This is a genomic window from Hamadaea sp. NPDC050747 (assembly GCF_040654195.1).
Taxonomy (GTDB): Bacteria; Actinomycetota; Actinomycetes; order Mycobacteriales; family Micromonosporaceae; genus Hamadaea.
The window spans coordinates 1-55,712 of sequence record NZ_JBFAHM010000001.1; the positions used below are offsets into that span (position 1 = coordinate 1).

56 protein-coding genes, 3 tRNA genes and 1 riboswitch (1 of these 60 running past the window's edge) are annotated in these 55,712 nt (G+C 69.8%); of the genes, 22 read left to right on the forward strand and 37 right to left on the reverse strand.

Annotation, left to right across the window (positions count from 1 at the left end; genetic code table 11):
* From AB0H43_RS00005 to AB0H43_RS00030, 6 genes are all read right to left on the reverse strand, one after another.
* The coding region (locus AB0H43_RS00005) for an ATP-dependent Clp protease ATP-binding subunit (protein WP_359994005.1) at positions 1–1,934 on the reverse strand (1,934 nt) is incomplete at its 3' end.
* 294 nt (positions 1,935–2,228) lie between these two features.
* Positions 2,229–2,582, reverse strand: coding sequence for an Lsr2 family protein (locus AB0H43_RS00010; RefSeq protein WP_359994008.1), 354 nt, complete (start codon positions 2,580–2,582; stop codon positions 2,229–2,231).
* Between the two features lie 613 nt (positions 2,583–3,195).
* Entirely contained in the window at positions 3,196–3,954 is a 759-nt protein-coding gene (locus AB0H43_RS00015; protein ID WP_359994011.1) for a type III pantothenate kinase, read from the reverse strand.
* A gap of 2 nt (positions 3,955–3,956) precedes the next feature.
* Positions 3,957–4,865, reverse strand: coding sequence for a carboxylating nicotinate-nucleotide diphosphorylase (gene nadC / locus AB0H43_RS00020; protein WP_359994014.1), 909 nt, complete (start codon positions 4,863–4,865; stop codon positions 3,957–3,959).
* Positions 4,862–6,520 (reverse strand): L-aspartate oxidase, encoded by a 1,659-nt coding sequence (locus tag AB0H43_RS00025; RefSeq protein WP_359994017.1) that lies wholly within the window; start codon positions 6,518–6,520, stop codon positions 4,862–4,864. Before AB0H43_RS00025 ends, nadC begins: the two co-directional genes overlap by 4 nt.
* A gap of 61 nt (positions 6,521–6,581) precedes the next feature.
* Complete coding sequence (locus tag AB0H43_RS00030) at positions 6,582–7,445, reverse strand: septum formation family protein (RefSeq protein WP_359994020.1); 864 nt, start codon at positions 7,443–7,445, stop codon at positions 6,582–6,584.
* Between the two features lie 119 nt (positions 7,446–7,564).
* Here AB0H43_RS00030 and AB0H43_RS00035 point away from each other — a divergent pair, with 119 nt between their 5' ends.
* Together AB0H43_RS00035 and AB0H43_RS00040 are read left to right on the forward strand one after the other, a co-directional pair.
* Positions 7,565–9,073: an MFS transporter gene (locus AB0H43_RS00035; protein WP_359994023.1), complete on the forward strand. Its 1,509-nt coding sequence runs from the start codon at positions 7,565–7,567 to the stop codon at positions 9,071–9,073.
* Positions 9,054–9,656, forward strand: a complete 603-nt coding sequence (locus tag AB0H43_RS00040; RefSeq protein ID WP_359994025.1) for a TetR family transcriptional regulator — start codon at positions 9,054–9,056, stop codon at positions 9,654–9,656. Before AB0H43_RS00035 ends, AB0H43_RS00040 begins: the two co-directional genes overlap by 20 nt.
* Positions 9,657–9,779: 123 nt before the next feature.
* Here AB0H43_RS00040 and panD read toward each other — a convergent pair whose 3' ends face one another.
* From panD to paaA, 8 genes are all read right to left on the reverse strand, one after another.
* A complete protein-coding gene (gene panD, locus AB0H43_RS00045) occupies positions 9,780–10,193 on the reverse strand; it encodes an aspartate 1-decarboxylase (RefSeq protein WP_359994028.1) in 414 nt (137 codons plus the stop codon).
* Positions 10,190–11,017 (reverse strand): pantoate--beta-alanine ligase, encoded by an 828-nt coding sequence (panC, locus tag AB0H43_RS00050; RefSeq protein WP_359994031.1) that lies wholly within the window; start codon positions 11,015–11,017, stop codon positions 10,190–10,192. Before panC ends, panD begins: the two co-directional genes overlap by 4 nt.
* Positions 11,018–11,087: 70 nt before the next feature.
* Complete coding sequence (locus AB0H43_RS00055) at positions 11,088–11,990, reverse strand: Rossmann-like and DUF2520 domain-containing protein (protein ID WP_359994034.1); 903 nt, start codon at positions 11,988–11,990, stop codon at positions 11,088–11,090.
* A 258-nt stretch (positions 11,991–12,248) separates the two neighbouring features.
* Positions 12,249–13,271: a 2Fe-2S iron-sulfur cluster-binding protein gene (locus tag AB0H43_RS00060; RefSeq protein WP_359994037.1), complete on the reverse strand. Its 1,023-nt coding sequence runs from the start codon at positions 13,269–13,271 to the stop codon at positions 12,249–12,251.
* Positions 13,272–13,733: a 1,2-phenylacetyl-CoA epoxidase subunit PaaD gene (gene paaD / locus AB0H43_RS00065; RefSeq protein WP_359994040.1), complete on the reverse strand. Its 462-nt coding sequence runs from the start codon at positions 13,731–13,733 to the stop codon at positions 13,272–13,274.
* Entirely contained in the window at positions 13,727–14,413 is a 687-nt protein-coding gene (paaC, locus tag AB0H43_RS00070; protein ID WP_359994043.1) for a 1,2-phenylacetyl-CoA epoxidase subunit PaaC, read from the reverse strand. The genes paaD and paaC overlap by 7 nt, the downstream gene beginning before the upstream one ends.
* Positions 14,410–14,682, reverse strand: coding sequence for a 1,2-phenylacetyl-CoA epoxidase subunit PaaB (gene paaB / locus AB0H43_RS00075; protein ID WP_359994046.1), 273 nt, complete (start codon positions 14,680–14,682; stop codon positions 14,410–14,412). Before paaB ends, paaC begins: the two co-directional genes overlap by 4 nt.
* Entirely contained in the window at positions 14,679–15,683 is a 1,005-nt protein-coding gene (gene paaA, locus AB0H43_RS00080) for a 1,2-phenylacetyl-CoA epoxidase subunit PaaA (RefSeq protein ID WP_359994049.1), read from the reverse strand. The genes paaB and paaA overlap by 4 nt, the downstream gene beginning before the upstream one ends.
* 166 nt (positions 15,684–15,849) lie before the next feature.
* Here paaA and AB0H43_RS00085 point away from each other — a divergent pair, with 166 nt between their 5' ends.
* From AB0H43_RS00085 to AB0H43_RS00095, 3 genes are read left to right on the forward strand one after another with little or no spacing between them, the layout of a single operon-like run.
* Positions 15,850–16,764 carry a hypothetical protein gene (locus tag AB0H43_RS00085; RefSeq protein ID WP_359994052.1) on the forward strand — a complete coding sequence of 305 codons (915 nt, stop codon included), beginning with the start codon at positions 15,850–15,852 and terminating at the stop codon, positions 16,762–16,764.
* On the forward strand, positions 16,764–17,657 hold the full coding sequence (locus tag AB0H43_RS00090; RefSeq protein WP_359994055.1) for a serine hydrolase: 894 nt from the start codon (positions 16,764–16,766) through the stop codon (positions 17,655–17,657). Before AB0H43_RS00085 ends, AB0H43_RS00090 begins: the two co-directional genes overlap by 1 nt.
* Positions 17,658–17,697: 40 nt before the next feature.
* Entirely contained in the window at positions 17,698–18,654 is a 957-nt protein-coding gene (locus AB0H43_RS00095) for a hypothetical protein (protein ID WP_359994058.1), read from the forward strand.
* Between the two features lie 145 nt (positions 18,655–18,799).
* On the opposite strand, the gene AB0H43_RS00100 is transcribed toward AB0H43_RS00095, so the two are convergent.
* The 4 genes from AB0H43_RS00100 to AB0H43_RS00115 form a co-directional block, all read right to left on the reverse strand.
* The gene (locus AB0H43_RS00100) at positions 18,800–19,654 is read right to left on the reverse strand and encodes a menaquinone biosynthesis protein (protein WP_359994061.1); all 855 of its coding nucleotides are present in this window, start codon (positions 19,652–19,654) and stop codon (positions 18,800–18,802) included.
* An 11-nt stretch (positions 19,655–19,665) separates the two neighbouring features.
* The gene (locus AB0H43_RS00105; RefSeq protein WP_359994064.1) at positions 19,666–20,901 is read right to left on the reverse strand and encodes an MFS transporter; all 1,236 of its coding nucleotides are present in this window, start codon (positions 20,899–20,901) and stop codon (positions 19,666–19,668) included.
* 98 nt (positions 20,902–20,999) lie between these two features.
* Complete coding sequence (locus AB0H43_RS00110; RefSeq protein ID WP_359994067.1) at positions 21,000–22,304, reverse strand: MFS transporter; 1,305 nt, start codon at positions 22,302–22,304, stop codon at positions 21,000–21,002.
* 63 nt (positions 22,305–22,367) lie between these two features.
* Complete coding sequence (locus AB0H43_RS00115; protein WP_359994070.1) at positions 22,368–22,940, reverse strand: metalloregulator ArsR/SmtB family transcription factor; 573 nt, start codon at positions 22,938–22,940, stop codon at positions 22,368–22,370.
* A 162-nt stretch (positions 22,941–23,102) separates the two neighbouring features.
* Here AB0H43_RS00115 and AB0H43_RS00120 point away from each other — a divergent pair, with 162 nt between their 5' ends.
* Positions 23,103–25,106, forward strand: a complete 2,004-nt coding sequence (locus tag AB0H43_RS00120) for an AAA family ATPase (protein ID WP_359994073.1) — start codon at positions 23,103–23,105, stop codon at positions 25,104–25,106.
* A 72-nt stretch (positions 25,107–25,178) separates the two neighbouring features.
* On the opposite strand, the gene AB0H43_RS00125 is transcribed toward AB0H43_RS00120, so the two are convergent.
* From AB0H43_RS00125 to mqnE, 5 genes are all read right to left on the reverse strand, one after another.
* A complete protein-coding gene (locus tag AB0H43_RS00125; RefSeq protein WP_359994076.1) occupies positions 25,179–25,970 on the reverse strand; it encodes an ABC transporter ATP-binding protein in 792 nt (263 codons plus the stop codon).
* Positions 25,970–27,031: an iron ABC transporter permease gene (locus tag AB0H43_RS00130; RefSeq protein WP_359994079.1), complete on the reverse strand. Its 1,062-nt coding sequence runs from the start codon at positions 27,029–27,031 to the stop codon at positions 25,970–25,972. The genes AB0H43_RS00125 and AB0H43_RS00130 overlap by 1 nt, the downstream gene beginning before the upstream one ends.
* Before the next feature lie 77 nt (positions 27,032–27,108).
* Positions 27,109–28,032: an ABC transporter substrate-binding protein gene (locus tag AB0H43_RS00135; RefSeq protein ID WP_359994082.1), complete on the reverse strand. Its 924-nt coding sequence runs from the start codon at positions 28,030–28,032 to the stop codon at positions 27,109–27,111.
* A 110-nt stretch (positions 28,033–28,142) separates the two neighbouring features.
* Positions 28,143–28,224, reverse strand: a riboswitch (cobalamin riboswitch).
* 52 nt (positions 28,225–28,276) lie between these two features.
* The gene (locus tag AB0H43_RS00140) at positions 28,277–28,630 is read right to left on the reverse strand and encodes a DUF4229 domain-containing protein (protein ID WP_359994085.1); all 354 of its coding nucleotides are present in this window, start codon (positions 28,628–28,630) and stop codon (positions 28,277–28,279) included.
* 49 nt (positions 28,631–28,679) lie between these two features.
* On the reverse strand, positions 28,680–29,849 hold the full coding sequence (gene mqnE / locus AB0H43_RS00145) for an aminofutalosine synthase MqnE (protein WP_359994088.1): 1,170 nt from the start codon (positions 29,847–29,849) through the stop codon (positions 28,680–28,682).
* A 151-nt stretch (positions 29,850–30,000) separates the two neighbouring features.
* Here mqnE and AB0H43_RS00150 point away from each other — a divergent pair, with 151 nt between their 5' ends.
* The gene (locus AB0H43_RS00150; protein WP_359994092.1) at positions 30,001–31,407 is read left to right on the forward strand and encodes an NlpC/P60 family protein; all 1,407 of its coding nucleotides are present in this window, start codon (positions 30,001–30,003) and stop codon (positions 31,405–31,407) included.
* Positions 31,408–31,416: 9 nt separating this feature from the next.
* On the opposite strand, the gene AB0H43_RS00155 is transcribed toward AB0H43_RS00150, so the two are convergent.
* Positions 31,417–32,559 carry an aminotransferase class I/II-fold pyridoxal phosphate-dependent enzyme gene (locus tag AB0H43_RS00155; protein WP_359994094.1) on the reverse strand — a complete coding sequence of 381 codons (1,143 nt, stop codon included), beginning with the start codon at positions 32,557–32,559 and terminating at the stop codon, positions 31,417–31,419.
* Between the two features lie 353 nt (positions 32,560–32,912).
* Here AB0H43_RS00155 and AB0H43_RS00160 point away from each other — a divergent pair, with 353 nt between their 5' ends.
* The gene (locus AB0H43_RS00160; protein WP_359995663.1) at positions 32,913–34,220 is read left to right on the forward strand and encodes a DEAD/DEAH box helicase; all 1,308 of its coding nucleotides are present in this window, start codon (positions 32,913–32,915) and stop codon (positions 34,218–34,220) included.
* 149 nt (positions 34,221–34,369) lie between these two features.
* Here the strand turns inward: AB0H43_RS00160 and AB0H43_RS00165 are convergent, their stop codons facing one another.
* Complete coding sequence (locus AB0H43_RS00165; protein ID WP_359994097.1) at positions 34,370–36,298, reverse strand: carboxypeptidase regulatory-like domain-containing protein; 1,929 nt, start codon at positions 36,296–36,298, stop codon at positions 34,370–34,372.
* Positions 36,299–36,556: 258 nt separating this feature from the next.
* On the opposite strand from AB0H43_RS00165, the gene AB0H43_RS00170 reads away from it, so the two are divergent.
* From AB0H43_RS00170 to AB0H43_RS00190, 5 genes are all read left to right on the forward strand, one after another.
* Positions 36,557–36,913: a sterol carrier family protein gene (locus tag AB0H43_RS00170; RefSeq protein WP_359994100.1), complete on the forward strand. Its 357-nt coding sequence runs from the start codon at positions 36,557–36,559 to the stop codon at positions 36,911–36,913.
* Between the two features lie 226 nt (positions 36,914–37,139).
* A complete protein-coding gene (gene purF / locus AB0H43_RS00175) occupies positions 37,140–38,690 on the forward strand; it encodes an amidophosphoribosyltransferase (RefSeq protein WP_359994102.1) in 1,551 nt (516 codons plus the stop codon).
* A 49-nt stretch (positions 38,691–38,739) separates the two neighbouring features.
* Positions 38,740–39,876: a phosphoribosylformylglycinamidine cyclo-ligase gene (gene purM / locus AB0H43_RS00180; protein WP_359994105.1), complete on the forward strand. Its 1,137-nt coding sequence runs from the start codon at positions 38,740–38,742 to the stop codon at positions 39,874–39,876.
* 98 nt (positions 39,877–39,974) lie between these two features.
* Positions 39,975–41,063 (forward strand): cyclophane-forming radical SAM peptide maturase AmcB, encoded by a 1,089-nt coding sequence (gene amcB, locus AB0H43_RS00185; protein ID WP_359995666.1) that lies wholly within the window; start codon positions 39,975–39,977, stop codon positions 41,061–41,063.
* A complete protein-coding gene (locus AB0H43_RS00190; RefSeq protein WP_359994108.1) occupies positions 41,047–41,274 on the forward strand; it encodes a hypothetical protein in 228 nt (75 codons plus the stop codon). The genes amcB and AB0H43_RS00190 overlap by 17 nt, the downstream gene beginning before the upstream one ends.
* A 92-nt stretch (positions 41,275–41,366) precedes the next feature.
* On the opposite strand, the gene AB0H43_RS00195 is transcribed toward AB0H43_RS00190, so the two are convergent.
* Positions 41,367–41,576, reverse strand: a complete 210-nt coding sequence (locus AB0H43_RS00195; protein ID WP_007073996.1) for a BldC family transcriptional regulator — start codon at positions 41,574–41,576, stop codon at positions 41,367–41,369.
* A 306-nt stretch (positions 41,577–41,882) separates the two neighbouring features.
* Positions 41,883–42,722: a hypothetical protein gene (locus tag AB0H43_RS00200; RefSeq protein WP_359994116.1), complete on the reverse strand. Its 840-nt coding sequence runs from the start codon at positions 42,720–42,722 to the stop codon at positions 41,883–41,885.
* A gap of 207 nt (positions 42,723–42,929) precedes the next feature.
* On the opposite strand from AB0H43_RS00200, the gene AB0H43_RS00205 reads away from it, so the two are divergent.
* The 3 genes from AB0H43_RS00205 (at position 42,930) to AB0H43_RS00215 (ending at position 44,839) form a co-directional block, all read left to right on the forward strand.
* On the forward strand, positions 42,930–44,000 hold the full coding sequence (locus tag AB0H43_RS00205) for a Glu/Leu/Phe/Val dehydrogenase (protein WP_359994119.1): 1,071 nt from the start codon (positions 42,930–42,932) through the stop codon (positions 43,998–44,000).
* A 253-nt stretch (positions 44,001–44,253) separates the two neighbouring features.
* Positions 44,254–44,478, forward strand: coding sequence for a DUF3073 domain-containing protein (locus AB0H43_RS00210; protein WP_290855746.1), 225 nt, complete (start codon positions 44,254–44,256; stop codon positions 44,476–44,478).
* 157 nt (positions 44,479–44,635) lie between these two features.
* Entirely contained in the window at positions 44,636–44,839 is a 204-nt protein-coding gene (locus AB0H43_RS00215; protein ID WP_359994122.1) for a hypothetical protein, read from the forward strand.
* 10 nt (positions 44,840–44,849) lie between these two features.
* Here AB0H43_RS00215 and AB0H43_RS00220 read toward each other — a convergent pair whose 3' ends face one another.
* The 3 genes from AB0H43_RS00220 to AB0H43_RS00230 form a co-directional block, all read right to left on the reverse strand.
* The gene (locus tag AB0H43_RS00220; RefSeq protein WP_359994125.1) at positions 44,850–46,085 is read right to left on the reverse strand and encodes a PrsW family intramembrane metalloprotease; all 1,236 of its coding nucleotides are present in this window, start codon (positions 46,083–46,085) and stop codon (positions 44,850–44,852) included.
* A gap of 67 nt (positions 46,086–46,152) precedes the next feature.
* On the reverse strand, positions 46,153–46,707 hold the full coding sequence (locus AB0H43_RS00225; RefSeq protein ID WP_359994128.1) for a hypothetical protein: 555 nt from the start codon (positions 46,705–46,707) through the stop codon (positions 46,153–46,155).
* Between the two features lie 90 nt (positions 46,708–46,797).
* Entirely contained in the window at positions 46,798–48,135 is a 1,338-nt protein-coding gene (locus AB0H43_RS00230; protein ID WP_359994130.1) for an ABC transporter substrate-binding protein, read from the reverse strand.
* Positions 48,136–48,260: 125 nt separating this feature from the next.
* On the opposite strand from AB0H43_RS00230, the gene AB0H43_RS00235 reads away from it, so the two are divergent.
* Genes AB0H43_RS00235 through AB0H43_RS00245 form a run of 3 tightly spaced genes read left to right on the forward strand, consistent with a single transcriptional unit; the run spans position 48,261 to position 49,213 of the window.
* The gene (locus AB0H43_RS00235) at positions 48,261–48,650 is read left to right on the forward strand and encodes a hypothetical protein (RefSeq protein ID WP_359994133.1); all 390 of its coding nucleotides are present in this window, start codon (positions 48,261–48,263) and stop codon (positions 48,648–48,650) included.
* A gap of 27 nt (positions 48,651–48,677) precedes the next feature.
* Entirely contained in the window at positions 48,678–48,914 is a 237-nt protein-coding gene (locus AB0H43_RS00240) for a hypothetical protein (protein ID WP_359994135.1), read from the forward strand.
* On the forward strand, positions 48,911–49,213 hold the full coding sequence (locus AB0H43_RS00245) for a type II toxin-antitoxin system PemK/MazF family toxin (RefSeq protein ID WP_359994138.1): 303 nt from the start codon (positions 48,911–48,913) through the stop codon (positions 49,211–49,213). Before AB0H43_RS00240 ends, AB0H43_RS00245 begins: the two co-directional genes overlap by 4 nt.
* Positions 49,214–49,267: 54 nt before the next feature.
* Here the strand turns inward: AB0H43_RS00245 and AB0H43_RS00250 are convergent.
* The 6 genes from AB0H43_RS00250 to crtI form a co-directional block, all read right to left on the reverse strand.
* Positions 49,268–49,341 (reverse strand) — tRNA-Phe (locus tag AB0H43_RS00250).
* Positions 49,342–49,382: 41 nt separating this feature from the next.
* Positions 49,383–49,459, reverse strand: a tRNA-Asp gene (locus tag AB0H43_RS00255).
* A gap of 33 nt (positions 49,460–49,492) precedes the next feature.
* Positions 49,493–49,565 (reverse strand) — tRNA-Glu (locus tag AB0H43_RS00260).
* A 151-nt stretch (positions 49,566–49,716) separates the two neighbouring features.
* On the reverse strand, positions 49,717–50,700 hold the full coding sequence (locus AB0H43_RS00265) for a polysaccharide deacetylase family protein (RefSeq protein WP_359994141.1): 984 nt from the start codon (positions 50,698–50,700) through the stop codon (positions 49,717–49,719).
* Between the two features lie 267 nt (positions 50,701–50,967).
* Positions 50,968–51,516, reverse strand: coding sequence for an isopentenyl-diphosphate Delta-isomerase (idi, locus tag AB0H43_RS00270; RefSeq protein WP_359994144.1), 549 nt, complete (start codon positions 51,514–51,516; stop codon positions 50,968–50,970).
* A complete protein-coding gene (gene crtI / locus AB0H43_RS00275) occupies positions 51,513–53,000 on the reverse strand; it encodes a phytoene desaturase family protein (protein ID WP_359994147.1) in 1,488 nt (495 codons plus the stop codon). Before crtI ends, idi begins: the two co-directional genes overlap by 4 nt.
* Positions 53,001–53,094: 94 nt before the next feature.
* Here crtI and AB0H43_RS00280 point away from each other — a divergent pair, with 94 nt between their 5' ends.
* Positions 53,095–53,979 carry a phytoene/squalene synthase family protein gene (locus AB0H43_RS00280; protein WP_359994149.1) on the forward strand — a complete coding sequence of 295 codons (885 nt, stop codon included), beginning with the start codon at positions 53,095–53,097 and terminating at the stop codon, positions 53,977–53,979.
* Here AB0H43_RS00280 and AB0H43_RS00285 read toward each other — a convergent pair.
* On the reverse strand, positions 53,968–54,528 hold the full coding sequence (locus tag AB0H43_RS00285) for an NAD(P)H-dependent oxidoreductase (protein ID WP_359994152.1): 561 nt from the start codon (positions 54,526–54,528) through the stop codon (positions 53,968–53,970). The genes AB0H43_RS00280 and AB0H43_RS00285 overlap by 12 nt on opposite strands.
* Positions 54,529–54,616: 88 nt before the next feature.
* Here AB0H43_RS00285 and AB0H43_RS00290 point away from each other — a divergent pair, with 88 nt between their 5' ends.
* Both AB0H43_RS00290 and AB0H43_RS00295 read left to right on the forward strand, forming a co-directional pair.
* Positions 54,617–55,417: an isocitrate lyase/phosphoenolpyruvate mutase family protein gene (locus tag AB0H43_RS00290; RefSeq protein ID WP_359994154.1), complete on the forward strand. Its 801-nt coding sequence runs from the start codon at positions 54,617–54,619 to the stop codon at positions 55,415–55,417.
* A 118-nt stretch (positions 55,418–55,535) separates the two neighbouring features.
* Positions 55,536–55,712 carry the 5' portion of a DUF397 domain-containing protein gene (locus tag AB0H43_RS00295; protein WP_359994157.1) on the forward strand. It continues 9 nt past the right edge of the window, so only the first 177 of its 186 coding nucleotides appear in the window; it begins with the start codon at positions 55,536–55,538; its stop codon lies beyond the right edge, outside the window.

The following is a 55,712-nucleotide window of genomic DNA, read 5'->3' on the forward strand; positions in this document are numbered from 1 at the left end:
AGCCGACCGTCCTCCAGGATCTGCAGCAACGTGTTGAACACATCCGGATGCGCCTTCTCGATCTCGTCGAACAGCACCACCGAGAACGGCCGCCGGCGCACCTTCTCCGTCAGCTGACCACCCTCGTCGTAACCGACGTATCCAGGCGGGGCACCGACCAGACGCGACACCGTGTACCGATCATGGAACTCCGACATGTCCAGCTGGATCAACGCATCCTCGGACCCGAACAGGAACTCGGCCAGGGCCTTGCTCAGCTCGGTCTTACCGATACCCGACGGGCCGGCGAAGATGAACGATCCGGACGGACGCTTCGGGTCCTTCAACCCCGCCCGCGTACGCCGGATCGCCTTGGACACCGCCTTGACCGCGTCGATCTGGCCGACGACCCGCTTGTGCAGCTCGTCTTCCATCCGCAGCAGCCGCGAGGTCTCCTCCTCGGTCAGCTTGTACACCGGAATACCGGTCCAGTTCGCCAGCACCTCAGCGATCTGCTCGTCGTCGACCTCGCTCACGACGTCGAGATCGCCGGCCTTCCACTCCTTCTCCCGCTGCGCCTTCTGCTGCAGCAGCTGCTTCTCCTTGTCCCGCAGCTGCGCGGCCCGCTCGAAGTCCTGCGCGTCGATCGCGGACTCCTTGTCCCGGCGCACCTGAGCGATCTTCTCATCGAAGTCACGCAGGTCCGGCGGAGCAGTCATCCGGCGGATCCGCATCCGCGCCCCGGCCTCGTCGATCAGGTCGATCGCCTTGTCCGGCAGATACCGATCAGAGATGTACCGGTCAGCCAGATTCGCCGCCGCCACCAGCGCCGCATCCGTGATCGTCACCCGGTGGTGCGCCTCGTAACGATCCCGTAGACCCTTCAGCATCTCGATGGTGTGGGCCACCGAGGGCTCGCCGACCTGGATCGGCTGGAAGCGCCGCTCCAGCGCCGCGTCCTTCTCCAGGTGCTTGCGGTACTCGTCCAGCGTGGTCGCGCCGATGGTCTGCAGCTCGCCACGGGCCAGCATCGGCTTGAGGATGCTCGCCGCGTCGATCGCGCCCTCGGCTGCGCCCGCCCCGACCAGAGTGTGGATCTCGTCGATGAACAGGATGATGTCGCCGCGCGTGCGGATCTCCTTGAGGACCTTCTTCAGGCGCTCCTCGAAGTCACCGCGGTAGCGGGAACCGGCGACCAGAGCACCCAGGTCCAGCGTGTAGAGCTGCTTGTCCTTGAGCGTCTCCGGCACCTCGCCCTTGACGATCTTCTGCGCCAGGCCCTCGACCACGGTCGTCTTGCCGACGCCCGGCTCACCGATCAGCACCGGGTTGTTCTTCGTCCGGCGGGACAGCACCTGCATGACCCGCTCGATCTCCTTCTCCCGGCCGATCACGGGGTCGAGCTTGCCCTCCCGCGCCGACTGGGTCAGGTTGCGACCGAACTGGTCGAGCACCAGGCTCGTCGACGGCGCGGTCTCGCCCGTCGCACTGGTTCCGGCCGCCGCCGGCTCCTTGCCCTGGTAGCCCGAGAGCAGCTGGATGACCTGCTGCCGGACCCGGTTGAGGTCGGCGCCGAGCTTGACGAGGACCTGGGCGGCGACGCCCTCACCCTCGCGGATCAGCCCGAGCAGGATGTGCTCCGTGCCGATGTAGTTGTGGCCGAGCTGCAGCGCCTCCCGCAGGCTCAGCTCCAGCACCTTCTTGGCGCGGGGGGTGAAGGGGATGTGGCCGCTCGGGGCCTGCTGGCCCTGACCGATGATCTCCTCCACCTGCTGGCGGACACCCTCCAGCGAGATGCCGAGACTCTCCAGCGCCTTCGCCGCGACGCCCTCGCCCTCGTGGATCAGGCCGAGCAGGATGTGCTCGGTTCCGATGTAGTTGTGGTTGAGCATCCTGGCCTCTTCCTGGGCCAGAACCACCACCCGACGCGCTCGGTCGGTGAACCGCTCAAACATCTCCGAGCTCCTCACGTTTACCGCGCTTCGCGGCTTTCTCATCACTCTATCGCTGACCGCCGACACTGCTGGGGTCCGCGTGCCGTCGGTCCGGTCACCGTTGTGTATCCGGTTGGTCACTTTCCGTCTATGACAAAGCGGCCTGGACAGGGGTATTGCCCCCGCCGGCCGCCGTTGCCACCGACGTATGAGCCAACCTCACTCAACACTGCGGTGTTCCATGCCCGCACCCTTGTACGCGGACAGCGAAATTCGCAGGTGAGTTCCCGCGCGTCGCCCGCCCCGCCAGGCGGTCTACTTGCCGCCCGCCTGGTGGTACGCGTCGATGATCTTCTCCGGAACCCGCCCGCGCGGCTTGACCTTGTGGCCGTTCTTGGCCGCCCAGTCCCGCACCCGAGCGTTGAACTCCTTCTGCTCGGCCGCTGCCGCCGCCCGGCGCGCCGGAGCCACCCGCCCGGCCGGGGCGCGTCCGCTGACCTTCGTCCCCGCCTCGATGTACGGCTCGAGGATCTCCTTCAGCTTCGCGTAGTTGGAGGGCCCGAGGTCGATCTCGTAGTTCGCGCCGTCCAGCCCGAACTTCACCGGACGCACGCCCTCTTCGGTCCCGTCCAGATCATCCTTGTAGACGACGATCTGCTGCCTCGCCATTACTTGCCTCCATCACCGGGATTCCCGTGTCCAATGTACGTTGGAAGCAGCATAGCGATAATAGGTCGCATACGGCCAAGGCCCGCTGTCGTTTCGTGATTTTCGCGTACGGCGAGAAATGCGATCCGGATCGAAAGATTCGACGATCGCCGTCGCCCTTGGTATTCAGCCGCTCGCTCGTAGTTCGCTGACCTGGTCAACCCGGACCTGGCTGCCGATCCAGCGCTCACAGGCGTACGCGGCCCGCCCAATCGCGCGCCGGAAAGCCGTTCGGCGACGGTTGGACACTCGCCATTCACCGAACCCGACGCGGTTCCGCTCATTCGAATCGGACGGCCGCGTACGCCCACCGCCGCGCCGATCGCCGCTTCGGCCCGGTGAATTTCAGTCGGCGAGCATCGGCGACGCCCCTCGGGAAAGGGGAACCAATAAGGCAGTACGCACGACGGCGAATGCCCAGGCCAAGCAATTGACGTGGCTTTGGGAGCGCGTACGCCCGGAGCGAGGCCGATCACCTGCTCAGGGGAATGATCAGGGCGCCCGGGACACGACACGCCGGTCGAGCACGACCATAGGTTCATGATCGCGCAGAAAATCCCAGAGAAGGGAATGGCTAAAGGTTGCGGTCGAAGATCATGCGGAGGCCGATCAGCGTGATCATCGGCTCGTGATGGGTGATCGTGCGGCATTCGCCCACCACCACCGGCGCCAGTCCGCCGGTAGCTATGACGGCGGTCACCGGGCCGAGTTCGCCGATCATCCGCTCGACGATGCCGTCCACCTGGCCGGCGAAGCCGTAGACGACCCCGGATTGGAGGCAGTCGACGGTGTTCTTCCCGATGACCTTGGGCGGCTTGATCAGCTCCACCTTGCGCAGCTGGGCCGCGCGGGCGGCCAGCGCCTCGACCGAGATCTCGATCCCCGGGGCCAGGACGCCGCCCAGGAATTCCCCGCGCTCGCTCACCGCGTCGAAGTTGGTCGAGGTGCCGAAGTCGACGACGATGGCCGGCCCGCCGAAGAGGGTGTGGGCGGCCAGCGTGTTGACGACCCGGTCGCTGCCCACTTCCTTGGGGTTGTCGATGGCCAGCTGAACGCCGGTCTTGACGCCGGGTTCGACGATCACGGTCGGGATGCCGCCGTAGTACCGCGACAGCATCGTCCGCAGCGAGCGCAGCGCCGCCGGGACGGTCGAGCAGGCGGCCACCCCGGTGATCTCGACGTTGTCCCCGGCCAGCAGCCCGCGGAACATCAGGCCGAGTTCGTCGGCGGTGTTGCGGGCGTCGGTCTTCACCCGCCAGGAGTGCACGATCTTGTCGCCCTCGAAGGTGGCGAGCACCGTATTCGTGTTACCGATGTCGATACACAGCAGCAAGGTCAGCCCCGGGGTCGCAGATCCAACGCGATGTCCACGATAGGGGACGAGTGGGTCAGGCCACCCACGCTGAGGTAGTCGACGCCGGTTTCGGCGTACTTCCGGGCCACCTCCAGCGTCAGGCCGCCGGTCGCCTCCAGCTCCACCCGCTCGCCCACCTCGGCGACGACCTGTCGCAGCAGGTCCGGCGCCATGTTGTCGAGCAGCAAGAAGTCGGCTCCGGCGTCGGCCGCCTCGACGGCCTCGGCCAGCGTCGTGACCTCCACCTGCACCGGCACGTCCGGGAAGGTCTCGCGTACCCGCTGGTAGGCAGCGGTGATCGAGCCCGCCGCGAGCTTGTGGTTGTCCTTGATCATCGCGACGTCGTAGAGGCCCATGCGCTTGTTCGTGCCGCCGCCCGCGCGGACCGCGTACTTCTCCAGCACGCGCAGCCCCGGCGTGGTCTTGCGGGTGTCGAGCACGGTCGCGGTGGTCCCGGTCAGCTCGTCGGCCCAGGCCCGCGTGTGGGTCGCCACCCCGGACATCCGGCACAACAGGTTGAGCGCGGTCCGCTCGGCCATCAACAGCACGCGGGTGGGGCCGCTCACCGTGGCCAGCACGTCGTCGCGGGTCACTCGCGCACCGTCTCGCGCGATCAAGTCCACGCTTGTACGCACACCGCCCGAATCCTCGATCACCAGCAGTTCGACCTCTTCGAAGACGGCCGCAGCCACGTGCAGTCCGGCGACCACGCCGGAGGCCCGGGCGACGATGTCCCCGACGTCGGTCTGCCCGGCCGGGATGGTGGCGAAGCTGGTGACGTCCGTCCAGGTCGGGCCGAGATCTTCCAGGAGCGCGGTCTGGACGATGCGCTGGACCTCGCCGGGGTCCATGCCCTCGGCGCGGAGCGCTCGCGCGGTCTGTTCTCTCATGCCATGGGCTCCCATTCGTCGGTGACGCCGCCGTCGGCGAGCCGGGCGAGGAGGTGCCCCCGCCAGCTCTCCTCGGCCTGGGGGTGATCTTCGCGCCAGTGGCAGCCGCGCGTCTCCTCCCGGAGCGACGCCGCCCGGACCAGGGCGGACGCCACGGTGAGGAGGTTGGTCAGCTCCCAGCCGTCGGTGCCGCGTCGCGGCGTACGGGTGGCGAGTTCGGCGAGCACGGCCTGGGTCTCGGCCAGCCCCGCCGCCGTACGCAGGACGCCGGCGCCCCGGCTCATGGCGGTCTGGAGGTTGGCTCGCCAGGTCGCCTCGCCCTCGGGGGACGGCGGTTCGCCGCCGGGAACCTCGTACGCGTCGACCGGGTCGGCGAAGCCGGGCTTCTCGGCGGCGATGTCGGCGGCGATCCGGCGACTGAAGACCAGTCCTTCCAGCAGCGAGTTCGAGGCGAGCCGGTTCGCGCCGTGCACACCGGTGCAGGCGACCTCGCCGCAGGCGTACAGGCCCGGGATGGAGGTGCGCCCGTGCAGGTCGGTGCGGACCCCGCCGCTGGCGTAGTGGGCGGCCGGCGCGACCGGGATCAGGTCCTGTGCGGGGTCGATGCCCGCCGCGCGGCAGTACGCCGTGATCGTCGGGAACCGCTCGGTCACCCGCTCGACGTGCCGGGCGTCGAGGTAGACGTGCTCCGCCCCGCTGGCGAGCAACTGCCGATGGATGCCCTTGGCGACGATGTCGCGGGGCGCCAGTTCGGCCAGGTCGTGCTGGCCGACCATGAAACGCTTGCCGTCCCCGTCGACCAGGTACGCCCCCTCGCCGCGCAGCGCCTCGGAGACCAGCGGCTGCTGGGCCGAACCGCTGCTGCGCAGGTAGAGCGCGGTCGGGTGGAACTGGACGAACTCAAGGTCGGTCACGGTCGCCCCGGCTCGCAGCGCGAGCGCGACACCGTCTCCGGTGGACACGATCGGATTGGTCGTGGCGGCGAAGATCTGGCCCATGCCGCCGGTGGCCAGGACGACCGCGCGCGCATGGATCGCGCCCACGCCGTCGGGCCGGCCCTCGCCGAGCACGTGCAGCGTGATGCCGCAGGCCCGGCCGCTCGCGTCACGCAGGAGGTCGAGCACGAGCGCGTGCTCCACGAGGCGGATCCACGGATCGCGGTGCACCGCCGTGTGCAGCGCCCGCTGGACCTCCGCGCCGGTGGCGTCGCCGCCCGCGTGGACGATGCGATTCGCGTGGTGGCCGCCTTCGCGGGTCAGCATCAGCGAGCCGTCCGGATTGCGGTCGAACTGCGTACCCCAGCGGATCAACTCGCGTACGCGGTCGGGGCCTTCGCTGACCAGCACGTCGACGGCGGCTCGATCGCACAGGCCCACCCCGGCGACCATGGTGTCCTCGGCGTGGGCGGCCGGGGTGTCGAACGGGTCGAGCACCGCCGCGATCCCGCCCTGGGCCCAGCGGGTCGACCCGTCGTCGATGTTGACCTTGGTGACGACCGTGACGTGCAGCCCGGCCTCCCGCAGGTGCAGGGCGGTGGTGAGCCCGGCGACGCCCGATCCGATCACGACGACGTCGGTCGACTCGGCCCAACCGGGCTCGGGAGCGGGCAACCTCGTGGGCAGCCACGCCCGCGCTGACCCAACGGTGTCTGGCATAAGGACAGTCAACCGTTCCCCGGGCGTTTGCACTACGGAAACGTAAGCGCGGTCACTGACGTCACGCGTAGTGAATGGGGAGGGCCTTGGCTCCGGCGCCCTTGATCGACTTCGTCTTCGTGTCCGGCGAGAACCAGGCGTAGCAGCGCACCCGGTGGTCACCGTTGGCGAACTCCGTCTGCGTCAGGGAGTCCCAGAACACGCCGGTGCGGTACTTCATGTCGCTGCTGTACTTCATCCCGACGTACGCGGCGATCCGCTGGTGGCAGGCCTTGATCATCTTTGTGCGGTCCTTGGCGGCCGCGTAGCTCGCCACGGGGACCGTGCCCACGTACTCCGCGTTGTGCTTCTTCGTGCAGGCGACGGGAGCGATGCTCCGGCCGCTGGCGTAGCTGAAGCAGCCGAGGCGGATCGGCGAGCCCGGCTTGGTCAGCTCGCCCTTCAGCGAGCCGGTGTGCTGGCCCTCTTCGCCGAAGATCTGGTCCAGCGTCACCAGTTCGCAGCGGTACCAGTGCGCACCGCCGGCCCAGGCCTCGACGCCCGGAAGGGTCAATCCGAACCACAGCAGGCCGTCGTGCCAGTCTCCGCCGACGAACTCGTTGACCTTGGTCTCGCAAGTCTGGAGCAGCTTGACGTAGTCGGCCGTCCCGGCCTTCGGCGGGGCGCTGAGGACGTCGGTCGTGCCGACGTAGACGGTCTCCGTCATATGCGCGACGTCGCACTTCATCGGGAAGTAACTGCGCCGGTACGCCGTGGTGGCGTACGCCAGGTGACAAGTGCCCGCCTCGGGCGTGAAGCCCTCCGGGGCAGGCAACGCCGACCACTGGTCGGTCAGGTTCCCGTCGACACCGTCCGGCAGGCCGCATCCGGTCAGCCCCAAGACAGCGGCGCCCGCCAGCGCCACGGTCGCGATCCAGCGACGCATCTCGTCACTCCCCAAGTCCCCATGTATGCCGACGTCAAGGTCGGAGAGCGGAGCTTACGACATGATCGCCGTTCGTGTTGACTTGACAGTTGCTCGCTTTTGAGAGTTACTCTCAAAACATGGCTACCCTCACTTCAGTACGCCGCTCGCGCTGGTGGATTCTGGCGGTCCTGGCGTTGTCCGTCCTGGTCATCGGCCTGGACGGGACGGTGCTCAACGTGGCGCTGCCGACGCTGGCCGGCGACCTCGACGCCGGAACCGACGACCTGCAGTGGATCGTCGACTCCTACATCGTGGTGTTCGCGGTGGCGCTGCTCCCGGCCGGTCTGCTCGGCGATCGGCTCGGCCGCAAACGGTGGCTCGTCGCCGGGCTGCTGCTGTTCGGGGCGGCCTCCGCCGTCGCCGCGTACGCCGACGCCGTGCCCCAGCTCGTCGTGGCGCGGGCGGTCATGGGCCTCGGGGCGGCGCTGATCATGCCGTTGACCATGTCGGTGCTGCCGGTCGTCTTCGACCGAGCCGAACAGCCCCGGGCCATCGCCACCTGGTCCATCGCCGTGGCCCTCGGGGTGCCGATCGGCCCGGTGCTCGGCGGCTACCTCCTCGATCACTTCCACTGGGGATCGATCTTCCTGATCAATCTGCCCATCGTGGCGCTGGCCGTGATCGCGGCGATCGTCCTCCTCCCGGAGTCCCGGGACCCCCAGGCGCAGCGGGTCGACCTGATCGGAGCGGTGCTCTCGGTGGCCGGCCTCGGCGCCTTCGTCTACGGCGTCATCCTCGCCCCCGTCGACGGGTGGACGCGGGCGCTCCCGTGGATCGCCGCCGGCGTGGTGGTCCTCGGGCTCTTCTGGATCCGGCTCGGGCGTTCGGCGTACCCCTTGATCGACCGCAAGCTGTTCGCGAACCGCGACTTCCTGTGGGGTTCATTGGCCGCGACGGCCGCGAGCTTCGCGATGATGGGCGTGCTGTTCGTCCTGCCGCAGTATCTCGCCGCCGCGATGAGCTATGACGCCCTGGGCGTGGGCGTGCGGTTGCTGCCGATGATCGCGGGCCTGATCGTGGCGGCGCGGATCGGGACCCGGGTGGCGGCCCGGCTCGGCGCGCGGGTGGTGGTGTCGGCGGGCCTCGCGGTGTCGGCCGTCGCGCTCGGTCTCGGCGCCCTGACCAGCCACGACGACGGGTACGCCTGGACCGCCACCTGGCTGACCGCGCTCGGCTTCGGCCTCGGCCTGTGCATGCCCTCGGCGATGGACGCCGTGCTGGCCAGCCTGCCCGAAGGCAAGAGCGGGGTCGGCTCGGGCGCGGTCCAGGCGATGCGGCAGGTGGGCGGGGCGCTCGGGGTGGCCGCCCTGGGCAGCCTGCTCTCGGCGGTCTACACGGCGCGGCTGGACACCACGCGGCTGCCCGCGGAGATCGCCTCCGCCGCGACCGAGTCCGTGCTGGCGGCGGTACGCGTCCCGACCCTCGACCCGGTGCCGGCCTTCGTGGCCGGGATGGACGCGGTGCTCGCCGTCAGCGGGGCGGTCGTCCTGCTCGGAGCAGTGCTCTCGGCGGTCTTCCTCCCCGGGCGATCCACCGCGAGCGCCGACCCTGTCGCAGAATCAGCACATGCCCGACTCGAGGTCTGACTCGCCCACATCGCCGAGTCTCCGCGAACGGAAGAAGGCGAAGACGCGCAAGGCGCTGCAGGAGGCCGCCATGCGACTGATCCGCGAACAGGGCTACGACGCCACCACCGTGGATCAGATCGCGGCCGCCGCCGAAGTCTCGCCGGCCACCTTCTTCCGGTACTTCCCGACCAAGGAAGACGTGATCATCCAGGACGAGTACGACCCGATGTTCGTCGAGCGGTGGCATGAACTGCCCCCGACCGGCACCCCGATCCGGCGTATCCGGGAGGTCATCCGGAGCACCTTCAGCGGCCTGCCGCAGCAGGAGATCGACGCCATCCGGGAACGCACCACGCTCATGTACTCGACGCCGCAGGTCAAGGCGCGAGTCTGGGACAACTGGCTCAACACGCAGCACCTGTTCGACGACCTCATCGGCCGGCACCTGGGGCTGCCCGCCGAGCATCCACGCGTACGCGCGACGACCGGCGCGATGATGGGGGCGATCCTCGCCGTCTTCGAGACCTGGATCGCCGATCCGGCGAAGGACCTCGCCGAACTCGTCGACGAGGCCTTGTCCTACCTCGAAGCCGGCCTGTGACCAGCCACGCCGTTCCCGCGGCGAAGTGATCATTGCGCCAGCCACGTCGTTTCACGCGGCGAATTGTCCGCTGAAACAGCATGGCTGACGCAATGATCACGCACGCCGCCCGCGAGGGGAGCGTCAGGCGCGGCCGCTGACCAGGTCGCCGACCATCCCGGGGACGGCTTCAGCCGGGTCCGCCCCCAGCTCGATGATCTTGTTGTCCGCGTCGACGTGGACCACCCGGGGCTGATACGCCCGCGCCTCGGCGTCGTCCATCTGCGCGTACGCGATCATGATGACCAGGTCGCCGGGGTGGACGAGATGCGCCGCCGCGCCGTTGATGCCGATCACGCCGGAGCCGGGCGCCCCCTCGATCACGTACGTCTCGAGCCGGGCACCGTTGGTGACGTCGACGATGGCGACCTTCTCCCCCGGCAGGAGGTCGGCCGCGGCCATCAGCTCGGAGTCGACCGTGACCGAGCCGACGTAGTGGAGGTCGGCCTGAGTCACCGTCGCCCGGTGGATCTTGGATTTGAGCATCGTGCGGATCATCGGTCGCTCCCCAGGTGGATGTGCGTGTTGTCGATCAGGCGAGTGGTCCCTACGCGGGCCGCCACAAGCAGCCGCGCCTCGCCGGTCCGCGGAGCCGGGCCGAGATCGGGGGCTCGCAGTTCCAGGTAGTCGGCGTCCACCGCCGTCAGCTCTGCTCCCGCGGCGGCGAGCACGTCCGCACCGGAGAGCGCGGCCTGAGCCCCGGCCCGCAGCGCCCGGGACAGCGCCAGGGCCAGCGTCCGTTCGTCGGCGGAGAGGTAACGGTTCCGGCTGGACAGCGCCAGGCCGTCCGGCTCGCGTACGGTCGGCACCCCGATGATCTCGACGTCGAGGTCCAGCGTCCGGGCCATCGCCTTAATCAAGGTGAGCTGCTGGTAGTCCTTCTCCCCGAAGAACGCGGCGTCCGCCGCCGTCAGGTGCAGGAGCTTGCAGACGACCGTCAGGACACCGGCGAAGTGGCCGGGGCGTACCGCGCCTTCGAGCTCGGTGCCGAGCGGGCCGGGATCGATCAGGATCGCGGGATCGCCGTCGGGGTACATGACGTCGGGCGTCGGGGCGAAGACCAGGTCGACGCCCTCGGCTCGGCAGATCTCCAGGTCGGCGTCCAGCGTCCGGGGATAGCGCTGGAAATCCTCGTTCGGGCCGAACTGGAGCGGGTTGACGAAGATCGTCGCGATGACGAAATCCGCCTGCTTACGGGCCTCCCGCAGTAGGGCGGCGTGCCCGTCGTGGAGGGCGCCCATGGTCATCACGACCGCGACCCGGCCGCCAGCTCGCCCGCGCGCGGCCTTCAGCTCCGCCCGCGTGGTCACCACATCGGTCATGCGATCACCGACCTACGGCCGGCGCTCGCATGACGACAACCGTGCTGGCCGATGACCGGCCGAAGGCCGCTCATGAATGCACCGTCTCAGGCTTCCCGGCCAGTACGCCGAGCAGCGGTTCGGCATCGGTCGGGCGCAGCCGCCCGACGGCGATCGCCCGGTCGGCGGTACGCCGAGCCAGCGCGAGGTACGCGGGAACCGAGTCGGGTGCGACGGTGCCCATCGCGGCGACGTGCTTGGCGACCGTCCCCGCGTCGCCCCGCGAAACCGGGCCGGTCAGGGCGGCATCCCCGCTGGCCAGGGCGTTCTCCAGGGCAGCGCGCAGCAACGGGCCGAGCACCTTCTCCGGGTGGGTCACGCCCGCGTCCCGCAGCCGGTCGGCCGCCTCGTTGACGAGCGTCACGAGGTGGTTGGCCCCGTGCGCGAGGGCGGCGTGGTAGAGCGGACGATCCTGCTCGTCGATCCATTCGAGCTGACCCTGCAGGTCGTCGACGAGGTCATGGGCGATGACGGCCAGCTCCGGCGGAGCGGTCACGCCGAAGGAGACGCCGTCTTCGAGCCTTGCCAGGTCGGCGGCCGTACCGGTGAAGGTCATCGCGGGGTGCAGGGCGAGTGGCCGGGCGCCGACGGCTCGCGCCGGCTCCAGTACGCCCAGCCCGTGCGCGCCGGAGGTGTGGACCACGACCTGCCCGGGGTGCAGCGCGCCGATTCCGGCGAGCCCAGCCACCACCGCGGCCAGCGCGTCGTCCGGTACGGCGATGATGAGCAGGTCATGAGCCTCGCGCGCGACCTGATCGGCCGGGAGGTTGCGAGCCTGCGGGAGGAGGGTGGCGATCCGGTGCTTGGCGGCGGCGGATACGCCCGAGGCGGCCACCACGTGGTGACCTGCGGCGGCCAGCGCCGCGCCCAGGATGGCGCCGACCCGCCCGGCGCCGATGACGCCGACGGTCAAACTGCGCGACTGTGCGCTCATAGACGATCCAGTCCTCGAAGGTGGGGTACCGGTCGTCACCAGTATCACCGCTCGTCCCGGATGCTGGACAAGAGCTTGTGAACACTTTCACGGCCGGGTGCTACACCGATTGAAACGCCCGATATGCCGTACTCGTATCCCGGTTGAGATCGAGACCACCTGATCGCCGTTTCCCTGCGGATCAGGGTTACGCATGCTTCAGCGGCCCAGGAGGCACGCATAAGCCGTGATCCGCAGGGATGAAGCGGCTGCAGGCGGTCAGGCGTCGTAGTCGACGACGAGCTGCTCCGAGGTCGGATGCGACTGGCAGGTCAGCACGTATCCGGCCGCCGTTTCGGCGGGATCCAGCGCCCAGTTCGCCGCCATCTCGACGGTCCCGGAGACCACCCGGGCACGGCAGGTCGAGCAGACTCCGCCGCGGCAGGCGTACGGGAGTTCGGAGCGGTGGCGGAGGGCCGCGTCGAGGACGCGTTCGCCGCTGCCCATGGTGAACGACGTGGCCCGCCCGTCCAGCCGGATCTCCACGTGCACGTCCCCCGCCGAGGACGAAGACGGCGGCGGGGCCGGCACCGGTCCGACGTGGAACAGCTCCACGTGCACTTGCGCCCCGGTCGCGGCCACCACCGACCGGGCGCTCTCGACCAGGCCCAGCGGCCCGCACAGGAACCACTCGTCGACCGGGCCGACGACCGGGAGCAGTTCGCTCACCAGCTCGGAGGTGAGCCGGCCGTGCAGCGGCGCGCCCGGTTCGCGGGACAACACGTGCAGGACTTGCAGCCGATCCGGGTAGCGGTCCTTGAGGTCGGCCAGCTCGTCGACGGCGAAGGCGCTGGCCGAGGTGCGGTTCGCGCAGATCACCGCGAAGGTGCTGTGTGGTTCGAGGGCGAGCGCGGTGCCCACCAGTGACAGCACGGGGGTGATCCCGGAGCCGCCGACGATCGCTCCGTAACGCCGCTGCCGAGCCGCCTCGAACGGGCTGGTGAACCGGCCCAACGGCGACGACACCGCCACCTCGCTGCCCGGGGCCAGGGACGCAGCGATCGCCGAGAACTCGCCGTCGGGCAGCAGGCGTACGCCGACCGACAGCGAGCCCCGCGAAACCAGCTGAGCCGGGGTCGAGCAGATCGAGTAGGACCGCCGCAGCTTCTCGTCCAGCGTCACGTGCTGCCCGGCCTGGAACGCGAAGGCCGCCCGCAGGTCCGCCGGGACGGCGAAGGTGATGACCACCCCGTCCGCGCTGGCCGGTTCGACGGCGCCGACGGTCAGCGTCTCGAATCTCACCTAAAACCGCCTCACATGGTCGAACGGCTCCAGACACGACGTGCATCGCCAGATCGACTGGCAGGCCGTCGGCCCGAATCGGCTGATCTCCTCGGTCCGCCCGGAACCACACCGCGGGCACACTGGCGACAGGGTCAGCGCCACCGGCCCGGCGGTCGGCGGCGCGATGCCCGCGCGAGCGAGCGCGTCCCGGCCCGACGGCGTGATCATGTCGGTGCTCCAGGGCGGGCTCAGCACCGTCACGACCTCCACCTCCGGGTGGCCTGCGCTGGTCAGAGCGCTGCGGATGTCCTCCCGGATGGCGTCCATCGCCGGGCAACCGGCGTACGTCGGGGTGATCTCCACGCGTACCGTTTGATCGGGCAGGACCCGCGCGGACCGCAAGATGCCCAGCTCGGCGATGGTGACCACGCGCAGCTCGGGGTCGAGGACCGCGCCCGCGACGGCCTGGACGTCTACCATCGCGCGCCGGGATGTGCGCGATGCAGGACCTGCATCTCGGCCAGCAGGTAGCTCAGGTGCTCGGTGTGCTGCCCCGAGCGGCCGCCGATCTTGGGCTCGCGGTCCGCGGGCCGGTCGAGCCCGGCCTCCGCGAGCACCGGCTCGATCACGGCCAGCCAGGCCGCGCGATCCTGGGTCAGATCGAAGGTGTACGCCCAAAGCCGCTGGACGGCGTCGGTCATCCGGCGATGGGACTCCGGGGTTCCGTCACCGAGCCGCCGCGTCCACAGACTCGCGTGGTCGAAGTGGTAGGCGGACTCCTTGACCGTCTTCGCGGCGATCTCGCCCAGTGGCCCGCCTTCGGCCGCCAGCCCGGCATAGGTCTGGCTTTGCGCCGCCGACAGGAACAGCAGCTTGGCGATGGTCCAGCCGAAGTCGAGGTCGCCCCTGGCCGGCCCGTTGGGCAGCTCGACGAGCAGGCAGTTGCGGAACTCCCGATCGTCGCGCCGGTACGCCAGCTCGTCCTCGTCGCCGGCGAGCGACAGGAACAGCCGGGCCGCCCCGAGCTGGTCGAGGGCGATGTTGGCCAGCGCGACGTCTTCTTCCATGGTGGGCGCGCGCGAGGCCCACTCGGCGAGCCGCTGCGCCGCGAGCAACGCGTCGTCGCCCAGCGTGATCGGATCGTGCACCACGGCGGTCACAGGTGCGGCGCTCCCTCGGGGACCTCGTAGAACGTGGGATAGCGGTAGATCTTGTCGGCGGCCGGGGCGAAGAACGGGTCCTTCTCCTCCGGGCTGCTCGCCGCGATGTCGGACGCCCGGACGACCCAGATGGACACGCCCTCCTGACGGCGGGTGTAGACGTCGCGCGCGTTGCGCAGCGCGGTCTCCGCGTCCTCGGCGTGCACGCTGCCGGCGTGGGTGTGCGACAACCCTCGCCGGGGGCGGATGAAGACCTCCCAGAGGGTCATCGGTCCCCTTCTCTCTTCCGGGCGTATGCGGCGGCCGCCTCGCGGACCCAGGCGCCCTCGTCGTGGGCCCGGCGACGGTGGGCCATCCGTTCGGCGTTGCACGGGCCGTCTCCGGCGACCACCCGCATGAGCTCGGCGTAGTCGGGCTCGGTGAAGTCGTGGTGCCCGCGTTCGTCGTTCCAGCGCAGCTCCGGGTCCGGGAGCGTCAACCCGAGCACCTCCGCCTGCGGTACGCACATGTCGACGAACCGCTGCCGCAGCTCGTCGTTGGAGTGGCGCTTGATCTTCCAGCCCATCGACTTGGCACTGTGCGTCGACTCGGTGTCCGGCGGGCCGAACATCGCCAGCGACGGATACCACCAGCGGTCCACCGAGTCCTGCGCCATCGCCTTCTGCTCAGGGGTGCCGTGGCTGAGAGTGTGCAGGATCTCATAGCCCTGCCGCTGGTGGAAGGATTCCTCCTTGCAGATGCGGATCATCGCGCGGGCGTAGGGCCCGTAGGAGCACCGGCACAGCGGCACCTGGTTGACGATCGCCGCGCCGTCCACGAGCCAGCCGATCGCGCCCACGTCGGCCCAGGTCAACGTCGGATAGTTGAAGATCGAGCTGTACTTCTGACGGCCTTCGATGAGGGCGTCGACGAGTTCCTCGCGGGTGACGCCGAGGGTCTCCGCCGCCGCGTACAGGTAGAGCCCGTGCCCGGCCTCGTCCTGCACCTTCGCGAGCAGGATCGCCTTGCGTTTCAACGTCGGCGCCCGGCTGATCCAGTTGCCCTCGGGCTGCATCCCGATGATCTCGGAGTGCGCGTGCTGCGCGATCTGCCGGACGAGTCCCTTGCGGTAGTCGTCGGGCATCCAGTCGCGGGGCTCGACCTTCTGGTCGGCCTCGATCACGGCATCGAACCATGCCCGCACGTCATCGCCGCGAGCGAGCCGCCGATCGCCCGCCGCGAGCAGCTCGGCCTCGGCCTCCGCGACCTGGTCCAGCAGTCCCTCACCCATCCGTCCAGTGTTACAGCTCTCGCCGGTTTCGGGCAAGCTCTGTCACACCTCCCCGGCCGTCGCCCAGCCTCGGCGTAGCCGCTTCCGACGCTGATGGCCTAGGGTGGGGTGCTCCAGAAGGACCCCCCGACCACCCCCGATACATCACCCCCGGAGTAACCCCCTCATGCTCACGCGCCGAGCCCTGCTCGTCGTGGCCTGTCTGAGCGTCGTCGCAGGCCTCGGCCTGTTGCTGGGCACCACCCTGACCCCCTCGCGGGCGGCCGGACTGCCGTTCGCGCCCGCTTCGCCGTCGATCTCCAAGTCGCCGGAGCCGCCGCCACCGCCGACGTTGCGTGAGACCACCCCGGTTCAGGTGCAGCTGGCCTCCGGCGCCGCGTACGCCTGGTCGCTGCTGGACCGGACGACCGGTGAGACGACCGGGTCGGCGAACTCGACGACCTACCACAACACCACCGAGTCGATGGTGAAGGCCTGGCTCGTCGCCGACTTCCTCCGGCGGCTGGGCGACCGGGATCCGACCACGGCCGAGAAGCAGAAGATGTCGACGGCCATCCGCGACAGCAACGACGACTCCGCCCAGTGGCTGTACCTCAAGGACGGCGGCAACGCGTCGATCAAGCGGCTGTTCAGCACGTGCGACCTCGTCGACCGGCCGGTGCTCCGGAGCGGCTGGTGGAGCATGACGCAGCTGACCGCCCGCGACGCGGCCCGGATGGGCGCCTGCATCGCCGACGGCACGGCGGCCGGTGACAAGTGGACGTCGTATCTGCTGAACGAGATGGAGCACGTACGCGGGACCGCCGCCACCGCCGACCAGCACGCGACCTGGGGTGGCGGCCGCTGGGGCATCATCGACGGCCTGCCCGCGCAGCTTCAATCCGACACCGCGATCAAGAACGGCTGGACGTTGATCAACGCGGACGGCAAGTGGCACGTCAACTGCCTCGCCGTCCACAGTGATTGGACGCTCGCCGTGCAGGTGAAGTACCCCGGCAAGCTGGGTCTGGCGTACGGGGCGAACGTCTGCGAGTCCGTGACCCGGCAACTCGTCTACCAACCGGCCTCCGCGGAGGGTTGATGTCCAAGGCATCCGGCTGGCTCCTGGCCTTCGCAGTCGCCGCCATCCTGCTCGGCGGCGCCGCCGTGTACGCCGCCTTCCCTCATTCGACGGCACGTCCGGCGGCGGCCCAATCGACCGGCAGCCCGTCGGCGGAGGCCACCGGCGAACCGTCGGCGGCGCCGTCCCCGACCGGCCAGACCGTGCCGGCGAACATGTCGGACCTATTGGTGGGGCCGCATCCGGTGAAGGTCAAGATGACCGGGAAGTACTCCTGGGCGCTGATGGACCTGCGGACGGGCAAGATCTACGGCTCGGACAACATGCACGACACCCAGAAGACGGCGTCGATGATCAAGGCCTGGATCGCCGCGGACTACCTGCGCCGCCAGGCGGAGAACGGCAAGACGCCGAGCTCCACTTACCTCGACCTCGCCGCCAAAGCCGTGCAGCGCAGTGACAACAACGCCGCCAGCACGCTGTTCAGCGCGGTCGGCAACTCGGCCTCGACCAAACGCATGATCTCCATGTGCAACCTTGAGGATTCGAAGGCCGACGACAACTGGAGCAACACTCTGCTGTCGGCGTACGACACCGCGAAGCTGGGCGCGTGCATCGCGTCCGGCAAGGCCGCCGGGGAGAAGTGGACGCCCTGGTTGCTGACGAAGATGCGGACAACCATCCTCGGCACCTGGGGCATCAAGAAGGCGTTCCCGGACGACATCGCGAAGACCATTGCCATCAAGAACGGCTGGGTCGATCGGCAAGCCACGCAGACCTATACCGTGAACTGTCTCGCCATCGGCGACAAATGGTCGATGGGCGTGATGACCTCTTACCCGTTGAGCTTCTCCACCGGGGAGGCCTACGGTGCAGGCATCTGCAAGCAGGTCGCGGCGGCCCTGAAGAACTGACCCCTTACCCCTCTCACCCCGTCACCCCTCGGAGTCTTTCTTGGCGCGCAGGAACTTTCCCCTGGTCCTCGCCACGTGCGCGGTGATCGTCGGCGTCGGCCTCGTCGGCACGGCGGTGTACGCCAAGCTCGACCCGACCGCCAAGCACGCCGGCGGTTCGGGCGGCGGGGTGTCGGTGTCGCCGTCGCCGACCAAGTCGCCGGAGCCGCCTCCGCCGCCGACCCTCAACGGGGACCAGCCGGTCACTGTGACGACGCCGCCCGGCGGGTTCTTCGCCTGGGCGTTCTACGACCGGCGGACCGGCAAGATGACGGGGTCGGCCAACAGCGCGACCAAGACGAACTCGACCGAGTCGATGATCAAGACGTGGCTGGTCTCCGACTATCTACGCCGCCTGGGCGCGAAGGAACCGACCACGTCCGCCCTCAACTACGTCAAGACGGCGATCATCAACAGCAACGACAATTCGGCGACCTGGCTGTACAAACAGGACGGCGGCTCGGCGACGATCGGCCGGATGATCAAGACCTGTGGGCTCAAGAACACCAAGGCGAACAGCATGGGCTGGGCGTACACGACGATGACGGCGCAGGACGCCGTCCGGCTCGGGTTGTGCGTCGGCGACGGGCGGGCCGCCGGCGAGAAGTGGACCGACCACGTCCTGTCGCTGATGAAGCAGGTGCAGGGCACCACCGCCGCCAAGGACCAGCAGAAGACCACCGGCGGCGGCCACTGGGGCATCATCGACGGGCTGCCGAAGAACCTCGTCCCCGAGACGAGCATCAAGAACGGCTGGACGATGCTCTACAAGGACGTGCTCTGGCACGTCAACTGTCTCGCCGTCCACGACGACTGGGTGCTGGCCGTCCAGGTCCGGATCAAGCCGGTGAAGTCCTCGCTGGGCCAGAAGGACTCGGCCGGGCTGGCCGCGGCGGCGAAGGTCTGCGCGACGGTGGCCAAGCAGCTCACCTACCAGCCGCCGGCACCAGCAGCCTGACCCACCCACCGTCCTCCCGGCCCACCTCCGCGCCGGTCTTCTCCCGCGCTGGATCAGGGTTCTCGGTCGAATCTTGGTCCAAGATTCGACCCGGATCCCTGATCCAGCGCGAAACGGAAGCGCAGCAGAAGCTGCGAGCGCGCGGTCAGGCCGCGAAAAAGGCCGGTCCGTCCGGGCCCAGCGCAGGCGCCGCTCCGACGTCGGCCGCCCGCCGGGCGAACTCGCGTGCCCCGGCGACCTGCCGCTCCCCGAGGGAGAAGTCGAGCGTACGAAAGTAGCCGGCGAGGGTGGCCGCGTCGAAGGGCTCCCAGCGCGCCGCCGCCTCGGCGACCTCGTCGATCTCGGCGAGCGAGAGGTCCCGCGAGCGCAGGAACGCCTCGTGCACGTCCTTCACCAGGCCCGGATGGGCGGCCGCGAACTCCCGGCGTACCGCCCAGACGGCGAACACCATCGGCAGCCCGGTCCACTCTCGCCAGGCGGCGCCGAGGTCGGTGACGGTCAGTCCCCGCTGGGGTGCCTCGTAGAGCGCACGGAGGGCCACATCGCCGATGAGCACACCGGCCGGCGCCTCCAGCATCATCTGACCGAGGTCGGGCGGGCACCGGAAGTACGTCGGCTTCACCTCGTGCCGCTGCTCCAGGAGCAGCTGAGCCAGCAACACCCCGGTACGCGACGTCGACCCGAGCGCCACCCGGGCGCCGTCGAGCCGGTCGAGCGGCACCGTCGAGACGAGGTTGACGCTGAGCACCGGCCCGTCCGAGCCGACCGCGATGTCCGGCAGGATGAGCAGCTCGTCGGCGTGCCGGAGGTACTCCACCAGCGAGATCGGACCGATGTCCAGATCGCCCGCCACCAGCGCGGAGTTCAGCCGGTCGGGGGAGTCCTTGACGAGGTCGACGTCGATCAGCGAGCCCGTACGCATCAGGCCCCAGTAGAGGGGCAGGCAGTTCAGGAACTGGATGTGCCCCACCCGGGGCCGGCGTACGGCTGCTTCGCTCACGTGACCGAAGGCTACTCCTGCGGCTGGGGCACCCGATCGGCGAGGACCGGCGTCGTGACCAGTTCCGACGACCGCGCCGCCGCGCGTACCCAGGGGGAGATGATCGCGACGGTGACCACCGCGAGGATCCCGCACGCCAGGATGATCGTGCGGGGGGTGAGGTGCGCGGTCAGCGCGAGACCGGCGACGAGGTAGCCCGCGAGCAGCGACGCCTGGACCGCGGCCTGCATGATCGCGGCGACGTGGCCGCGGTTTGCGACCGGCGAACGCCGCGCGACCAGTGTCGTGACCAGCACATTGGCCGCGCCGTTGAGGAGGCCGCCGGCCAGCCAGATCGGCACCATCCACGGTGCCGACCCGACCGCCGCGAGCAGCACGACTCCCGCCGCGGTGATCGCGAGCGAGCCGAACAGCCAGCCGCTGAGGCGCGCGTCGGGCGCCTTCTCCGCGAGTTTCGCCTGGCCCCAGGCGCCCGCGATCATGCCGATCGGCCAGGTCGCCATGATGAGGCCATAGGTCTGCGCCGACGATTCCAGCGTCTCGCGCACGAAGAACACCGCCACCACGTCGACCGCGCTGATCGCGCCCACGACGGCGGCGAGTCCGATGAAGACCACCTTCAGCATGCGGTCGATGGGCGGTCGCGGTGCGCGGGCTGCCGCCGGGTGGTCGTCGCCCATCCGCTTCCCCCGGCGGGTACGCACGACGAGCCCGCCGACGACAGTGGCGAGGAATCCCACCGCCGCCCAGCGCAGCGTGCCCGGGGCCGACCCGACCGCGTGGTATGCGAACCCGGCGATCGGCGGGCCGAACATGGACCCGATGACGGTGGCGGACTGGTTGATCGCGCCCGCCCGGGGCAGGTCCTCCTCGGTGACCATCACTGGCAGAAGCGCCGCCCGGACGGGCAGCCCGAGCGCGGTCCCCGCATAGATCAGCAGTACGCACGCGATCCGGGCGACGGTGTTCCCGGCGAACGACAGCAGCAGGCAGCCGACGATCTGGACGACACCGGCGACGACCATCAGCATCCGCGAGTCGAACCGGTCGGCGAGCCGCCCGGTGATCGGCGCGAGCGCCACGACCGGCAGCGACGCCGCCACCGTCACGCCCGCCACCGCCAGACCGGTCGCGCCGGTGTCCTGCAAGGTCAGGATGAGCGTGGTGAGCGCGAGGTACGCCCCCGACCCCGAGACGATCTGCGAAACGGCGATGACCCAGACGTCGAGCCAGGCGGACTTACGCATCCGGTGACCCTAGCTTTCCGGGGGTTACGCTCGCTGTCCGCTATTTGGCTGACGCCGCTTGCTGCTTGTCTTCCGAGCCCGCACCGTTGAGCGCCGGATCAGCCCCGTCGAGCGCCGGACGAGCCCCCATCGAGCACTGGATCAGGGTTCTCGGTCGAATCTTGGGGCAAGATTCGACCCGGATCCGTGATCTGCAGCTCACGGTCCTGAGTCTGCTGTCGACGCTCACGCCGGACGGACGCGCGGATCCACGGCGCGATGGCGACGACCGCCGCCACCCCGAGCACTCCGCCGACGAGCAGCACGGTCCGGGGCTGCCACCACTCGAGGACGAGCCCGCCCATGGCGTACCCGAACAGGGCGGCGCCTTGGACGGCGGCGTTGAGCCGGGCGGACAACCGGCCGCGGGCGTGCTCCGGGGCGCGACGGCCGAAGACCGTGAAGACCTGCACGTTCTCCGCCCCATTGAGGCCGCCGCCGAGCAGCCACAACGGCACGATCCAGGCGACCGCGGGAGCCTGCGACGCCATCGCCAGGACCGCGCAGGTCAACGCGAGCGCGCCGAAGGCGCCGACCACGATCGCGGTGTCCCCCGCCCGCCGGATCAGCCGTGCGGTGATCCAGGTGCCGGCGATCATCCCGACCGTCCACATGCTGTTGATCAACCCGTACGCACTGCTCGAAGCGCCCAGCGTCGCCTTGACGTAGAAGACCTCGACGACGTTGGCGGCGGCGATGCAGCCGACCACGATGGCGAACCCGATCGTGACCACCCGCAGCAGGCTGTCCATCCGCACCGGGCCGGTCTGGGTACGCGCCTCGGCGGGCAGCCGGTCGCCACCCCGGCGGGTCCGGAACAGCAGCCCCGCGATGATCGTCGCGGAGAAGGCAGCCGCCGCCACTCGGAGCGTGGTCTGCGTACCGAGTCCGTCCTGGGCGAACCCGGCGACGGCCGGCCCGGCGATCGCGCCGATGGAGGCGGCGGTCTGGGCGATGCCGCTGACCTTGGGCAGGTCCGCCCGGCTCGCCATGGTCATCATCAGCGCCTGCCGCACCGGCTGGGCGATCGCCGTCCCGACGAAGACCAGGGTCAGCAGCGCGACCCGAGGGGCCATGCCGTCCACAGCCGACAAGGCGAGACACGCCCCGACCTGGACGCCGCCCGCCACGAGCAGCAGCAGACGGGAGTCGACGCGGTCGGCGAGCCGCCCGGTGATCGCCGCGAGCAGCACGATCGGCAGCGATTCGGCGATGATCACCGCCGCGACGGCGGGGCCGCCCTGACCCTCTTCCTGCAGCGTGAGCATCAGGGTGGTCAGCACGAGGAAGGAGCCCAGGTTCGTCACGGCGTTGGAGGCCGCCGCGATCCACACGTCGCGCCACCGCGTAGATGTGAAAGACATATTGCGAAAATACATTTTCACATCTGCGCACACAAGTCCCCTGGTACGAGGACAGCTGTCGGCTTACTGCGGAAGTGCGCGGACGAGCATCGACACGAGCCGGGCTCCCTCGGGGGCGTCGTCCTGCCGCGCGCTACGCCGGTACCGGCCGACGAGCTGGGCGATCTGCTCGGTCAGGTCGGTCAGCTCATCGGCGGTGACCATGATCATGGTCTCGTTGATCACCGTCGCCTCGCGCCAGGCCTCGGGCTCGGCCTCGTAGTGGTGGCGCCACTGGGTCAGCCGCTCCTGGCTCCGGGCGAGCAGGAGGTCGAGCAGCTGCTCCTTAAGCGCCTTCATCTCCGGCTCGTCGGCGGCGCCGGTGTCCACCTCGATGTGCGTCTCACCGGGTCCGCGGTAGACGCGTTCCCGGCCGTCCCCGCGGCTGGGCGCGTCGTGGATGATCCCGGCCTTGGCGAGGGCCCGGAGGTGGTAGCTGGTGGCGCTCGGGCTGAGCCCGACGACCTCGGCCGCCTCGGTCGCGGTGATCTCCCGCCCGGTCGACCCGAGATACTCCAGGATCGCCAGCCGGGCCGGGTGCGCCAGCGCCCGGATCACCGACGGATCGGTGATCTTGTGAGTGGTGTCCCCGGGCACGCTCGAATAATAGGTTGCCGACGGACGAATCCGCGCGAGTAGGATGGTCCGCTCATCCCGATGAATGGCACAGCCGACACCGCCCGGCGGGTCCCACGCGGCCCCGACCTCGCACGAACGGGCGGAGCGCCGGGCGGCCCGACCTGCCTTCAGGGAGTAGCAGTGACGCCCGAGCTCGACCACGACCTTTCCGCCGAGCGTACCCATCTGACCGTCAGCCGAGCCGCCTTGAAGGCGATGCGCGAACACGTCGAGGGCCTGTTCGCCACCGGTGACAAGGTCGCCGGCGACCCCTACTCCGCCGAGACCCTCGGCCGTGCCCTCGCCAAGCGGATCAAGGAGCTGGCCGACGATCCGACCACCCCGCTGTTCTTCGGCAAACTCACCTTCGGGGCGGACGCCGCCGACGCCGAGAGCGCCGGTCACGCCTTCCACATCGGCCGACGGCACGTCACCGACGCCGCCGGGGAGCCGCTGGTGCTGGACTGGCGCGCGCCCGTCTCCCGCTCGTTCTACCGGGCCAGCGCGTCCGATCCACAGGACATCGCGGTCCGCCGCCGCTTCGGCTTCAACGCCGGCGAACTGACCAGCTTCGAGGACGAGCACCTGACGCTGGGCGAGGAGCTCGGCACGAAGAGCGCCATCCTCACCGCCGAAATCGAGCGGCCCCGCGTCGGCCCGATGCGCGACATCGTCGCCACCATCCAGCCGGAGCAGGACGAACTCGTCCGAGCGGCGCTGGAGGAGTCGATCTGCGTACAGGGAGCGCCGGGCACCGGGAAGACCGCCGTCGGCCTGCACCGCGCGGCGTACCTGCTCTATCTGCACCGCGAGCGGCTCCGGCGCGCGGGGGTGCTCATCCTCGGGCCCAACCGTGCGTTCCTGCGCTACATCGCCGCCGTCCTCCCGGCCCTCGGCGAGATCGAGGTCAGCCAGTCCACGGTCGACGATCTGATCGCGACGGTCGAGGTCCGCGCGACGGACACGCCCGAGGCCGAGGCGCTCAAGCACGACCCGCGACTCGCGCAGGCGCTGCACGATCTGCTCTGGCGACGGGTACGCAAGCCGCACGAGTCGTTGACGGTGCCGGACGATTCCTACCGGTGGCGCGTCGACGCCGGTGTGCTCGCCCGGATCGTCGACGACGTGCGCCGCGGCACACCGCCGTACGCCTTGGGCCGGGAGCATGTCCGTTCCCGGGTCGTCGACCTGTTGCTGCGGCAGTCCGAGGCCCGCCGAGGCGACTCGCCCGGGGAGACCTGGCGGCGCCGGATGGCCAAGGCGAAACCGGTCGTGGAGCTGCTCGACCACGTCTGGCCCGCGATCACCCCCGCCGAGTTGGTCTTCGAGTTCCTCACCGCCCCCACGCACGACCTTCTGACCGAGTCCGAGTCGGACACCCTCCGCTGGACCAAGCCGCCGAAGACGGCGAAGTCGGCCAAGTGGACCGCCGCCGACCTGGTCCTCCTCGACGAGGCGGCCGGGCTGATCGAACGCCCGAGCGGGTTCGGCCACATCATCGTGGACGAGGCGCAGGATCTGTCCCCCATGCAGGCCCGCGCGATCGCGCGACGCAGTACGCACGGCTCCATCACGCTGCTCGGCGACCTGGCTCAGGGCACCGCGCCCTGGGCTGCCCGGCAATGGCAGGACACCCTCGACCACCTCGGTAAGCCGGACGCCCGGGTCACGCCGTTGACCACCGGTTTCCGCGTACCGGAGCAGGTGGTCGAGCTGGCGAACCGGCTGCTCCCGGCGCTGGACGTCGACGTGCCGCCGGCGCAGTCCCTACGGCCCGACGGCTGGCTCGCCATCCGCCCGACGGCCGACCCCGAGGCGCTGGCCGAGGCGGTGGAGGCCGCCCTGGCGCAGCCCGGCTCCGTCGGCGTGATCAGCGCCCACGACGCCGTCGACTCGGTCACCCGCGCGCTCGCGAAGTACGCCCCGACCTCGTTGGACGACGACGATCCGGACTCCCGGCTGACCGTGGTGCCCGCGACGCTGGCGAAGGGTCTGGAGTACGACCACGTGATCGTGGTGGAACCGGCCGCCATCGTCGAAGCCGAGGCCCGTGGGCTGCACCGGCTCTACGTCGTCCTGACCCGGGCCGTCACGACGCTGACCGTGCTCCACGACCGCCCCCTCCCCGCTGCTCTTGTCAGTTGATCATGCTCGCGTGGAGTTGATCAGGGTGCCCGGGACACGCCACGCCGGTCGATCACGACCGATAGTTCATGATCACGCGAAGGGGGTCGGAGGTGGAGGGGCGGCGCGGACGGGGACGACGAGGGGGCCGTGCTCGCCCGGGATGATGCGTACGCGGGCCCGATAGTGCTTGGCGAGCAGATCCTCGGTCAGCACATGGTCGGGCGGGCCGTCGGCGACGATCCGGCCGCCGTCCATGAGGACCAGGCGGTCGGCGTACTCCCCGGCGGCGGACAGGTCGTGCATCGTCGCCAGCACGGTCAGCCCGGCTTCCCGGCGCAGCGCGTCGATCAGCTCGAGGACCTCCTGCTGGTGGCCGATGTCGAGGGCACTGGTCGGCTCGTCCAGCAGCAGCAACGGCGCCTGCTGCGCCAGCGCGCGGGCGAGGAAAACCCGCTGACGCTCACCGCCGGACAGCGTCTGCAGCTCTCGACCCGCGAACCGGTCCAGATCCAGACGGGTCAGCACGTCCCGCACGACCGCCAGATCCGTAGCCGACTCACGGCCAAGGGTCGGGATGTGCGGCGTACGCCCCAGGAGGACGTAATCGAGCACGGTCATCCCGGCGGGGACGACGGGATACTGTGCCACTGCGGCGATCCGCCGAGCGCGTTCACGGCGGTTCATCCCCGCGATCGAGGTCTCCTGGAGCGCCGCCTCGCCGGCGTGGGCGTACTCGCCGAGGACCGCCCGGAGCAGGGTCGACTTCCCGGCGCCGTTCGGCCCGATGATCGTGACCCACTCACCGGCGGAGACGGCGAGGTCCACCTCGGCCACGATGGTGGCCTTGTCGAGGACGACGCCGAAGCCGCGGAGCTGGAGCATCACAGCCTCGCCGACCGGGTCGTCCGGAGCACGAGGATGAAGAAGGGTGCGCCCACGAAGGCGGTGACCACGCCGATCGGCAGCTCGGTCGGCGCCGCCACCGTCCGGGCGATCAGATCGGCGCCGACGAGGAACGCCCCGCCGTAGATCATCGACAGCGGCAGGATCGCCCGATACGACGAGCCGGTGAGCAGGCGCACGATGTGCGGGACGACGATCCCGACGAAACCGATGAGCCCCGAGACCGCCACCGCGGCGGCGGTCGCCAAGCTGGCCGCCGCGACCAGGATCAGCCGTGACCGTCCGGGATGCAGCCCGAGGCTCGCCGCCTCCGCGTCGCCGACGCTCAACACGTCCAGCTCCCGGCGCAGGGCCAGCACAACCAGTGCGCTGACTACCGCGTACGGGATGATGACCATCACGTCGTGCCAGCCGCCGGTCGCGAGACGGCCGAGCAACCACGAGTAGACCTCGCGGATGCTGTCGGCGTAGCGCTGCAGCACGTAGGTCTGGATGGCGGCGAGGAAGGCCGAGATCGCGACCCCGGCGAGGATCAGCGTGCTGCCGGAGCGGTCGCGGCCGCCCGCGATGCCGAGCAGATAGGTGAGGCCGACCGCGAGCAGCGCGCCGGCGAAGGCGAAGATCGGCACGCTGGTCCACATGCCGCCTCGCAGCGCGATCGCGAGCGTGGCGCCGAGACCCGCGCCGGCGGCCACCCCGAGCAGATACGGATCGGCGAGCGGGTTGCGGAAGACGCCCTGATAGCTCGCGCCGGCGAGGGCGAGCATCGAGCCGACCAGCAGCCCGAGCACCACGCGCGGCAGGCGCAGATCCGTGATGATGGCGATCTCGCGCTCGTTCAACCCCGAGTTCAGGTGTACGCCGGGAATCAGGTTCAGCAGCTCGATCGCGACCGAGCCGGGCGGCAGGCCGACCGGGCCCAGGGCGATACCGGCGAGGACCGCGACGACGAGGACGGCGATCGCGGCGAGCAGCCACACCGCCCGCAGCCCCGCCGGCCTTACCTCTTCCACCATCGCCACCCCTCCTCTCGTGATCATTGCGTCAGCCACGCTGTTTCGGGCTGTGATTTGCCCGGTTCGACAACCTGGCTGACGCAATGATCACTGTTGGCGCGTCAGGGGATTTGGTTTACCGAGGTGGCGACGGTCTGCGCGAGATCGACGATCCGCGGCCCCCACCGGGAGGCGATGTCGTCGTCGAGCGCGACGATCTGGCCCTTGCTGACGGCGGTGATGCCGGCCCAGCCCGCCCGTGCCTTGACCGTGCCGGCGGTCTGCTGGCAGCACTTCGCGTCGGCCAGGAAGATCAGGTCGGGGTTCGCCTTGACCAGCGCCTCCGCCGAGAGCTGCGGATATCCGAAGGCCTTGCCGTCGGCGTCCGCGGCGTCGGCCACGTTCTGCAGGCCGAGCAGCGTGAAGATCGAGCCGATGAAGGTCTTCGAGGTGGCCGAGTAGAGGTCGGGCGAGACCTCGTAGAAGTAGGTCAGCGGCTTGGAGCGCTGCTTGACCGACTTGACGATCGTGTCGAGCTTCGACTTCATGTCGCTGACGACCTTGGCGGCGTCGTCGGCGTGGCCGGTCAGCTTGCCCAGATCGGTGATCTCGGCGTACGCCTCGTCGAGGGTCGCCGCCGCCGGAACCAGGAAGGTCGGGATCTTCAGGGCCTTGAGCTGGTCGACGATCTTGTCGCTGTCGTTGGTGAGGACGACCAGATCCGGGTTCTTCGCGGCGATCGCCTCGGCGCTCGGCTTGTACGCGGAGAGGTCGGTCTTGGGCACACCGGCCGGGTAGTTGGACTGGTCGTCGACCGCGACGACCTGCGTACCGGCGTTGACGGCGTAGAGCATCTCGGTGGCCGTCGGCCCGAGCGAGACGATCTTGGCCGGCTGCTTATCGAGCGTCACACTGCCGACCGTCACCGGGTACGCCGCATTCGTGGGCGTCGGGGTGGACGTGGCCGATCCGCCGTTGCCGGTGGAGCAGGCGGCCAGACCGAAGGCGAGACCGGCGACGAGGCCGAGCGCGCGTCTTCTCAACATCGAATTCCTCCTGTCGGTCGAGGGGTGAGTCCGCCGACAGGGGTGAAAGGGTCGCCTGCCCGCGAGACGCCCTTCCTCGAGAGCGTTACTTCGCGACCGCGGCAAGGCGACCTGGCTCGACCGACCCGAGGCGACCGAGGGTCGCTTCGGGGAGGGATCACAGTTGCGGGACAGCGCCGGATTCGCACCGGCTTCGCTGACCGCGGTCAGCCAGAGGCTAACGCACCGGCGATGCTCGGCGAAATCAGCGCTGCTCGCTGTTGGTGGCCGACTGCTCGGCGTCGGTCGGGTGGTCCGGCTCGTCCTGGGCGGCCGGCCGCTCGGCAGCCGGCGCGTCGTCGCCCGCGTGCGGGGAGTCGTCGCCCGCGAGCGCGGAACGGAGCTTCTGCTTCTCCGTCTTGCGACGCTCGACCGCGTTCTGCAGCTGGAGGGAGTACTGCTCACGCCAGCCGCGCAGGACGAACCAGCTCAGCACCGCCGAAACCAGGATGGCGAGGACGAGCTTCAGGAAGATGCTCAGCGGGAACGGCAGCAGCACGAGGAACGCCGCGACGAACAGGCCGATGCGCCCGAGCGTGTACTTGACAGCAGGACTCACGCCCAGCAGCCTACGCGCTGCTGGGCGGGGGTGGACCAGTGGCCGGGCCCTACGCCCAGACCTGCTGGGGTTCGCGCCGCCGGTCGGCCAGCGACATCGGCGCGTCGAACTCGCGTACCACCTCGTAGCGGGTGTTGCGCTCGACGGGCCGGAACCCGGCGTCCTGGATCAGGGTGAGCAGGTCCTCACGGTGCATCGTGTCCGGCGTGCCGTACGAGTCCGCGTCGTGGGTGATCTTGTACTCGACCACCGAGCCGTCCAGGTCGTCCACGCCGAAGTTGAGCGAGAGCTGGGCCACCGACAGGCCGTGCATGACCCAGAAGCACTTGACGTGGTCGAAGTTGTCCAGCATCAGCCGCGACACGGCGAAGGTCTTCAGCGACTCGGCCGGAGAAGCCATCGTGGTCTTGGCCTGGATGCGGTTGCGGACGATGCCGTCGGCGCTGTCGTGGAAGTCGTGCTGGTAGCGCAGCGGGATGAAGACCACGAAGCCGCCGGTCTCGTCCTGCAGCTCCCGCAGTCGCATCACGTGGTCGACCCGGTGCCGGGGCTCCTCGATGTGCCCGTAGAGCATGGTCGCCGGGGTACGCAGCCCCTTCTCGTGGGCCAGCCGGTGAATCCGCGACCAGTCCTCCCAGTGGCAGTCGTGGTCGACGATCTGCTGACGGATCTCCCAGTCGAAGATCTCGGCGCCGCCGCCGGTCAGCGAGGCGAGGCCGGCGTCGATCAGCTCGTCGAGGATCTCGTCGGCGGGCAGGCCGGAGATCTTCTCGAACCACTGGACCTCGGTCGCGGTGAAGCACTTCAGCGACACGTCGGGCAGCGCTTCCTTCAGCGCGCGCAGCACCCGCGGGTAGTACTTCCACGGCAGCGTCGGGTGGAGACCGTTGACGATGTGCAGCTCGGTGAGCTGCTCGTCCTTCATCTCCAGCGCCTTCTCGACGGCCTGCTTGACCCGCATGGTGTACGCGGCCTTCTCCCCCGGCTTGCGCTGGAAGGAGCAGTACGCGCAACTGGCGGTGCAGACGTTGGTGAGGTTCAGGTGCCGGTTGACGTTGAACATCACCCGGTCGCCGTTCTTCTCGGTGCGCCGGTGGTGCGCCAACCGGCCCAGCCAGGCCAGATCGTCGCTGGCGTACAGCGCCTCACCGTCGGCGCGGGTGAGCCGCTCGCCGACGTAGACCTTCTCTTCCAGCTCCCGCTTCAGCCCCGCGTCCATCCGCTGCGCCTCCCAAGCTCGTCTCCGTCCTGCACATTACCCGGCGGTTCACCGGTCCTTACTCGCGCGGGTGTCGACTTTCACCGCCGGGTGCGCTATGAACGAAGGCGGCACACCGGACGCATCCGGCGGGACCTCGGGGAGAAGACACATGACGCGACGACGCGTTGGCGCGGCACGTTTGTCTGCGCTGCTCACGGCAGCGATCGTCACCGGTGTGGCGGCTCCGGCCGCCGCCGAGCCGACGACCACGACTGCTGCGGCGCAGAAGGTGCCCGACGGCGGCGTCCTTCCTGTCCCCAATGGTCCGTTGCAGTTGCCTTATGGCGTACCGGCGGCCGGTGGCACCATGGGCAACGACCTGGCCGCGCTCGCCGCTCAGCTCAACGCGATCCAGACCGAGGTCTCGGTCCTGGCCGAGCAGCTGAACGAGCTGAAGCAGGCGGTCTCCACCACGACCAACGCGTTGATCTACGCGCAGTACGAGTTCGCCGAGGCCGAGAACCGGTTGGCGAAGGCGAAGAAGGCCCTCGCCTCGGCCGCGTCCGACGCCTACGTGCAGTCCGGCGGCCTGCCCAACCTGGGGCTGGGCGGGCTCGCTCCGCGCGCCGACGACCCCGTGCACGACAGTTCCGGCGCGGCCCACGAACTGGCGCTGGCCAAGGCGGAGTACGAGCGGACCAAGACGGCGCTGGAGACGGCGCAGAAGAACGAGGCGGAGACGAAGCAGCGCTTCGCCACCACGGAGGTCAGCTACAACCAGCGCAGCACCGCCATGCTGGAGCTGAAGACCCGCAACGCCGCCAAGGTCGCGCAGATCCTGCGTCAACAGGAGGCGGCCGAACAGGCGCTCGGCCAGCAGTACCTCAACACCGACGCGCTCTCCGGCTTCAAGGCGAGCCCCAAGGCGCTCGCCGCGGTCAACTTCGCGCTCAAGCAGCTCGGCAAGTCCTATGTGTGGGGGGCTGAGGGCCCGGACCACTACGACTGCTCGGGTCTGATGTGGGCGGCGTACCGGTCGACCGGGCACACGCTGCCGCGCGTCTCGCGCGACCAGTACCAGGGCACCAAGGACACCTCGGTGTCCCGATACGCCCTGCTCCCCGGTGATCTGCTGTTCTTCGGCGAAGATCCGAACAACCCGGCCTCGATCCATCACGTCGGGATGTACCTCGGCAACGGCAAGATGATCCACTCCCCGACCACGGGTGACGTCGTGAAGATCTCGAACGTCTGGTGGTCGCACTTCTTCGGCGCGACCCGCGTCTACGCGGCGATCAAGGTCCCGACGACGAGCCCGACGCCGACCCGCACCACGACGCCGACGACCACGCCGTCCTCGTCCTCTCCGTCGGCCACGACCTCACCGACGACGACCTCTCCGTCGCCCACGCAGACCACGCCGTCGCCCGATCCCACGACGAACTCGCCGACGCCTGTCGAGACGAGCGACTCGCCGACGCCCAACGAGACGACGGCGGGCACCGAGGAGACCACGAGCCCGCCGAACACGCAGTCCGCCGTCAGCACCGAGCCGACTCCCACGCCGACCCCGTAGTCCCGCTGATCAGGCGGTGAGCGCGGCCACCATCCGCGCGACACCGTCGGCGATGGACTCCGTCGACGCCGCGATGGTGCCGCGGACGTGACCCGCGCCGCCGGTGCCGAACTTGCGGCCGGGCGCGAACGCGATGCGGCCCCGCTCCAGGAAGAAGTCTGCGGCCTCGCCCTCGATGGCGAGCGCTCGACAGTCCAACCAGGTCAGATAGGTGCCCTCGGGCGCGCGATAGCCGATCTCCGGCAGCTGCTGGGACAGCAGTTCGCCGAGCAGACGCCGGTTGTGGTCGAGCGCGACGAGCAGGTCGTCCAGCCACGCCTCGCCGTGGCGCAGCGCCGCCGTGTGCGCGATGGTGCCGAAGTGACTCGTCCCGTGCGCGACGTGCTCGGGCAGACGGCGTACGTCGTCCACGGCCTGCACGCCGCCGATCATCAGCGCCGCCTTCAGGCCGGCCAGATTCCAGGCCTTCGACGCCGACATCAGCGAGATGCCGCGATCGTCCACGCTCAGGTACGGCACGAACGACGCGCCGGCCGGCACGAGCGGCGCGTGGATCTCGTCCGCCACCACCCGAACGCCGTAACCGTGCGCGAGCTGCGCGATTCGCTCCAGCTCCGCGCGAGTGTGCACGGCGCCCGTGGGATTGTGCGGATTACACAAGAGGTACGCCGCCCGACTTCCCGCCGACGCCGCGTGACGGAACGCAGCCTCCAGGACGGCGAAGTCGATCCGCCCGTCCGGCCCGAGCGGCGCCTCCACGATCCGGCGGCCCGCGTGCTCGACGAAGCCGAAGAACGGGAAGTACACGGGCGGGTTGACGACCACGGCGTCGCCCCGGCCGGTGACGAGCCGAAGTGCTTCGACCACCCCGGTCATGACGTCGGCCACCGGCGACGTCTGCGCCGTCTCGAAAGCCCAGCCCCACCGGCGACCGGCGAACGCGCTCAGCGCTTCGGCGTATCCGTCTCCGGCGGGATAGCCGGTGTCGCTGAGGCGCAGGGCTTCCTCCAGCGCGGCGCGGACGGGCTCGGCGAGGTCGACATCCATCTCGGCCACGAACGCCGGCAAAACATCCTCGGGGTATGTGCGCCACTTCACACTGGTACGCCGGCGCAGCATCGCCGGCGTGACCGCGCTGAACGGGTCGGCCATGGTTCCGATCTTCCCACGTTCCGGGCGTCCTCCGGCGGGCCGATGGGTGAGCCCAGCCACTCTTTCCCCATTGCGTGCGCCTTTTCGGACAAGCAGGGCAGCCGAGCACGTACACTGGCTTCTGTTGCGTGCCCATCGGCACGCGTTTTCTATGTGTGTTCCTGCGAGAAGAATGCTGGCGGCATGCCCCCTGGGCGGCCGCGCGGACGCGGGGATACCTCCATGGAATACCCCACGTTCGAGTACCGAGGAGCACCTTGAGTTTCGCAGATCCCTCCACCTTCCCGTCCGTCTTCGACGTCGAGCCGGACACCGCCGGTTCCGAGTCGGCTGGGAAGGCGTCCTTCGCCGAGCTGGGCCTGCCGCAGAAGCTGGTCCGGGCCCTGGCCCGCGAAGGCATCACCCATCCGTTCGAGATCCAGGCCGCGACCGTGCCGGACGCCCTCGCGGGGCGAGACGTGCTGGGCCGGGGCCAGACCGGGTCGGGCAAGACGCTCGCCTTCGGCCTGCCGACTCTCGCCCGCATCGCCGACAGCGGCCGCGCCCGCCCGCGTCGTCCCAAGGGCCTGATCCTGGTTCCCACCCGGGAACTGGCCATGCAGGTCGCCGACGCGCTCCGGCCGCTGGGCCGGGAGGTCGGCCTGTTCCTGGCCACCGCCGTCGGCGGTGTTCCGTATGACCGCCAGATCTCCGGTCTCGAGCGCGGTCTCGACATCCTGATCGCGACGCCGGGCCGACTGGGCGACCTGATCAACCGCGGCGCGTGCTCGCTCGACGACGTCGAGGTCTCCATCCTCGACGAGGCCGACCAGATGGCCGACATGGGCTTCCTGCCCGAGGTCACCGAGCTGCTCGACAAGACACCGGCGGGCGCCCAGCGGCTGCTGTTCTCCGCCACCCTCGACGGCGACGTCGACACGCTCGTCAAGCGGTTCATGACCGACCCGGTCACCCACTCGACCGCGCCGCCGGCCGCTTCGGTCACCACCATGGATCACCTGATGCTGATGATCCCGCCGACCGACAAGTTCCGCGTGGTCGCCTCGATCGCCAACCGGTCGGGCCGCACGATGCTGTTCGCGCGTACGCAGGCGGCCGTCGACCGGCTCGTCGACCAGCTCCGGGAAGTCGGCGTACGCGCCGGCGGCCTGCACGGCGGCAAGAGCCAGGCGGTCCGGACGCGTACCCTCGCGGAGTTCAAGGAGGGCCGCACCAGCGTCCTCGTCGCGACCGACGTGGCCGCCCGCGGTATCCACGTCGACGGCGTCTCCCTGGTGGTGCACGTCGACCCGCCGCGCGACCCTAAGGACTACCTGCACCGGGCGGGCCGCACCGCTCGGGCCGGCGAGTCGGGCGCGGTCGCCACGCTCGTCCTGCCGAAGCAGCGTCGCAGCACGCAGGCCATGCTCCAGAAGGCCGGCGTCGAGGACGCAGCCGAGCACCGCGTACGCGCCGGTGACGCCCGCCTGACCGAGCTGACCGGCGCGCGTGAGCCCAGTGGCGTACCGGTCAAGGACGAGCCGCGCCCGGCCCCGGCCGCCGCGCACCGTCCGCGCCGTCACTTCTCCGACCGGCCCCGCCGGTTCCCCGAAGGCGGCGGCCGTGAGGGCGGTCGTCCCCGCTACCGCGAGGACCGCCCCAAGCGGTACGCCGACCGCTGACCCCGTCGGCGGGCCCCAGCTGTTTGATCTAGGCGAGTTTCGGTTGCTCTGGCAGCCGGAACTCGCCTAGATCGTTTCCACCTCGCAATGCACTGCGAATACGAAAGCGGCGGCCGTCTCCGGCCGCCGCGCTTCGCTTGTGGACACTGTCAGTCGTCGAGCCAGTCGAGACGGCGGTCGGCGCGCCGGGACGGGTCGTCGTAGCCGTTGGCCTGCTGGCCGTAGGAGTCCTGCCCGTAGCGCTGCGTCGCCTCGCCGTACGCACCCTGGTCGTAGCCGCCGCCACGCTGCTCGGGGACGTATCCGCTGCCCGAGCCGTAGGTGCCGGCACCCTGAGCGCCGGAGCCGTACGCACCCTGCGAACCGTAGCCACCGGCCGAGTCGCCGTAGCCACCCGACGGCTGCTGGCCGTAGCCGCCCTGAGCGCCGTAGCCCTGGTCATAGCTGCCACCGGCCTGACCACCGGCGCCGTAGCCACCGGCCGAGTCGCCGTAGGCACCCGACGGCTGCTGGCCGTAGCCGCCCTGAGCGCCGTAGCCCTGGTCGTAACCGCCGCCCTGGCCGTAACCACCACTCGCCGAGCCGTAGCTACCGCCCTGGTCGTAGCCACCGGCCTGCTGGCCGCTGCCGTACGCCGAACCGTTGGCGCCGTAGCCGCCCGCCGCACCGGAGCCGTACTCGGAACCAGGGGCCGCCGGGGAACCGTAGCCGCCACCAGCCTGCGGAGCCGCGCCGTAGCCGCCTGGCGTACCCGAGCCGTAGCCCGACGTCGGGGCAGCCGGCGAACCGTACGCACCGCCCGCGACGGGCGAGCCGTAGGCGCCGCCACCGGCCGGGGAGCCGTAGGCGCCACCGGCGGACGGGCCGGCCGGCGAACCGTATGCCCCACCGGCAGGAGCGCCGTAGGTCGATCCACCCGCCGAAGGACTCCCGTATGCCTGACCGCCGGCCGGCGAGCCGTAGGTGCCCGCACCGGCGCCGCCCCCGGCCGACGGCGAGTAGCCGCCGCTGCCATAGGTCTGCGTCGGCTGTGCGTCCTGGCCGTAGCCGGTCCAGCCGCCCTGCTGCGGGCGAGCGCCATACTCACCGGGGCGCTGCACGGTCGTCGGCGCGTCGTTCATCGGCGACCGGGCGACCATGGTCGGGTCGGCCGCCGCCGGACGGGCGCCGTAGTAACCGCCACCGGAACGCGGCGGGGTCGCGCGTCGTACCGGCGCGTCGTCCTCGTCGTCTTCGTCGTCCTCGTCGTCGTCCTTGTTGCGGCGCATCAGGATCAGCGCGATCGCGCCGATGCCGAGCAGCACGAGCAGGCCGCCGACGATGATCATCATCCAGGAGAGGCCGCTGCCGGAGTCGTCGCCCGTGGCGGTGGTGTCGACCGCACCGGCTCCGGCGCTCTCGGTCGCGTTCGGATCCTCGCTGGCGGTCGCGTTCGGATCCACGGTCGCCTCGTCGGTCGGCGACTCCTCGACGGACGGGGACGCGGTCGCGCCCTTGGGCGACATGCCGATGCTGATGCCGGTCTTCGACTGCCCGGCGGCGACCGAGTAGGACTTCGTCACCGTGGTGTAGCCGTCGAGGCTGACGCCGACGTAGATCGTGCCCGCCTGAATGGGATCAGCGGCGCTGCTGGTGAACGACCACGAGCCGCTGCTGTCGGTCGTGTCGTTGTGCGTCTTGCCGGACGGGTCCTTGATGATGACGAGCACACCGTCGAGTTTGTTGCCGGTGGTGACGTCCTTGACGCTCCCCGAGATCGTGTTGATCGTCGTGGCCGCCTTGGGCTTGACCGTGAAGTCGTTGGACCACTTCTCGTCCGGGCCGCCCGCCTGCTTGAACGTGATGTAGATGCGCGTCGAGCCCTCGGACTTGGCGTTGATCGTCGCGACGAACGACGAACTCGACGTGTTCGCCGGGATGTCCTTCTCGCAGTCGCCGCTGCAGCTTGCGACGCCGCCATCTGAGACGTTGACCTTGACGGCCAGGCTGGCCAACGCACTGTCGTTGCTGACGCTGAAACGAAGGCTGGTCGACTTGCCGACCTCGACGGACGTGGCGCCTAGCGACGGACCACTCACAAACGAGGGATCGGCTGATGCGGGAGCGCCGATCGCCAGGATGGAACCTAGCGCCAAACTTGCGACCACACCCGCACGCAGCAAGAAGGCCCGTCGTCGGTGTGTTGCCACGGTCACCCGCCCTTTCCTTCCACTCCCCCCGCGGACGCGCAACGGTCCGTTAGATGCGCACCGCTCGCCACTATGCCTTGTCCGACCAAGGTTCCGCGACCCAGGGGAGGGGCCAATCATGGTTGACCAGAGTCGTATCGTCCAGTCATGTCCGTACAGCGTGATAAATCCCAGGCGCTCGTGACCGCGCTTTCCTGCATCGACGCAGATCAGGAGCCAGAGCGGACGACCCTGCGTGACGCCGTTCGGTTCATTCTGGGCGTACTTTCAGATCGAGAACCGGGACGTTCGGTGGAGGTACGGGTTCCTCCGTTCGGCGCGGTGCAGTGCATCGAGGGACCTCGGCATACCCGGGGCACGCCGCCGAACGTTGTGGAGATGGATGGAGTCACCTTCGTCAAAGTAGCGACGGGACGGCTCGCCTGGGCCGACGGCGTGGCGGACGGACGCATTGCGGCTAGCGGCATTCGCGCAGATTTATCGCCGTTCCTCCCCATTGTCTGAGTCGTTCGCTCTTTCCCGGATCTGCAAACTCTGCCAGAATCAGCAGAGGCGCGCTTCACGTCGGACTATCACGGAAAGCACCCGGAAGGTGGCTTTCCGTGAAGGCCCTCGAGTCGCGTACACTGTCTCGCGACGGCAGACTGAGCTTCACCAGAGCTTCAGGCCCTTCAGACACTCACGAAGACCACCGATCAGCGACATCGAGCACTAGGTTGGGAGCAGCAGGGTGCCCCGAGGCGACGGCCGGTTGAGCCACGAACTCGACCCCTACCGGCCAGGCCCGCAGGACGCGTGTGGCGTCTTCGGAGTCTGGGCGCCGGGCGAGGAGGTGGCCAAGCTCACCTACTTCGGGCTCTACGCCCTGCAGCATCGTGGCCAGGAGGCGGCGGGCATCGCGGTCAGCGACGGCACCGGTGTCGTGGTCTACAAGGATCTCGGCCTGGTCGCCCAGGTCTTCGACGAGCCGACGTTGGCGAGCCTGCGCGGCCATCTGGCCATCGGGCACGCGCGCTACTCGACCACCGGTGGTTCCACCTGGGAGAACGCGCAGCCGACGATCAAGGCCACCAAGCTCGGCACCACGCTCGCGTTGGCGCACAACGGCAATCTCGTGAACTCGGCCGATCTCGCCGCGCAGATCCGCGACCTCGGGCTCGACGTCGACGGTTCCACCAGCGACACCGCCCTGGTCACCACGCTGCTCGCGGCCACGCCCGACCTCAGCGTCGAGGCCGCCGCGATGCAGGTGCTGCCCGGCGTCAAGGGCGCCTTCAGCTTCGTCTTCATGGACGAGAACACGTTGTACGCGGCCCGCGACCGCAACGGCGTACGCCCGCTCGTGCTCGGCCGCCTGGAGCGGGGCTGGGTCGTCGCGAGCGAGGCCGCCGCGCTGGACATCGTGGGCGCCAGCGTCGTCCGCGAGGTCGAGCCCGGTGAGTTGATCGCGATCGACGAGAACGGCCTGCGGTCCTCCCGGTTCGCCAACCCGGACCCCAAGGGCTGCCTGTTCGAATACGTCTACCTCGCCCGCCCCGACGCCACGATCTCCGGCCGCAACGTCTACGCGGCGCGGACCGAGATCGGCCGGCAGTTGGCCCGGGAGCACCCGGTCGAGGCGGATCTCGTCATCCCCAGCCCGGAGTCGGGCACGCCCGCCGCCATCGGATACGCCGAGGAGTCCGGCATTCCTTACGGCATGGGCCTCGTGAAGAACGCCTACGTCGGCCGGACCTTCATCCAGCCGTCGCAGACCATCCGTCAGCTGGGCATCCGGCTGAAGCTCAACCCGTTGCGCGAGGTCATCCGCGGCAAGCGGATCGTCGTCGTCGACGACTCGATCGTGCGGGGCAACACGCAGCGCGCCATCGTGCGGATGCTGCGTGAGGCCGGCGCCATCGAGGTGCACGTGCGTATCTCCTCCCCGCCGGTGAAGTGGCCTTGCTTCTACGGCATCGATTTCGCCGACCGGGCCGAACTGCTGGCCAACGGTCTGGACAACGAGGGCATCCGTCGCGCCATCGGCGCCGACTCCCTCGGCTACGTATCGCTGAACGGTCTCATCGCCGCCACCGAGCAGCCGGCCAACCGCTTGTGCCGGGCCTGCTTCGACGGCCAGTACCCGATTGATCTGCCCGCCGGTGATCTGATCGGAAAGCATGTGCTCGAGTCGGTGGGGCGTCGTGTCGACGAAGCCGGCCGCCCCGAGCAGCGGGACCAGTCCGATGACGGGCCGGCCCGGAACGAGGACCCGGCGGCCCTGGAACGCGCCGGAGCCTGAACACGCGGCCAGTTGCTGCAGCCGCGAGAGAACAAAGGGGAGAACCACCGTGACGCACGTAGCCGAGCGCCCAGCCACCGACGGCGCGGGCGGCCGTCAACTCTGGAACGCTGAGAACGGCAACGGCCGTACGCGCCAGGCGACCTACGCGGACGCCGGCGTCTCCATCCACGCCGGTGACCAGGCGGTGGAGCTGCTCAAGTCGAAGGTGCAGCGGACCCACCGGCCGGAGGTGCTGGGCGGGCTGGGCGGCTTCTCCGGCCTGTTCCGCCTCGACGTCACGAAGTACAAGAAGCCGGTGCTGGCGTCCTCGACCGACGGCGTGGGGACCAAGCTCGTGATCGCCCAGCAGATGGACATCCACGACACGGTCGGCATCGACCTCGTCGCCATGGTCGTGGACGACCTGGTGGCGTGCGGCGCCGAACCGCTCTTCCTGCTGGACTACATCGCCTGTGGCGAGGTCGTTCCCGACCGGGTCGCCGAGATCGGCGCGGGCATCGCCGACGGCTGCCGCACCGCGGGCTGTGCGCTGCTCGGTGGAGAGACGGCCGAGCACCCGGGCGTGATGAAGGCCCACGAGTACGACCTTTCCGCCAACGGCGTGGGCGTCGTGGAGGAGGACGAGATCCTCAGCCGCGAACGCGTACAGCTGGGCGACGTGGTCATCGCGATGCGGTCGTCAGGCCTGCACTCCAACGGCTACTCGCTCGTCCGTCACGTCCTGATGGGGCAGGGCCGGCTCCGGCTGAGCAGCGTCATCGAGGACCTCGGCGTGAACCACACGCTGGGCGAGGAACTGCTCACCCCCACCAAGATCTACGCCCAGGACTGCCTCACGCTGATCGCCGAGTGCGAGGTGCACGCGCTGGCGCACGTCACGGGCGGCGGCATCCCGGGCAACCTCAACCGGGTGCTGCCGGACACGATGGACGCCATCGTGGACCGCTCGACGTGGCGGCCGCAGCCGATCTTCGACCTCGTGCAGAGCCGGGGCCGGATCGAGCAGCCCGAGATGGAGTCGACCTTCAACATGGGCGTCGGCATGTTCGCCGTCGTCGCCGCGAACGACGCCGACCGGGCGATGGCGCTGCTCACCGCGCGCGGTGTCGAGGCCTGGTCGGTCGGCGAGGTCGTCGAGGGCGAGGGCAACGTCCGGATGCTCGGCTCGCACACGCGCGGCTGACGTAAAGCGGGCTCCCCAGTCTGGCGTCCATGCGCCAGACTGGGCGCAGCGGCAACCGCGGGGAGGTGGCGATGGCCTCCGTACACCGGTTCACCGGCATGCGGGGCATCGCCTCGGTGCCCTCATATGTGATCCTGCAGCCCACGACGCTGTGCAATTTGGACTGCGCCTACTGCTATCTGCCATGGCGCAAGGAAGACCGGCGGATGGCTCCGGCCGTCGCCGAGTCCGTGGCGCAGACGGTCAACGCGTGGGCGGCCGACGCCCGGCGGTTCTCCGTGGTGTGGCACGGCGGCGAGCCCACGGCGACCGGCCGCGAACGTCTCGTCGACCTCATGGCGCCGTTCCAGGGCGTCGAACACCATCTCCAAACCAACGCCACGCTCGTCGACGACGAGTGGTGTGAGTTCTTCCGGGCGTACGACATCCACATCGGACTCAGTGTCGACGGCCCGCGGCACCTCACCGCGCAGCGCGTCGACCGGGCCGGCCGAGAGGCGTACCAGCAGATCATGCGCGGAGCCGACGCCTTGCGACGGCACGGCCTGCCGTTCGCGGCCCTGTGCGTGGTCTCCGACCCGACCCCGGCGCTCGCGCGCGAGCTGTACCCGTTCTTCCGTGAGCTGGGCTGTTACGCCCTGGGCATCAACATCGAGGAGCGCGAGGGCGTCAACACCCGCAGCAACGCCCACGCCGAGGAGGACGTCCGCGGTTTCTGGGCGGAACTCACCGCGGCCTGGCGGGCCGACCCCGCCATCGAGCTGCGCGACATCGAGTTCGCCATCCGGTACGCCGGAGCGCTGCGCCGCGACGAGGCGGACGAAGTCCTCCCGCGCCAGGTGGATCCGATCCCGACGATCGCCTACGACGGCTCGGTCGTGCTGGTCTCCCCGGAGCTGGCCGGTTTCAGCAGCCCGCAGTACGGCGACTTCAGCAGCGGCAACGTGACGAGTACGCCGCTGGCCGAGATCGTCGCCCACGCCACGGAATCCCGCTGGATCAGCGAGTACCTGCGGGGCGTGGAAGCCTGCCGGGACAGCTGCGCCTATTTCGGGTTCTGTGGCGGCGGCCATGCCGCCAACCGATACTTCGAGCACGGCCGGTTCGACACGACCGTCACGGAGCACTGCCGCAACAGCAAGATCCGCCTGATGGAGGGAGTCCTGGACCATGCCGCACCCCACTGAGGCGCCCGACCTGGCCGACCGCGTACGCGCCGACGGCGTCGCCGCGCTGGTCGAGGCGGCCGAGGAGATCTGGTCGCGCCGAGTCGTCACTGACCGCACTCCTGGCGGCTCGCCCGAGAGGCTCCCCGGCGCCGACCCGGTGGCCGGGCCGCGCCCGTTCGAGGACGCGTTCCCGACGTTCTACCAGTTCTCCAACCGCCCGCAGAAGTAGCCGGGGGCATAGCTGAAGGGAGCCCACACCGTCCAGGTCGGACGGCCAGGCTCCCTCCAACAGCAGGGGTGTCAGCCGGGGGATGGGCGGGTTCAGTCGCCCTGGCGCTGCTGCGGGATCTGGCCCTGCAGGAGCGCCCGCACCTCCGACTCGCGGTAACGGCGGTGTCCACCCAGCGTGCGGATGGCGCTGAGCTTGCCCGCCTTCGCCCACCGGGTCACCGTCTTGGGGTCGACACGGAACATCGACGCCACCTCGGCGGGGGTCAGCAGCGGCTCGGGTTCGTGCGTACGCGACGCCATGGGTCACTCCTCCACAAGTACCTGTAAACGAGGGCCGGGGTCCCGCCGGCCGACGCGCCTCCCATAGTCCGGCTCGTCCACGATGTCCGACATGGGCCGAACGGGTGAAGGTCCGTAGATGGACGGATGATGAATCAATGATATTTCCGCAAAAAGGGGTACAAAATGCCCTCTTGGGATGACGGCATAGGCCGGAATTGTGCTTAGTTCGAGGCGTTTTTCAATGCCCGCAGAAAGCTTCAATTACGGACAAAATCCCTCGGTCGAGTAGCTTCCCGAGTACCGGCGAGTAACGCGACCGGATGATCAGTTGTACCGCTCCATGAGCTGGATCTCACGCCAGCGCTCGACCAGGCGCTCGTAATGGTCCGTCGCCGCCTCGCCGTCACCGGTGTTCAACGCGGCCAGCCCGGCGGCGACCAGCCCCGGCGAGTCGTCGTCGAACAGCGCCTGATCATTGAACAGATGCACGAGGCCGCCGTAGTCGAGCTCGACCATGGATCCCGGGTGGAACTCCTCCAGCCAGCGCGTACCCTCGGCGACCGATTCGGTGATCGCCGCGTCCCCCATCGTCCGGCGCAGAATGGCCAGGCCCTGATGGGCTCGCCGGCGTGCCTTGCCGATCTCGGTCCGATAGCGCAGCAGGCGCCGACCGGCGTCGACGCTGATCTCCCGCTCGGCGAAGTCCACGAAGAGGAACCACCGCAGCGGTACGCCCCACGTCGCGACGTGCTCGTGCACGCGCGGCAGACCGTGGTCGAGCACCCGGGCGCCGCCCCGGAAGTCGCTGACCACCGTCTGAGCGAGCCCGGCCAGGGCGGGCGGGACGAACGCGTCGGCGAGGACGGCGGGTACGCCGGCCCGCGCCGTGAGCGCCGCCTCCGCCACGCGTACGCGCAGATTCCAGGGGCAGATGAGCGCGCCGGACTCGGTCGTCAGCACGTACGCCTCGTCGGGCAGATCCGGCAGCCGCGACCAGCTCGCGCCGAGCGCCTCGAGCACGGTGACACGCTGACGACCGGGCCCCTCGGCCGGCCCGACGGCCCGTCCCTCGTCGAGGTAACGGCGCCAGAAGCGCTGACGATCCCGGTCGAACGCGGCCAACGGCTCATAGACGCGTAGGTACGCGGCGAACTGTGACGGCACGTGGCGATCCTCCCACGCTCCAGGGCCTTCCCGCACGTACACGAGGCACCCGCTGCCGCACCGGTCGCCGGTGTCTCGCCGTGTGGTCGCGGCCACCGTCTCGACCAGCGTCTCCAGTAGGCTCCGAAGAGAGACCTCGCGCCACCCCATGCGGGGTCCAGCGGCCCGCGCCCCACAACGGCGCGACAGACTCAACGAGGAGTTCTCATGGGCGTCTTCAGCGCCGACACCGGTCACGAACAGGTCGTCTTCTGCCAAGACCGGGCCACTGGCCTCAAAGCGATCATCGGCGTCTATTCCACCGCGCTCGGCCCCGCACTCGGCGGCACGCGCTTCTACCCGTACGCCTCCGAGGAGGAGGCGCTGCACGACGTGCTGGAGTTGTCTCGCGGGATGGCGTACAAGAACGCTCTCGCGGGACTGGACCTCGGCGGCGGCAAGGCCGTCATCTGGGGTGACCCGGTGCGGGACAAGACCGAGGGGCTGCTCCGGGCGTACGGCCGGTTCGTGCAGTCGCTCAACGGCCGCTACTGGACGGCCTGCGATGTCGGCACCTACGTCCAGGACATGGACGTGGTGGCCCGCGAAACCCGGTTCGTGACCGGCCGGAGCGTGGAGCACGGCGGCGCGGGCGACTCGTCCATCCTCACCGCGTGGGGCGTCTTCCAGGGCATGCGCGCCGCCGCCGAGCACCGCTGGGGCTCGCCGTCGCTGCGCGGCCGCCGGGTCGGCCTCGCGGGCCTGGGCAAGGTCGGCAAGTACCTCGCGGTCCACCTGCTCGAGGACGGCGCCGAGGTCGTGGCGACCGACCCCAGCGAGGCCGCGCTCGCCTGGGCGCGCCAGACCCACCCGCAGATCACGCTGGTGGGGGATGTGCAGGAACTGATCACCAGCGACATCGAGGTGTACGCGCCGTGCGCCCTCGGCGGGGCGCTCAACGACGACACCGTTCCCGTGCTGCGGGCGCAGATCGTCGCCGGGGCGGCCAACAACCAGCTGGCCCACCCGGGGGTGGAGAAGCTGCTCGCCGAGCGCGGGATCCTTTACGCGCCGGACTACGTCGTCAACGCCGGCGGCGTGATCCAGGTGGCCGACGAGATCGAGGGCTTCAACTTCGACCGCGCCAAGCTGCGGGCGACCAAGATCTACACGACCACGAAGCAGATCCTCGAACTCGCCGACGCCGAAGGTGTGTCGCCCGCCACCGCGGCCGATCGCCTCGCGGAGCGGCGGATGGCCGAGGTCGGCCGGCTGCAGACGATCCGCCTGCCGCGCTGAAATGCTCTGCAAGGGCCGGTCGCGACCCGCGTGAGCGCTCCGGGTGGTGCGTTCCGCGGGTCACGACCGAATCCGCAACGAACCCCTTACCGTCGCAAATCAGACAGTTTGCGCGCGGCACGGCAACATGGAGTGGAGCCCGAGGTGCCGAAGTCGGCAACGACTGTGTACCGTATGACCCACGAGAGATGCCTGACGTCATCGGGGCCCGCCTTCGGGCTGCCCCGACATTCATGTGCGAGGGGGTCGGTCCATGGGACGCGGCCGAGCTAAGGCCAAGCAGACTAAGGTGGCCAGGGAGTTGAAGTACCACTCCCCGAACACCGACCTCGCGGCGTTGCAGCGAGAACTCGGTGGAGCCGCCGCCGCGAAGTCTGATGAGCAGCTCGACGACGAGTACGACGAGTACGACGCCGACGATGATGACTCTGAAGACGCGGACGACGACCCCAACTGGGCGATACGGCGTTCCCGGTAACGCCGTCGAAGATCGCTATCCACCAGGCCCGCGCGACTTGAGCGCGCCTCCTGTGGGGTAGCGATCTTCACGTGCCGCCACAACGGCGTGGGGCTGCCTCAGCGGGATCCGTCGTGGGTGTGGTGCGTTTTGCGCCCAGCGCCTAGCCTGATGCCTCATGAGTGACATTGAGACTCGCGGCGACGAGGAAAACACGCTGGTCACCTTTGACACCGACGGCGACGGCAAGGCCGACGTCTGGGTCAAGGACACCGACGGCGACGGCGTTTCCGACCTGGTGGAACTCGATCACAACCATGACGGTGTGGTCGACGTGACGCTGGTCGACCTCGATCAGGACGGCAAGCCCGACAACGTCTGAACGTCGCCGGTCAGCCGCCGCCCAGCGCGCGGAACGCCGACATCAGCAACAGCACCACCAGCACCGCCGCCAGCGCCCACCAGAGCCAGCGGCGGTGTTTGTGCGTACCGGGCAGGGCCTCGTCGACGCCGAGCTGGGCCAGGCGGTGCCGGGCTTCCAGCACGCTCTGCCGAGCCCCGGCCACGACGGGGTCGGCGCCCGGTGCGCCATGGGCCGCGCGGGCTCGGGCCAGTTCGACGGCGTACCGGCACTGCGCACGCTGCAACGTGCGGACCGCGCGCTCGCCCTTGCCCCCGGCGACCTTCTTGGCGTGATGGCGAGCCCGGGCCCGCAGGTGGGCCTCGGCCAGCGTGCCCACCTCGCCCGGCGTCGCGACGTGCGGATCGCCGAGCTCGCCGAGCTCGGCCAGGTAGAAGCGCGCCTCGCGGGACCGGGCCAGCCAGGCCAGGCTGAGCACCAGCAGCAGCGCCGGGATGCCTTTGATCAGCAGGCCGAGCAGGATGCCGCCGACGCCGCCGCCCACGCCGTCAGCCAGCAGCGGCGAGTTCCAGAGGAAGTGCAGGAACCAGGCCCCGCCGAAGCCCACCGCGACGCCCGCGAGGCGGTTCAGCAGCGACCGCTGGGTGTGCACCAGGAAGTACGCGATCCCGCCGCCGACGAGCGCGGAGAAGATCGTGTGGCTCCACAGGCCGGACAGGAAACCCCGGAGGAAGACGGTGGAGATCACCGGGCCGATCTCGTCGCCCTGCCCGGCGACCGCAACCGCGTTGACCGCGTAGATGATGTCCTCGACGATCTGGAAGCCGAGTCCGACGAGCGCGCCGTAGACCATGCCGTCCAGCACGCTGTTGATCTGCGCGCGGGCGATCAGGACGAGGACGACGACGCCCAGCCCCTTGAGCAGCTCCTCGACGGTCGGCCCGGCGATGGCCGACCCCCAGGCGGCGGCGAACTCGGGCGAGATCAGCTTGGCCAGCAGGTCGTGCACGGCCCGATTGCCGGGGATGGCGACGATCGGGGCGACGGCGGCACCCCAGGCGAACGCGGTCGCCAGCAACAGCCACGGCTCCCGTTCGAGGAAGTCCAGCGAGGCGATGAAGAGCCAGAACGGCACGGCGTACAGCCCGAAGAGGACGATCGCCGTCAGCGTCGCCGTCGGCCATCTCCCGTACGCCGTCTGAAAGATCCCCAGCAGGTGGATCCCGCAGACCACCAGCAGTCCGCTGAGCAGCCAGAAGGCCGGCATCTGAAGCGAGCGTACGGCGCGGGCGGTCCGCGGAGTGGGCCGGACGGATTCGGTCGACATCGGCGGCCTACCTCTGCTGGATCGACGCGATGCTCGCCTCGATCCCCGTCATGAGGTTGGCCAACTCGGATTCGGCGCCGCTGACCGTCACCTCGATCGACCGCCCGCCGCTCAGGAAGACGGCGTACCGGCCGAGACGTCCGGGTGCGGTGTACGACCCCTGTACGCCCGTCAGCCCGCCCGTCGTGGTCATCGGGTCCTCCGCGCCGGTGACCTGGTAGCCGCGCGTACCGGTGATCTTCGCGCGCAACTTCGCCGCCGCGGCCGTCAGGTCGCCGCCGAAGGGCGCGACCACGATGACGTACCGGACCGGGCCGATCAGGAACAGCGCCGTGCCCCGGTCGGCACCCGGACGGGTGTTGGTGAGATCGAGTTCGGCCTGTTCCGGGGGGATCACAACGACACCCCCGCCAACGGCGTACGCCCGCCCGCCGACGGTCGAGGCACCGGCCGGCACCATCCGGTTGATCGCCGGCAGACCCCAGGCCACGAACAGGATGGCGCCCAGCACGGCGATGCTGCTGGCCAGATTGCGCAGCAGCCGGGTCCCCGCGGTCGCCATGATCCGAAGGTAGCTTGGGTGGCCCCCACGTGTCCGACTTATGCGTTCTTTCGGGCGACGCCCCGGCTCGCTTCTCCCGACGGCCTTCGCTCAGCCGGCGATACGCGGATCGACGCCGGCCGCGGCCAGCTCCAGAAGGGCGTAGGTGGACTCGGTGAGGCCGATGATGAGCACGCCTTCCGCGCCGAACTCCTTCACCTGCGCGGCCTGGTCCGGGATCTTCAGATCCTCGGCCTTGCCGCTGGCCGGGACGTCGTAGCCGACGACCTGGATGTCGATCTCGTCGACCCCCGCCTTGACCAGTTCGGCCTTGACGCCCTGCTGAAGCCCCTCGCCGTACGGGTCCTTGCGGTACAGAATGCTGATCTTGCGCAGCCCGTCACGCATGATGACGTCCGCCAACGCCCGGGACTGGAGTTCGTCCGACGGCGCGGCCCGGAAGAAGTAGCCGCCGTCGTCGATCGAGCTCAGCGCGGCCGAGGTCGCCGACGGCGCGAACAGGATGACCTTGCGCGCCGCCGCCTCGGGGATGAGCTTCGTCGCGACACCGGAGCTGGACGGCCCGAAGAACATCTGGGCGCCCTGGGTGATCTGCGCGTCCATCGCGGCCTTGCCCTTGTCGGCGTTGGTGCCGTCGTCGCCGTCCAGGAACTGCACCGGCTTGCCCAGTACGCCGCCCGCCGCGTTGATCTCCTCGATCGCCAGCCGGGCGCCGGCCCGCTTCGGCGGGTTGCTCCCCGAGTTCGTGCCCGTGATCGCGGTCAGTCCGCCGATGATCAGCGGAGCACCGCTCTCCTTCACCGACGTCTTCACCGGCGCGGGTCCGGGATCGGTGGAGGCGGCCGCCTCGGTGCCGGCCCCGACGTATTCCGTCAGCTGCTTGTTGATCTGGCTGTCCCCGCTGAAGTGCAGCGTCCCGTACGACGTGGTGGAGGGCTCACCCTTGTCCTTGAAGCCGGTCTTCACGGTGATGCCGACATACCGCAGGTCGGTGCCCTTGCGGGCCAGCGACAGGCAATCCTCCGGAGTGGAGCAGTCCTTGCCGCCGATCGTCACGCCGTTGATGTAGTTCTTCACCACGGTCGCGTCGGTCGTCCGGGCCAACTGGGTCGCCAGCGCCATGATGACCATCGCGTCGTAGGACTCACCGGCGTACGAATAGTCCTTGAGATTGGGGTCGATCGCCCGCAGGCGCGCCTTGAACTCCTCGGTGATCGGCGTGAGCGGGGTCGTGCCCTTCATGCCGTCGATGAGACCAGGCTGGGCCTTGCCCACCGGCTCGCCGATCGTGTTCTTCATGTTGCCGTCGGCGCCGTAGAACCGGATCGACTGATGACTGTTCGTAGGCGTGTCCTTCTCGCCGCAGGCGGCGACGCTCAGCGCCAGCGCGGCGCACAGAAACAGCCGGATCCCGGGCGTTGGGCGCATGAGGGGTCGCCTTCCTGAACGATCAACTCGTCCCGGAGACTAGCGCGCGACGGGTTCTGTCGGGAAGTGGTCATCAAAGTTGTCCCTGCCCGGTTGCGTTGACATCGCGTCGTACGCTCCCAACCGTGACCGCCGATCCCCACCGCGTCTTCGAAGACGCGGCACTGCTGCTCGACCAGGCCCTGGCGGGCGACCGGGCGGCAGCGGTCGAAACCGTCGGCACCGTCGTCGGCGACCAGGGTATTTCGGGCGCGCTCGGGGTGGCCTGGTGCCTCGCCGGAACGATCACCGGCGATGGCAACCCGTCCGGCCTGTGGTCCCTCGAGTTCCCCGAGATCGACGAGGCGCAGTACGACGCCCGGTGGGTCGCACGGTTCATCAGCGCGTACCTGAACGAGGACGAGCCGACGGCCCAGGCGCTGGTCGGGGCGGCCCAGGAAGACGGCCGGCTGGAGGACTGCCTGCTCACCCTGGCCGGGTCCACCGTGGCCACGCTGCACCATCGCGAGCGCTGAAACGGCGGACGTGTCATCATTTCGGGCATGGCGCAGGTAAACCTGATGACCTCGCTGCCCGAGCACGCGCTGGAGGTCCTGCGCGACCGGGCGCGCCACGACGGCGTACCGCTCGGGGAGTGGCTCGCCCGCGCGATCTACGACAAGGCGACCCGCGACAGCAGCGCCGACCCGGCCCGCAAGGACGCCGCCCGCCGCCGTCGCTTCATCGCCGACACCGAAGCCGAGCGCCTCCGCCACTTCCACCAGGTTGAATCCGCGTGAACCGGGGCGTGGTGTGGGACTACTCGCCCGCCTCCGGACCAGCCGTACGCGTCGTCGTGCTCTCCAACGAAGTCCACAACTCGGTCTCCTGGCCGGTGTGCGCGTACCTGACGAGGCGGGCGACGCCGCTGGTGCCCACGATGGTCCCGCTCGCCGACCCCGACCCGGTCGGCGGTGCGGTCGACCTCGCCACCCTCGGCACCATCAACCCCGACCGGCTCTCCGGCCCGGTGGGCATGCTCACGGGAGCGAGCCTGGCTCGCATCGGCGAAGCGGTCCGGGCCCTCTTCGGGCTGTGAGCGGGCGCAGAAACGCGAAATGACCAGGCCTTCGGCCTGGTCATGCGAGGGAGGTGGCCAGGGGCGGGGTCGAACCGCCGACCTTCCGATTTTCAGTCGGACGCTCGTACCAACTGAGCTACCTGGCCGTTCAACACGAACGCCGCGCAACTACGCGCGGCGTCAGCGCTGGCGGTCCTGACGGGACTTGAACCCGCGACCTCCGCCTTGACAGGGCGGCGAGCACTCCAACTGCTCCACAGGACCTTGCTTCGGGAGACTGTACCAGTCTCCCTTCCGTGCCCCCAACGGGATTCGAACCCGTGCTACCGCCTTGAAAGGGCGGCGTCCTGGGCCGCTAGACGATGAGGGCGGCCGAACCATCATCGCACATTGCGACTCAGGCTGCTTTAGCTCCCATCCGGCCCCGCCGGAGGCTTGCAAAGCATATGCGATGCCCTCCCGGCCCGCCAAATCGACCTCCCGCTACGCGTCGGCCCGGCGTATCGGGATGTTCGTGCAGGTCAAGCGGTACCTGTCGGGAGCGCTCGGAGAACGAACTTGGCCTTCAACGCCGGGAGGATCTGCCGGAGCGCCGCGTTCGTCTGGCTCCGATCCCCGCCGCCGTCGTGCATCAGCACGATCGCGCCCCGCGAAGTGTGGCCTAGAACACGGCTGACGATCTGGGATACGCCCGGATTCTTCCAATCCCACGGGTCGACCGCCCAGCCGAGCGCGACCTTGCCCATCTGCTTGAGGATCTTCACCTCACCAGCCGTCCACTCGCCGCCGGGCTGGCGGAAATAGCGGATGGGTACGCCGGGGACGACCGCGTGGATCGCCGCGTCCGTACGCAGAACGTCGGCCTTGATCTGGGCATCCGTGCGGTGGCCGAGGCGCAGGTCGTGCGACCAGCTGTGGTTGCACAGCGTGTGCCCCTCCGCGACCATTCGGCGTACGAGGGCGGCGTTCGCCTTCACCTGCCGCCCGATCAGGCAGAACGTCGCCTTGACCCCGGCTGCCTTCAATTGGTCGAGGATGCGGGGAGTCCACGTCGGCTGGGGGCCGTCGTCGAAGGTCAACGCAACCGAGGCATCCCCGGTATGCGTCATGACCGAGCCCTTCGGAGGCTTCGACTCGTCGACTTTCCTCGGCGGGGCGGGTGTCGCCGACGGGGACGGTGACGGCGATACCGAGGGGCTGGCCGATGACGAGGGGGGCGCACTCGCTGACACGTTCGTGTCCGGCTTCGGCGTACCCGACAGGCAGCTGCCGAGGGCCGCGACCCCGAGGATCGCGACGAACCCGGCGCTGGCGACGGATCGGCGCGCCCGCGATGAGAGCACGCTGGGGCTTTGCGCCCAGACCCGCAGTCGGCGCAGCTGGCTCAGCACCCACGGTACGAAGGCCGCCCCAGCCCGCGCCAGCACGTGGCCGAGCCTCTTGACCAGGCGCGATAAGCCCGCGCCGGTTCGACCGGCCAGCTCGCGGACACGGGGCACCGGCATGCTTCCTCCCCAGGACGGCTGCCGGCGTACCGGGGGTGGTGTCCCTCACGCGGTTCCCCGCAGACCACCGCGAGGGCCCGGCAGTCACAAGCGCCCAGCCTTCCACGGCCGGGGCGAGATCGCGAGTCCGACTCGCGAGATCGATCAGGGACTTGTGGGATCGATCAGGGAGCCCCGGACACGACACCACCACCCACCCGCCCACACGATTCCATCAAGATCACGACCGCTAGTTCATGATCGCGCGGAAACAGCCGGGGGGAGGGGTCACGGGAGGGGGAGGGCGAGGGAGGTCACGCCGGGCAGCCAAGGCGAGTACTGGGTGGGGTTGGCGGCCATCGCCGTACGCAGGTCGCCGGGGTCGACCCACCGGACGGCGGCGACTTCGGCCGGGTCGGGTCGCAGGGCGAGCCGGTCGGCGTCGACGATGCCGAGCAGCACGTGGTCGTACTCGTGCTCGACGAGCCCGGTGTCGGGGTCGCCGGCCCGGTAGAGGTGGACGCCCACCTCGGTCAGGGTGAGGTCGTCGACGACGCCGAGTTCTTCGGCGAGCCGGGTGAGGGCGGCGTCGACCACCGTGGTGCCGGGCGACGGGTGCCCGCAGCAGGCGTTGGCCCAGCGTAGCGGGAACCGGGTCTTCACCGCGGCCCGCTGTTGCAGCAGGAGCCGGCCGGAGGTGTCCAGGAGGTGCACGGAGAACGCCCGGTGCAGGCGGCCGGGCGCGGTGTGGGCGTCGGCGACGGTCGTCTCGCCGATCGGCTCGCCGGTCTCGGAGACGAGCTCCACCAGCAGCGACTCACGAACGGAAAGGGTCATGCGAGGTCTCCTGTGATCCGGCGGGCGGCGAGCTTGCCCGAGATGAGCACCATCGGTACGCCGACACCCGGCTGGGTGCCGCTGCCCGTGAAGACCACGTTGGACAGCCCGGGATGCAGGTTGCCGGGCCGGAACGGTCCGGTCTGCGCGAACGTGTGGGCGTACGAGAAGGGACTGCCGGCGACGTGCCCGTCGCGCGCCCAGTCGGCCGGGGTGACGACGTGCGAGACCTCCAGGTCCAGGCCGAGGTCGTAGTAGCCGCGTTCCTCGAGGGTCGCCATCAGCTCACCGGCGTACCGGCGGCTCATCGCGGTCGTCCAGGTCACGGGGGCCACGGTGAGGTTCGGCACCGGCGCCAGCACGTAGTAGGTCTGCCGGCCCGGTGGCGCGGCGGTGTCGTCGGTCTTCGTGGGGTTCGTGACCAGCAACGAGGGGTCGGTCATCAGTTCGCCGCGGTCGATGACCTCCGCGAAGGTACGCTCCCAGGCCCGCCCGAAGTGCAGGTTGTGGTGGGCGATCCCGGCGTACTGGGCACGTGCGCCGAGGTGCAGGACGACGCAGCTGGGACTGGGGCGCAGCCGCTCCAGCCGGCTCGGCGCGGGCGTCGGGAGCAGCGAGAACGCGGCGGCCAGATCCGGGTTCAACACCACGGCGTCGGCCGGTATGCGTTCCCCGTCGACGGTGTGCACCGCGACCGCCCGGTCGCCGCGCGTCTCCACTCCGGACACCGTGGTGTCGTAGCGGAAGGTCACCCCGTGCTTGACCGCGACGTCCGCCAGCGCCTGCGGTACGGCGTGCATACCGCCACGCGGGTGATACACCCCGGCCACCGTGTCGAGGTAGGAGATCACCGCGTACAGGGCGAGGGCGTGGTCGGGGGCGAGTCCGGCGTAGAGCGCCTGGAAGGAGAAGATCCGCCGGGTCCGGGGGTCGCTGAAGAACTGTGAGATCTTCGGGCCGAGCCGGCGGAACCCACCGGTCAGGGCGAGCTTGATCAGGTTGGCCGTGAGCAGGTCGCGCGGCCCGTCCAGGTTCCGGTCGATGAAGTCGCGCCGTTCGAGCCTCCACAGTCGCTCGGCCCAGGCCACGAACCGGCGGTAGCCGGCAGCCTCCCGGGCGCCGCACAGCTCGGCGACGGCCTGCTCCATCCGGTCCTGGTCTGCGGTGACGTCCAGGGTGCTGCCGTCCGGATAGTGCGCCCGGTACGCCGGGTCCAGCCGGATCAGGTCGAGCCAGTCCTCCAGGTTCTCCCCGACCGCCGCCATCGGCTCGGCGAGCAGGTCTGGCGCGGTCAGCACGGTCGGCCCGAGGTCGAACCGGTAGCCGTCCAGCTCCAACCGGCCCGCCCGGCCGCCGGGGATCCCGGCTCGTTCGATCACCGTGACGTCGCGGCCGGCCCCGGCCAGATGCAGCGCGCAGGCGAGCCCACCGAGGCCCGCCCCGACGACTATGACCCGATTTGTCTGACCGGAGATGGTTCGCACGTTTCGAATCGTCGCACGCGGCTCCCGGCGAACCCGCACCGGCAGGCCCCGTACCCTTGCGTACTGGTGATTATCCGACAGAGCTGGGAGACGGGTGAACGAGCAGGTCGCGGCGGCGTACCAGCGATGCCGGGAACTGCATCGCCGCCATGGTCGCAGCTATTACCTGGCGACTCGCCTGCTGCCCGCCGCGTCCAGGCGTCACGTGCACGCGCTCTACGGCTTTACGCGTACCGCTGACGACATGGTCGATACGCCTGGGCGGAAGGAACCCGCGCAGGCCCTGGCCCACCTGGGTGATCGCCTCCACGCGGGGCTCGCGGACCCGGCGGCGGTGGCGGACGACCCGATCCTGCCGGCCGTCGTGCGGACCGTGCGTGAGCTGGATCTCGACGTCGCGGACCTGGACCGGTTCCTCGGCAGCATGGCGATGGATCTCACGATCGCCCGCTATGAGACCTACGACGACCTGCTCGTCTACATGGATGGATCGGCCGCGGTGATCGGCACCATGCTGCTGCCGATCTTGGCGCCCGCCGACCGCGCGGCCGCGCGGGAGCCCGCGCGCCAGCTCGGCCTCGCCTTTCAGCTCACCAACTTCATCCGCGACATCGCGGAGGACCTGGGTCGCGGCCGGGTCTACCTCCCGCAGGCGGACCTGCGGAAGTTCGGCGTCCGCGGTGAAGATCTCCAGGCGGCCACCGCGGGCCGCTCGCTGCGTGCGGCCGGGCCCGCCGCGACGTCCATCAGCTCGCTCATCGGGTACGCCATGAGCCGCGCCCGGGTCCACTACGCGGCCGCGCAGCCGGGCGTCGACCTGCTGCCCCCGGCATCGGCCCGTTGTGTGCGGGTGGCGCACCGGGTCTACGGTGCGATCCTGGACGAGGTGGAAGCGCGGGGGCGGGACGTGTTCGCCGAGCGCGTCGTCGTGCCCCCGGCCCGCCGCATCCGGCTGGCGCTCAGCGCGTTACGGGCGTGACCGCACCGCTCGGACGAGCGCCACGAAGTCCTCGATCGTCCGCCGCATGCGTTTGGCCTGCTTCTCCTCGGCGATCCCGCCGTCCTCGGCGAACGCCGTGTCGGCCTGCGCCACCGAGACCATCTCGGGAAACATCCGCGCGCCGAGATGCTCCAGCGGTACGCGCAACGCCCACAAGCCGCGGTTGCCACCCGTCAGCCGGGGCGAAGCACTCATGAGCAGCCCGTGGTGGCCCCAGAACGGCTGAGGCTTCAGCCTGGACACCCAGTCGACGAGATTCTTCAGGGTTCCCGGAACGCTCGCGTTGTACTCCGGGCTCACGAGGACGAACGCGTCCGCCGCCCGCAGCCGGTCGGCGAATCGGCGCGCACCGTCGGGAACTCCCTGACCGTCCTCGGCACTCGCGTCGTATCCCGGCACCTGGAACTCGGCGTACCGGGCGAGATCGACCTCGACCTCCTGATCCCGGAGGACCGAGGCGGCCAGCTCGGCCAGCCGCACGTTGAACGAGCCGGGGCGCAGCGAAGCACCCATCACCAGGATCCGCACCGCCTGATCCTGTCATTCGGCGAGCCCGGATGATTCAGGTGGGACCGAATCAATACCGGGGTTCAGGCGCCCGGCCGAAGCTTGGCTCATGACTCACGCCGAACTCCTTCGTTCCCTGCACGTCCCCGGTCGCCCGCTCGTCCTGGCGAACGCCTGGGACGCCGCCAGCGCCGCCGTCGTCGCGGCGACCGGTGCGCCGGCCGTAGCCACCACCAGCGCCGGGGTCGCCTGGAGCCTCGGCGCGCCCGACGGCGACATGCTGGCCCGCGACCAGGCCGTCGACCTGATCGCCCGCGTCGTCCGGGCGGTCGGCGTACCGGTCTCCGCAGACATCGAGTCCGGCTTCGGCGCGACCGCGGACGAGGTCGCCGAGACGGCACGCGCGGTGATCGCGGCCGGGGCGGCCGGCATCAACATCGAGGACAACTCCCACGGCGGGCCGACCGTGCTGCGTACCGTCGCCGAGCAGGCCGAGCGTCTCGCGGCGATCCGCTCCGCAGCCGCCGATTCAGGGCTGTTCGTCAACGCCCGGATCGACACCTTCCTCGCCGGTGCCGGCGGACTGGACGAGACCGTGGAACGTGCGACGGCGTACGTGGCGGCGGGTGCGGACGGCGTCTTCGTGCCGGGCGTCACGGATCCGGCGACCATCAAGGAACTGGTGGCCGCCATTCCAGCCCCGCTGAACATCCTCGTCGGCCCGGGTTCGCCCACCATCGGCGAACTCGCGGAACTGGGCGTGGCCCGGGCCAGCCTCGGCTCGTCGATCGCGCAAGCGGCGTACGCATTGGTGCGCCGGGCGGCCGAAGAGGCGTACGCCCACGGCACATACGAGACGGTCGCGGACGGCGTCGACTATGGAACGTTGAACGCCCTTCTCCGCCGCTGATCGGCATCCCGGTGAGCGGAAGATCGGCTCGGGCCTGTCGGGCCACAGTGGAGGCCCCGCTGTGATATGACAAACCGGACATCCGCCCAGGATCTACATCTCACCCAGGGAGCCCGAATTGCTCACCGAGCAGTGGCACACCAGCACGCGTAGCAACGACACCAACTGCGTCGAAGTCCGCGCCCGCCGCGGGCAGGTCGAAGTCCGCGACTCCAAGGACCGCGCCGGCGAACTGCTGGTGTTCTCGGCCATCGCGTGGGAGTCCTTCGTCACCGGCGTGAAGGCCGGCGAATTC

Excerpts from the sequence above, each read along its gene's own strand:
- AB0H43_RS00155 (WP_359994094.1), bottom strand. The coding sequence starts at position 32,559 with ATGGCCGACCCGTTCAGCGCGGTCACGCCGGCGATGCTGCGCCGGCGT.
- mqnE (WP_359994088.1), bottom strand. The coding sequence starts at position 29,849 with ATGGACGCGGGGCTGAAGCGGGAGCTGGAAGAGAAGGTCTACGTCGGC.
- paaD (WP_359994040.1), bottom strand. The coding sequence starts at position 13,733 with ATGGTAGACGTCCAGGCCGTCGCGGGCGCGGTCCTCGACCCCGAGCTG.
- paaA (WP_359994049.1), bottom strand. The coding sequence starts at position 15,683 with ATGGGTGAGGGACTGCTGGACCAGGTCGCGGAGGCCGAGGCCGAGCTG.
- AB0H43_RS00085 (WP_359994052.1), top strand. The coding sequence starts at position 15,850 with ATGCTCACGCGCCGAGCCCTGCTCGTCGTGGCCTGTCTGAGCGTCGTC.
- AB0H43_RS00225 (WP_359994128.1), bottom strand. The coding sequence starts at position 46,707 with ATGGCGACCGCGGGGACCCGGCTGCTGCGCAATCTGGCCAGCAGCATC.
- AB0H43_RS00215 (WP_359994122.1), top strand. The coding sequence starts at position 44,636 with ATGAGTGACATTGAGACTCGCGGCGACGAGGAAAACACGCTGGTCACC.
- AB0H43_RS00150 (WP_359994092.1), top strand. The coding sequence starts at position 30,001 with ATGACGCGACGACGCGTTGGCGCGGCACGTTTGTCTGCGCTGCTCACG.
- AB0H43_RS00040 (WP_359994025.1), top strand. The coding sequence starts at position 9,054 with ATGCCCGACTCGAGGTCTGACTCGCCCACATCGCCGAGTCTCCGCGAA.
- AB0H43_RS00105 (WP_359994064.1), bottom strand. The coding sequence starts at position 20,901 with ATGCGTAAGTCCGCCTGGCTCGACGTCTGGGTCATCGCCGTTTCGCAG.
- AB0H43_RS00010 (WP_359994008.1), bottom strand. The coding sequence starts at position 2,582 with ATGGCGAGGCAGCAGATCGTCGTCTACAAGGATGATCTGGACGGGACC.
- AB0H43_RS00030 (WP_359994020.1), bottom strand. The coding sequence starts at position 7,445 with ATGCGTCGCTGGATCGCGACCGTGGCGCTGGCGGGCGCCGCTGTCTTG.
- amcB (WP_359995666.1), top strand. The coding sequence starts at position 39,975 with ATGCGGGGCATCGCCTCGGTGCCCTCATATGTGATCCTGCAGCCCACG.
- AB0H43_RS00205 (WP_359994119.1), top strand. The coding sequence starts at position 42,930 with ATGGGCGTCTTCAGCGCCGACACCGGTCACGAACAGGTCGTCTTCTGC.
- idi (WP_359994144.1), bottom strand. The coding sequence starts at position 51,516 with ATGACCCTTTCCGTTCGTGAGTCGCTGCTGGTGGAGCTCGTCTCCGAG.
- AB0H43_RS00195 (WP_007073996.1), bottom strand. The coding sequence starts at position 41,576 with ATGGCGTCGCGTACGCACGAACCCGAGCCGCTGCTGACCCCCGCCGAG.
- AB0H43_RS00230 (WP_359994130.1), bottom strand. The coding sequence starts at position 48,135 with ATGCGCCCAACGCCCGGGATCCGGCTGTTTCTGTGCGCCGCGCTGGCG.
- panC (WP_359994031.1), bottom strand. The coding sequence starts at position 11,017 with ATGACCGATGTGGTGACCACGCGGGCGGAGCTGAAGGCCGCGCGCGGG.
- panD (WP_359994028.1), bottom strand. The coding sequence starts at position 10,193 with ATGATCCGCACGATGCTCAAATCCAAGATCCACCGGGCGACGGTGACT.
- AB0H43_RS00220 (WP_359994125.1), bottom strand. The coding sequence starts at position 46,085 with ATGCCGGCCTTCTGGCTGCTCAGCGGACTGCTGGTGGTCTGCGGGATC.
- AB0H43_RS00210 (WP_290855746.1), top strand. The coding sequence starts at position 44,254 with ATGGGACGCGGCCGAGCTAAGGCCAAGCAGACTAAGGTGGCCAGGGAG.
- AB0H43_RS00055 (WP_359994034.1), bottom strand. The coding sequence starts at position 11,990 with ATGAGCGCACAGTCGCGCAGTTTGACCGTCGGCGTCATCGGCGCCGGG.
- AB0H43_RS00290 (WP_359994154.1), top strand. The coding sequence starts at position 54,617 with ATGACTCACGCCGAACTCCTTCGTTCCCTGCACGTCCCCGGTCGCCCG.
- AB0H43_RS00135 (WP_359994082.1), bottom strand. The coding sequence starts at position 28,032 with ATGTTGAGAAGACGCGCGCTCGGCCTCGTCGCCGGTCTCGCCTTCGGT.
- nadC (WP_359994014.1), bottom strand. The coding sequence starts at position 4,865 with ATGAGAGAACAGACCGCGCGAGCGCTCCGCGCCGAGGGCATGGACCCC.
- AB0H43_RS00035 (WP_359994023.1), top strand. The coding sequence starts at position 7,565 with ATGGCTACCCTCACTTCAGTACGCCGCTCGCGCTGGTGGATTCTGGCG.
- AB0H43_RS00090 (WP_359994055.1), top strand. The coding sequence starts at position 16,764 with ATGTCCAAGGCATCCGGCTGGCTCCTGGCCTTCGCAGTCGCCGCCATC.
- AB0H43_RS00240 (WP_359994135.1), top strand. The coding sequence starts at position 48,678 with ATGGCGCAGGTAAACCTGATGACCTCGCTGCCCGAGCACGCGCTGGAG.
- AB0H43_RS00130 (WP_359994079.1), bottom strand. The coding sequence starts at position 27,031 with ATGATCACGAGAGGAGGGGTGGCGATGGTGGAAGAGGTAAGGCCGGCG.
- AB0H43_RS00025 (WP_359994017.1), bottom strand. The coding sequence starts at position 6,520 with ATGCCAGACACCGTTGGGTCAGCGCGGGCGTGGCTGCCCACGAGGTTG.
- AB0H43_RS00125 (WP_359994076.1), bottom strand. The coding sequence starts at position 25,970 with ATGCTCCAGCTCCGCGGCTTCGGCGTCGTCCTCGACAAGGCCACCATC.
- AB0H43_RS00110 (WP_359994067.1), bottom strand. The coding sequence starts at position 22,304 with ATGTCTTTCACATCTACGCGGTGGCGCGACGTGTGGATCGCGGCGGCC.
- AB0H43_RS00265 (WP_359994141.1), bottom strand. The coding sequence starts at position 50,700 with ATGCCGGTGCCCCGTGTCCGCGAGCTGGCCGGTCGAACCGGCGCGGGC.
- AB0H43_RS00190 (WP_359994108.1), top strand. The coding sequence starts at position 41,047 with ATGCCGCACCCCACTGAGGCGCCCGACCTGGCCGACCGCGTACGCGCC.
- paaB (WP_359994046.1), bottom strand. The coding sequence starts at position 14,682 with ATGACCCTCTGGGAGGTCTTCATCCGCCCCCGGCGAGGGTTGTCGCAC.
- AB0H43_RS00170 (WP_359994100.1), top strand. The coding sequence starts at position 36,557 with ATGTCCGTACAGCGTGATAAATCCCAGGCGCTCGTGACCGCGCTTTCC.